Origin of the sequence: Nakamurella alba (assembly GCF_009707545.1) — a bacterium.
Taxonomy (GTDB): Bacteria; Actinomycetota; Actinomycetes; order Mycobacteriales; family Nakamurellaceae; genus Nakamurella; species Nakamurella alba.
Map to the genome: position 1 here is coordinate 1 of NZ_WLYK01000002.1, position 57,671 is coordinate 57,671.

49 protein-coding genes are annotated in these 57,671 nt (G+C 71.3%); 6 read left to right on the forward strand and 43 right to left on the reverse strand.

What is annotated here, in order from left to right:
* Positions 1 to 674: 674 nt before the first annotated feature.
* The 16 genes from tyrS to pheS form a co-directional block, all read right to left on the reverse strand.
* Positions 675 to 1,985: a tyrosine--tRNA ligase gene (gene tyrS, locus GIS00_RS08655; protein WP_322097730.1), complete on the reverse strand. Its 1,311-nt coding sequence runs from the start codon at positions 1,983 to 1,985 to the stop codon at positions 675 to 677.
* 5 nt (positions 1,986 to 1,990) lie between these two features.
* The gene (locus tag GIS00_RS08660; RefSeq protein ID WP_154768069.1) at positions 1,991 to 2,653 is read right to left on the reverse strand and encodes a DNA-3-methyladenine glycosylase; all 663 of its coding nucleotides are present in this window, start codon (positions 2,651 to 2,653) and stop codon (positions 1,991 to 1,993) included.
* A 1-nt stretch (position 2,654) separates the two neighbouring features.
* Entirely contained in the window at positions 2,655 to 4,097 is a 1,443-nt protein-coding gene (argH, locus tag GIS00_RS08665) for an argininosuccinate lyase (protein ID WP_154768070.1), read from the reverse strand.
* Between the two features lie 192 nt (positions 4,098 to 4,289).
* Positions 4,290 to 4,817: an arginine repressor gene (locus tag GIS00_RS08670; protein WP_154768071.1), complete on the reverse strand. Its 528-nt coding sequence runs from the start codon at positions 4,815 to 4,817 to the stop codon at positions 4,290 to 4,292.
* Between the two features lie 10 nt (positions 4,818 to 4,827).
* Positions 4,828 to 5,784, reverse strand: coding sequence for an ornithine carbamoyltransferase (gene argF, locus GIS00_RS08675; protein WP_154768072.1), 957 nt, complete (start codon positions 5,782 to 5,784; stop codon positions 4,828 to 4,830).
* Positions 5,781 to 7,013, reverse strand: a complete 1,233-nt coding sequence (locus tag GIS00_RS08680; RefSeq protein ID WP_322097731.1) for an acetylornithine transaminase — start codon at positions 7,011 to 7,013, stop codon at positions 5,781 to 5,783. The genes argF and GIS00_RS08680 overlap by 4 nt, the downstream gene beginning before the upstream one ends.
* Positions 7,010 to 8,008 carry an acetylglutamate kinase gene (gene argB / locus GIS00_RS08685; RefSeq protein ID WP_154768073.1) on the reverse strand — a complete coding sequence of 333 codons (999 nt, stop codon included), beginning with the start codon at positions 8,006 to 8,008 and terminating at the stop codon, positions 7,010 to 7,012. Before argB ends, GIS00_RS08680 begins: the two co-directional genes overlap by 4 nt.
* Entirely contained in the window at positions 8,005 to 9,177 is a 1,173-nt protein-coding gene (argJ, locus tag GIS00_RS08690; RefSeq protein ID WP_407666805.1) for a bifunctional glutamate N-acetyltransferase/amino-acid acetyltransferase ArgJ, read from the reverse strand. The genes argB and argJ overlap by 4 nt, the downstream gene beginning before the upstream one ends.
* Complete coding sequence (argC, locus tag GIS00_RS08695) at positions 9,174 to 10,211, reverse strand: N-acetyl-gamma-glutamyl-phosphate reductase (protein WP_154768074.1); 1,038 nt, start codon at positions 10,209 to 10,211, stop codon at positions 9,174 to 9,176. Before argC ends, argJ begins: the two co-directional genes overlap by 4 nt.
* 70 nt (positions 10,212 to 10,281) lie before the next feature.
* Positions 10,282 to 11,211 carry an ABC transporter permease gene (locus tag GIS00_RS08700; protein WP_154768075.1) on the reverse strand — a complete coding sequence of 310 codons (930 nt, stop codon included), beginning with the start codon at positions 11,209 to 11,211 and terminating at the stop codon, positions 10,282 to 10,284.
* On the reverse strand, positions 11,211 to 12,074 hold the full coding sequence (locus tag GIS00_RS08705; RefSeq protein ID WP_230313348.1) for an ABC transporter permease: 864 nt from the start codon (positions 12,072 to 12,074) through the stop codon (positions 11,211 to 11,213). The genes GIS00_RS08700 and GIS00_RS08705 overlap by 1 nt, the downstream gene beginning before the upstream one ends.
* Entirely contained in the window at positions 12,074 to 12,889 is an 816-nt protein-coding gene (locus GIS00_RS08710; RefSeq protein WP_154768076.1) for an ABC transporter ATP-binding protein, read from the reverse strand. Before GIS00_RS08710 ends, GIS00_RS08705 begins: the two co-directional genes overlap by 1 nt.
* 137 nt (positions 12,890 to 13,026) lie before the next feature.
* Positions 13,027 to 14,250 (reverse strand): ABC transporter substrate-binding protein, encoded by a 1,224-nt coding sequence (locus tag GIS00_RS08715; protein WP_322097733.1) that lies wholly within the window; start codon positions 14,248 to 14,250, stop codon positions 13,027 to 13,029.
* 455 nt (positions 14,251 to 14,705) lie between these two features.
* The gene (locus tag GIS00_RS08720; protein WP_154768077.1) at positions 14,706 to 15,296 is read right to left on the reverse strand and encodes a DUF5998 family protein; all 591 of its coding nucleotides are present in this window, start codon (positions 15,294 to 15,296) and stop codon (positions 14,706 to 14,708) included.
* Between the two features lie 114 nt (positions 15,297 to 15,410).
* Complete coding sequence (pheT, locus tag GIS00_RS08725; protein ID WP_322097734.1) at positions 15,411 to 17,921, reverse strand: phenylalanine--tRNA ligase subunit beta; 2,511 nt, start codon at positions 17,919 to 17,921, stop codon at positions 15,411 to 15,413.
* Between the two features lies 1 nt (position 17,922).
* Positions 17,923 to 19,065, reverse strand: a complete 1,143-nt coding sequence (gene pheS, locus GIS00_RS08730; RefSeq protein WP_154768078.1) for a phenylalanine--tRNA ligase subunit alpha — start codon at positions 19,063 to 19,065, stop codon at positions 17,923 to 17,925.
* Between the two features lie 470 nt (positions 19,066 to 19,535).
* On the opposite strand from pheS, the gene GIS00_RS27425 reads away from it, so the two are divergent.
* Positions 19,536 to 19,964, forward strand: coding sequence for a type II toxin-antitoxin system PemK/MazF family toxin (locus tag GIS00_RS27425; RefSeq protein ID WP_407666824.1), 429 nt, complete (start codon positions 19,536 to 19,538; stop codon positions 19,962 to 19,964).
* A 12-nt stretch (positions 19,965 to 19,976) separates the two neighbouring features.
* Here GIS00_RS27425 and GIS00_RS27430 read toward each other — a convergent pair whose 3' ends face one another.
* The 4 genes from GIS00_RS27430 to GIS00_RS08755 form a co-directional block, all read right to left on the reverse strand.
* Complete coding sequence (locus GIS00_RS27430) at positions 19,977 to 20,948, reverse strand: PDR/VanB family oxidoreductase (RefSeq protein ID WP_322097736.1); 972 nt, start codon at positions 20,946 to 20,948, stop codon at positions 19,977 to 19,979.
* Between the two features lie 124 nt (positions 20,949 to 21,072).
* The gene (locus GIS00_RS08745; RefSeq protein ID WP_154768080.1) at positions 21,073 to 21,966 is read right to left on the reverse strand and encodes an enoyl-CoA hydratase-related protein; all 894 of its coding nucleotides are present in this window, start codon (positions 21,964 to 21,966) and stop codon (positions 21,073 to 21,075) included.
* A 41-nt stretch (positions 21,967 to 22,007) separates the two neighbouring features.
* The gene (locus tag GIS00_RS08750; protein ID WP_322097737.1) at positions 22,008 to 22,469 is read right to left on the reverse strand and encodes a MaoC family dehydratase; all 462 of its coding nucleotides are present in this window, start codon (positions 22,467 to 22,469) and stop codon (positions 22,008 to 22,010) included.
* Positions 22,470 to 22,627: 158 nt separating this feature from the next.
* Positions 22,628 to 23,428 (reverse strand): class II aldolase/adducin family protein, encoded by an 801-nt coding sequence (locus GIS00_RS08755; protein WP_154768081.1) that lies wholly within the window; start codon positions 23,426 to 23,428, stop codon positions 22,628 to 22,630.
* 135 nt (positions 23,429 to 23,563) lie between these two features.
* Here GIS00_RS08755 and GIS00_RS08760 point away from each other — a divergent pair, with 135 nt between their 5' ends.
* Both GIS00_RS08760 and GIS00_RS08765 read left to right on the forward strand, forming a co-directional pair.
* Entirely contained in the window at positions 23,564 to 24,607 is a 1,044-nt protein-coding gene (locus tag GIS00_RS08760; RefSeq protein ID WP_196073190.1) for a TauD/TfdA family dioxygenase, read from the forward strand.
* A gap of 107 nt (positions 24,608 to 24,714) precedes the next feature.
* On the forward strand, positions 24,715 to 25,173 hold the full coding sequence (locus GIS00_RS08765; RefSeq protein WP_154768083.1) for a MaoC family dehydratase: 459 nt from the start codon (positions 24,715 to 24,717) through the stop codon (positions 25,171 to 25,173).
* Between the two features lie 11 nt (positions 25,174 to 25,184).
* On the opposite strand, the gene GIS00_RS08770 is transcribed toward GIS00_RS08765, so the two are convergent.
* The 18 genes from GIS00_RS08770 to GIS00_RS08855 all read right to left on the reverse strand — a co-directional run bounded on the left by GIS00_RS08770 (position 25,185) and on the right by GIS00_RS08855 (position 47,410).
* On the reverse strand, positions 25,185 to 26,159 hold the full coding sequence (locus tag GIS00_RS08770) for an SDR family NAD(P)-dependent oxidoreductase (RefSeq protein ID WP_154768084.1): 975 nt from the start codon (positions 26,157 to 26,159) through the stop codon (positions 25,185 to 25,187).
* 19 nt (positions 26,160 to 26,178) lie between these two features.
* Positions 26,179 to 27,063 carry an enoyl-CoA hydratase-related protein gene (locus GIS00_RS08775; RefSeq protein WP_154768085.1) on the reverse strand — a complete coding sequence of 295 codons (885 nt, stop codon included), beginning with the start codon at positions 27,061 to 27,063 and terminating at the stop codon, positions 26,179 to 26,181.
* Positions 27,064 to 27,091: 28 nt separating this feature from the next.
* On the reverse strand, positions 27,092 to 28,768 hold the full coding sequence (locus GIS00_RS08780) for a thiamine pyrophosphate-binding protein (protein ID WP_196073191.1): 1,677 nt from the start codon (positions 28,766 to 28,768) through the stop codon (positions 27,092 to 27,094).
* Positions 28,769 to 28,827: 59 nt separating this feature from the next.
* Entirely contained in the window at positions 28,828 to 30,798 is a 1,971-nt protein-coding gene (locus tag GIS00_RS08785) for a flavin-containing monooxygenase (RefSeq protein ID WP_322097738.1), read from the reverse strand.
* Positions 30,799 to 30,841: 43 nt separating this feature from the next.
* Entirely contained in the window at positions 30,842 to 31,993 is a 1,152-nt protein-coding gene (locus GIS00_RS08790) for an acetyl-CoA C-acyltransferase (protein WP_154768087.1), read from the reverse strand.
* A gap of 281 nt (positions 31,994 to 32,274) precedes the next feature.
* Positions 32,275 to 33,138, reverse strand: a complete 864-nt coding sequence (locus GIS00_RS08795) for an SDR family NAD(P)-dependent oxidoreductase (protein WP_154768088.1) — start codon at positions 33,136 to 33,138, stop codon at positions 32,275 to 32,277.
* Entirely contained in the window at positions 33,135 to 34,019 is an 885-nt protein-coding gene (locus GIS00_RS08800; protein ID WP_154768089.1) for an enoyl-CoA hydratase-related protein, read from the reverse strand. Before GIS00_RS08800 ends, GIS00_RS08795 begins: the two co-directional genes overlap by 4 nt.
* The gene (locus GIS00_RS08805) at positions 34,016 to 34,294 is read right to left on the reverse strand and encodes a hypothetical protein (protein ID WP_154768090.1); all 279 of its coding nucleotides are present in this window, start codon (positions 34,292 to 34,294) and stop codon (positions 34,016 to 34,018) included. Before GIS00_RS08805 ends, GIS00_RS08800 begins: the two co-directional genes overlap by 4 nt.
* Positions 34,291 to 35,241 carry a Rieske 2Fe-2S domain-containing protein gene (locus GIS00_RS08810; RefSeq protein ID WP_154768091.1) on the reverse strand — a complete coding sequence of 317 codons (951 nt, stop codon included), beginning with the start codon at positions 35,239 to 35,241 and terminating at the stop codon, positions 34,291 to 34,293. The genes GIS00_RS08805 and GIS00_RS08810 overlap by 4 nt, the downstream gene beginning before the upstream one ends.
* A 103-nt stretch (positions 35,242 to 35,344) precedes the next feature.
* Positions 35,345 to 36,340 (reverse strand): phosphotriesterase family protein, encoded by a 996-nt coding sequence (locus GIS00_RS08815; protein ID WP_154768092.1) that lies wholly within the window; start codon positions 36,338 to 36,340, stop codon positions 35,345 to 35,347.
* Entirely contained in the window at positions 36,330 to 37,178 is an 849-nt protein-coding gene (locus tag GIS00_RS08820) for an amidohydrolase family protein (protein ID WP_196073192.1), read from the reverse strand. The genes GIS00_RS08815 and GIS00_RS08820 overlap by 11 nt, the downstream gene beginning before the upstream one ends.
* On the reverse strand, positions 37,175 to 38,833 hold the full coding sequence (locus GIS00_RS08825; protein WP_154768093.1) for a class I adenylate-forming enzyme family protein: 1,659 nt from the start codon (positions 38,831 to 38,833) through the stop codon (positions 37,175 to 37,177). The genes GIS00_RS08820 and GIS00_RS08825 overlap by 4 nt, the downstream gene beginning before the upstream one ends.
* On the reverse strand, positions 38,830 to 39,588 hold the full coding sequence (locus GIS00_RS08830) for an ABC transporter ATP-binding protein (RefSeq protein WP_154768094.1): 759 nt from the start codon (positions 39,586 to 39,588) through the stop codon (positions 38,830 to 38,832). The genes GIS00_RS08825 and GIS00_RS08830 overlap by 4 nt, the downstream gene beginning before the upstream one ends.
* Positions 39,589 to 39,601: 13 nt before the next feature.
* Complete coding sequence (locus GIS00_RS08835; RefSeq protein WP_154768095.1) at positions 39,602 to 41,407, reverse strand: ATP-binding cassette domain-containing protein; 1,806 nt, start codon at positions 41,405 to 41,407, stop codon at positions 39,602 to 39,604.
* 16 nt (positions 41,408 to 41,423) lie between these two features.
* Complete coding sequence (locus GIS00_RS08840) at positions 41,424 to 42,317, reverse strand: branched-chain amino acid ABC transporter permease (RefSeq protein ID WP_196073193.1); 894 nt, start codon at positions 42,315 to 42,317, stop codon at positions 41,424 to 41,426.
* A gap of 52 nt (positions 42,318 to 42,369) precedes the next feature.
* Complete coding sequence (locus GIS00_RS08845; RefSeq protein WP_154768097.1) at positions 42,370 to 43,770, reverse strand: ABC transporter substrate-binding protein; 1,401 nt, start codon at positions 43,768 to 43,770, stop codon at positions 42,370 to 42,372.
* An 842-nt stretch (positions 43,771 to 44,612) separates the two neighbouring features.
* Positions 44,613 to 45,404, reverse strand: coding sequence for a FadR/GntR family transcriptional regulator (locus tag GIS00_RS08850; RefSeq protein ID WP_154768098.1), 792 nt, complete (start codon positions 45,402 to 45,404; stop codon positions 44,613 to 44,615).
* Between the two features lie 257 nt (positions 45,405 to 45,661).
* Entirely contained in the window at positions 45,662 to 47,410 is a 1,749-nt protein-coding gene (locus GIS00_RS08855) for a thiamine pyrophosphate-requiring protein (protein ID WP_322097739.1), read from the reverse strand.
* A gap of 421 nt (positions 47,411 to 47,831) precedes the next feature.
* Here GIS00_RS08855 and GIS00_RS08860 point away from each other — a divergent pair, with 421 nt between their 5' ends.
* On the forward strand, positions 47,832 to 48,626 hold the full coding sequence (locus tag GIS00_RS08860) for an SDR family NAD(P)-dependent oxidoreductase (protein ID WP_230313350.1): 795 nt from the start codon (positions 47,832 to 47,834) through the stop codon (positions 48,624 to 48,626).
* 111 nt (positions 48,627 to 48,737) lie between these two features.
* Here GIS00_RS08860 and GIS00_RS08865 read toward each other — a convergent pair whose 3' ends face one another.
* From GIS00_RS08865 to GIS00_RS08875, 3 genes are all read right to left on the reverse strand, one after another.
* The gene (locus GIS00_RS08865; protein WP_154768100.1) at positions 48,738 to 49,199 is read right to left on the reverse strand and encodes a VOC family protein; all 462 of its coding nucleotides are present in this window, start codon (positions 49,197 to 49,199) and stop codon (positions 48,738 to 48,740) included.
* A 231-nt stretch (positions 49,200 to 49,430) separates the two neighbouring features.
* Entirely contained in the window at positions 49,431 to 50,507 is a 1,077-nt protein-coding gene (locus GIS00_RS08870; protein WP_322097740.1) for an intradiol ring-cleavage dioxygenase, read from the reverse strand.
* A 481-nt stretch (positions 50,508 to 50,988) separates the two neighbouring features.
* A complete protein-coding gene (locus tag GIS00_RS08875) occupies positions 50,989 to 52,437 on the reverse strand; it encodes a cation:dicarboxylate symporter family transporter (RefSeq protein ID WP_154768102.1) in 1,449 nt (482 codons plus the stop codon).
* 160 nt (positions 52,438 to 52,597) lie between these two features.
* Here GIS00_RS08875 and GIS00_RS08880 point away from each other — a divergent pair, with 160 nt between their 5' ends.
* Together GIS00_RS08880 and GIS00_RS08885 are read left to right on the forward strand one after the other, a co-directional pair.
* Positions 52,598 to 54,238: a sensor histidine kinase gene (locus tag GIS00_RS08880; RefSeq protein WP_154768103.1), complete on the forward strand. Its 1,641-nt coding sequence runs from the start codon at positions 52,598 to 52,600 to the stop codon at positions 54,236 to 54,238.
* Positions 54,235 to 54,933 carry a response regulator gene (locus tag GIS00_RS08885; RefSeq protein ID WP_322097741.1) on the forward strand — a complete coding sequence of 233 codons (699 nt, stop codon included), beginning with the start codon at positions 54,235 to 54,237 and terminating at the stop codon, positions 54,931 to 54,933. Before GIS00_RS08880 ends, GIS00_RS08885 begins: the two co-directional genes overlap by 4 nt.
* A 169-nt stretch (positions 54,934 to 55,102) precedes the next feature.
* Here the strand turns inward: GIS00_RS08885 and GIS00_RS08890 are convergent, their stop codons facing one another.
* Entirely contained in the window at positions 55,103 to 55,522 is a 420-nt protein-coding gene (locus GIS00_RS08890) for an HIT family protein (protein WP_154768104.1), read from the reverse strand.
* 153 nt (positions 55,523 to 55,675) lie between these two features.
* Positions 55,676 to 57,241, reverse strand: a complete 1,566-nt coding sequence (locus GIS00_RS08895) for a TROVE domain-containing protein (protein ID WP_154768105.1) — start codon at positions 57,239 to 57,241, stop codon at positions 55,676 to 55,678.
* Between the last annotated feature and the right edge of the window lie 430 nt (positions 57,242 to 57,671).

A 57,671-nucleotide genomic window follows, 5' to 3' on the forward strand; every position in this document is an offset into this window, starting at 1 on the left:
CGCCAGCGTTCGTCCTGAGCCAGGATCAAACTCTCCATCGAATGTCATATAACCCCAGCCCACAAAGGGCCGCGATCAACAAAATGAAGAGCACACAACCCCGAAGGGCCATGCGATCACAGGCACAAACAAGCTGACTCGCTCGTAAATGTACCAAAGGAATCCACATACAGAACCAGACACAACGCCTGGCCTGACGAGGAAAAATAAATCAGTTTGGCACTGACTTTCGGTACGCTGTTGAGTTCTCAAAGAACGGACGCGCACCAATCACAGTCTCTCAACCGCTCTTGGGGCAACCCGATCAACGTTACCCGCGGAATCCCGACCCGTCAAACCGGCTCGTGACCCTCCCGCTCGCATCTCTGCGGGCGGCCTCGACCCGGTCCTTGCGGACCCGGTCAGTGGGAGTTGGCACTTCGGTCCGCCCACGCTCTCCGGCCTTCGGACTCTCGTCCCGGCCTCGCGTGTTTCGGTGCTCCGCGGTGCATGGATTAAGTTACGGGCGCGCTACCGGCGAGTCAAATTCCGAGGTCAGGACGGTGACCGTCGGACGTTCCCGCAGGTCGTCGCCTCGCTCCCGGACGGACGTCCGAGAAGCGACTTTCGGTGACCTGGACCACAGGCGGCCGGGGATCACGCCGGGCCCGGTCGGCCCCGTCGACGGCGACGGTTCAGCGCGGGACCCGGGCGCCGGCCACCGACCGGCGACCGCGCCGGACCACCAGGTAGCTCCCGTGCAGCAGGTCCCCGGCAGCCACCGAGTGCTCGGGATCGCCGATCCGCACGTTGTTCACGTACGCGCCGCCCTCGGCGACGGTCCGCCGGGCCTCGGAGTTCGACTTCGCCAGCCCGGTCCCGACGAGCAGCTCGACGATCGTCGGCGCGGTCGAGCCGATGTCGTGCAGACCGGTCTCGGTGAGCGCCGCCGCCAGCGTCGTTTCGTCCACCTCCGCCAGCTCGCCCCGCCCGAACAGCGCGCCGGCAGCGGCGATCGCCGCATCCGTCGCCGCCTGTCCGTGCACCAGGGCGGTCACCTCACCGGCCAGCGCACGCTGCGCCACCCTCGCGTGCGGACGCTCGGCCGTGGCCGCCGCGAGCTCGTCCAGCTCCTCGAGCGGGCGGAAGCTGAACACCCGCAGGTAGCCGTCCACGTCCCGGTCATCGGCGTTGAACCAGAACTGGTAGAAGGCGTATGGGCTGGTCAGCGCCCCGTCGAGCCACACCGTGCCGGACTCCGTCTTGCCGAACTTGGTGCCGTCGGCCTTGGTGATCAGCGGGGTGGCCAGGGCGTGCACCGAGGAGCCGGTCACCTTGCGGATCAGCTCGGTGCCGGAGGTCAGGTTGCCCCACTGGTCGCTGCCGCCGGTCTGCAGGCTGCAGCCGTAGCGGCGGTGCAGCTCGAGGTAGTCCATCCCCTGCAGGATCTGGTAGCTGAACTCGGTGAAGGACAGCCCGTCGTCGCTGCTCAACCGCGCGGCCACGGTCTCCTTCGCCAGCATCCGGCCCATCCGGAAGTGCTTGCCGACGTCACGCAGGAAATCGATGGCCGACAGCGGCGCCGTCCAGTCGAGGTTGTTTACGATCCGGGCGGCGTGCGACCCGCTGAAGTCCAGGTACTTCTCCACCTGCACCCGGATCCGGTCCACCCACTCCGCAACGGTGTCCGCGCTGTTCAGCACCCGCTCCCCGGACATCCGCGGGTCACCGATCAGCCCGGTGGCGCCGCCGACCAGGCCGAGCGGCAGGTGCCCGGCCTCCTGGATCCGCCGCATCGTGAGCAGCTGGACCAGGTTGCCGATGTGCAGGCTCGGCGCGGTCGGGTCGAACCCGGCGTAGAAGGTGATCGGATCGCCGGCCAGCGCCGTGGCCAGCGCGAACTCGTCGGTGGACTGGGCGACGAGGCGGCGGGCGCGCAGGTCGTCCAGCACGGAGGCGGGTGCGACAGGGGTGTCGGCCGTCGGGCCGGGGATCAGGTCGGACACGAGGGTCAGTCTCCCATCGACGAGCTGCCGGTTCGCCGCGGCCTGCGCACCGCGGCGCGGTACGCGCTCACCCCGGGCGCACCGGTGACCCAGAAGCGCCACGGCACCTGCGCCGCCACCGACACCCCGACCCGCGGCCCGGTCGAGAGCGCGTCATCGGCGACCCGGCGGCCGGCCCGCAGCTGCTCCTCGCCGGTCACCAGGTCGTGGCCGTTGGTCGCCGGTCCCCAACCGAGCACGGTGGCCAGGCCGGCCGGCCCACGGGCCAGGTCGGCGGTGCGCCGGACGCCAGGGCGGCGCAGCGCCGCCAGGTCGGACCCGGTCAGCACCTCTCCCCCGCGCAGCAGCACCGCGGAGGCCTCACCCACCGGGCCGGTGACGACGTTGGCGCACCAGTGCATCCCGTAGACGAAGTACAGGTACAGGTGACCGGCCGGCCCGAACATGACGGCGTTGCGCGCGGTGCTCCCGCGGAAGGCGTGCGATGCCGGGTCGTCGGCGCCGGCGTAGGCCTCCACCTCGGTGAGCCGCACCGCGACCGTGGTCGGTCCGCTCCCCGACACCACCACCCGTCCCAGCAGGTCGCGGGCGACGACCTCCGGTGGCCGGGCGAAGAAGGCCCTGGTCAGCCGGCGTCCGGATCCGGGTGGAAGTTCCGGACCGGTCATGTCAGCGGGCCGTCCGGCTCCGCACCCACTCGCGGTCCGTGGTGATCCGGGTCCGCAGCAGGTCGAGCTGCTCGGCGACCCGCACCGGCGCGGTACCGCCCACCCCGTCCCGGGCGGCGAGTGCGCCCTCGACGGTGAGCACCCGGCGCACCTCCGGGGTCAGCGCGGCGTCGATGCCGGCGAACTCCGCATCGGTGAGCTGGTCCAGGGTGCGGTCGGTGGACTCGGCCAGGGATACGCACTCCCCCGCCGCCTCGTGCGCCACCCGGAACGGAACCCCTTGCTGCACCAGCCATTCCGCGATGTCGGTGGCCAACGAGAAGCCGGCGGGCGCCATCTCGGCGAGCCTCGCCGTGTGGAAGGTCAGGGTCGCCGTCATCCCGGTCACGGCGGGCAGCAGCACCTCGAGCTGAGTGACCGAGTCGATCAGCGGCTCCTTGTCCTCCTGCAGGTCACGGTTGTAGGCCAGCGGGAGACCCTTGAGCGTCGCGAGCAGGCCGGCCAGGTTGCCGATCAGCCGGCCGGCCTTGCCGCGTGCCAGCTCGGCGATGTCCGGGTTCTTCTTCTGCGGCATGATCGACGACCCGGTGGAGAAGGAGTCGTGCAGCTTCACATACCCGAATTCGGCGGTGGAGAAGACGATGACCTCCTCGGCCCACCGCGACAGATCGACCGCGAGCATCGCCAGCACGAAGGCCAGTTCGGCGGCGAAATCCCGGGCCGAGGTGCCGTCGATCGAGTTGGCGGTCGGCCGGTCCAGCCCCAGGTCCTTCGCCACCGCCTCCGGATCGAGGTGCAGCGACGACCCCGCCAGCGCACCGGAGCCGTAGGGCGACACGGCCGCCCGCCGGTCCCAGTCCCGGATCCGGTCGACGTCGCGGACCAGCGCCTGCGCGTGCGCGGCGAGGTGGTGGGCCAGCAGCACCGGCTGGGCGTGCTGGAAATGGGTGCGCCCGGGCATCGCCGCGCCCGGGTGGGCATCGGCCTGGGCGAGCAGCGCGTCCTGCAGGTCGAGCACCTTGTCGGCGATCCGGGCGGCGCCGTCCCGCAGGTACAGCCGGTAGAGGGTGGCGACCTGGTCGTTCCGCGACCGTCCGGCGCGCAGCTTCCCGCCGAGCTCGGTCCCGGCCCGCTCCAGCAGGCCGCGCTCGAGCGCGGTGTGCACGTCCTCGTCACCGGGGACCGGGCCGAAGCTGCCGGCGGCGACATCGGCGAGCAGCCGGTCGAGCGCGTCGAGCATCCCGGTCAGCTCGTCGTCGGAGAGCAGGCCGGCCCGGTGCAGGACCCGGGCGTGGGCCTTCGAACCGGCGATGTCGTACGGCGCGAGCACCCAGTCGAACTGGGTGCTGCGGGACAGCTCGACCATCTCGGGGGCCGGTCCGCCGCTGAAGCGCCCGCCCCACAGGGCGAGCCCGGGGGCGGTTCCGGAGGCGGGATCGGTCATGAGGTGCGGTACTCCTTCCGGCCACCGGCGGCTGCCGGTGACCCCTGCGGTGGTGCTCTGCGGTCCGGTCCGGGTGGGTCTGCGCGGACGCCGTCGGTCCGGCGGTCATCCTGTCAGGGATCCCGCGCGGATCCGGACCGGGCCTTCGGGTGGGAACGATCGCCCCGGGTCGGCGGGCGGGAGCGGTCCGGGTCAGCCGGAGGTCGGCGACACCCCGCCGGCCAGCCGGGCACCGAGCTCGGCGCCGGACAGCCCGTCCCGGGCGACGACCAGGATGGTGTCGTCGCCGGCGATGGTGCCGACCACGTCGGCCAGCGCGGCACGGTCGATGGCCGACGCCAGGAACTGCGCCGCACCCGGCGGGGTGCGCAGCACCGCCAGGTTGCCCGAGGAGGCATGGGACAACAGCAGTTCGCCCAGCAGCCGGTCCAGCCGGGAGGTACCCCCGGCCATCGGCCGCGGCGCGCCGTCCTCCGGGATCACGTAGCGTCCCGGCCCGCCGTCCACCCCGCGCAGCTTGACCGCGCCGAGCTCCTCCAGGTCGCGGGACAGCGTCGCCTGGGTGACCGCCACACCGTTACCGGCCAGCAGTGCAAGCAGTTCCGGCTGCGAGTGCACCGACCCGGCCTGCACCAGCGACACGATCAGCCCGTGCCGGGCCGCCTTGGTCGCGGGCACGGCACGCGGGCCGTCCGCGGAGGTCGCCGGCGTCGCGGGCATCCGGGGCCGCTCAGCCGCCGGCCGGCACGTGCACCGGGTCCGAGTGCTCGACGAGGTAGACCAGCAGGGCCTTCTGGGCGTGCAGCCGGTTCTCGGCCTCGTCCCACACCGCCGACGCCGGCCCGTCGATCACCTCGTCGGTGATCTCCCAGCCGCGGTGCGCGGGCAGGCAGTGCAGCACGATCGCGCCGGAGTCGGCGTGCGCCAGCAGCCCGGCGTTGACCTGGTACGGCCGGAACGGCCCGACGCGGTCCAGTCCGTCGTTCTCCTGGCCCATCGAGGTCCAGGTGTCGGTGACCAGCACGTCGGCACCGCTGACCGCGGCGACCGGATCGGTGATCAGCTCGACCGAACCGCCGGTGAGCCCGGCGCGGGTCTTGGCGTCGAGCAGGATCTGCGGGTCCGGGACGAATCCCTCCGGGGACGAGACCCGCACGTGCAGACCGGCGTTCGCGCCGCCGAGCATCAGCGAGTGGGCCATGTTGTTGGCGCCGTCGCCCAGGTAGGTGAGGGTGACGCCGGCCAGCCGGCCGAGTCGCTCGCGGATGGTCTGCAGGTCGGCCAGCACCTGGCAGGGGTGGAACTCGTCGGTCAGCGCGTTGATCACCGGGACCGACGACGTGCTGGCCAGGGCGTCGATCCGCCGCTGCGCGAAGGTGCGGATCGCCACCGCGTCGACGTACCGGGACAGCACCCGGGAGGTGTCCTCGATGGTCTCCTCGCGGCCCAGCTGCGACGTGCGGCCGTCGACGATGATCGGCTGGCCGCCCAACTGCGAGATGCCGACCTCGAAGGACAGCCGGGTCCGCGTCGAGTTCTTCTCGAACAGCACCGCGACGCTCTTGCGCTCCAGCGGGCGGGCCGCGGTGCGGTTCCGCTTGTACAGGTCGGCGAGGTCGAGGACCTCGATCAGCTCGGCCGGCGACAGGTCGTCGTCGCGGAGGTAGTGCCTGATCGTGCCGGTCATGCGGAGTTCTCCTTGGTGGTCGACGCGGTGTCGAGAATCCCGGGCAGGGCGGTGACGAACGAGTCGGCCTGCTCGGTGGTGAGGATCAGCGGCGGGGCGAGCCGTAGGACGTCGGCGGCCGGGGCGTTGACCACGAAACCCGCGTCCCGGGCGGCGAGGGACGCCGCCGCGGACACCGGCTCGGTGAGCACCACGCCCAGCAGCAGGCCGGCGCCGCGGACGTGCGAGACCAGCGGATGGCCGAGGTCCTCGATGCCGTGCGCCAGGTGCTTGCCGAGGGCGTCGACGTGCTCCAGCAGGTGCTCGGACTCGATCGTGGACAGCACGGCCAGTGCCGCCGCCGCGCACACCGGGTTGCCGGCGAAGGTGGAACCGTGCTGCCCGGGCTCGAGAAGCTCTGCGGCACGGCCGATCCCGAGGACCGCTCCAATGGGCAGACCGCCGCCGAGCCCCTTCGCCATGGTGATCACGTCGGGCCGGATACCGGCCCGCTGGTGGGCGAACCAGGTACCGGTGCGGCCGATGCCGGTCTGCACCTCGTCCAGCACCAGCAGCGTCCCGGCGGCCTCGGTGATCTCCCGGGCGGCGGCCAGGTAACCGTCCGGGGCGGGCAGCACACCGGCCTCGCCGAGGATCGGCTCCAGGAACACCGCGGCGACGGTCTCGTCGACCGCGCTGCGCAGGGCCTCGACGTCCCCGTACGGGATGAACTCGACGCCGGCCGGCATCGGTTCGAACGGGGCCCGCTTGCCCGGCTGCCCGGTGAGCGCCAGCGCGCCCATGGTCCGGCCGTGGAAGGCCTGCTCGCAGGCGATGATCCGGGGACGTCCGGTGCGTCGGGCGATCTTGAAGGCGGCCTCGTTGGCCTCCGCGCCGGAGTTGCAGAAGAGCACCCGTCCGTCGGCGTCGGCGCCGGCGATGTGCCGGAGTTGCTCCGCCAACTCGATGACCGTCGGGTGGGTGAAGAAGTTCGAGACGTGGCCGAGGGTGGCGACCTGGGTGCTGACCGCCTCGACGATCGCCGGGTGGGCATGGCCCAGGGCGTTCACCGCGATGCCACCGAGCAGGTCCAGGTACTCCTTGCCGTCGGCGTCCACCACCACCGCGCCGGATCCGGAGACCAGCTCGATGTCCGGGGTACCGAAGTTGCGCATCAGCGCGGAGGACCAGCGGCGGACCGCGTCCTCGTTCGTGTGGGTGGGTCCGGGCGCTGTCGCCTGCGTGCTCACTGCTCCTCCTCCTGGTCTTGTGACGGGTCCTGGTGTGCGGTCACGGGTGGTGCGGGAACGGGTGTCGGGGTCGCTGCCAGGGTCGCTTCCAGGCTGGGCACGACCATGGTGCCGATGCCCTCGGTGGTGGCCAGCTCGAGCAGCACGGCGTGCGGCACCCGGCCGTCGATCACGTGCGCGCCGGAGATCCCGCCGCGCACCGCGCGCAGGCAGCCCTCCATCTTGGGCACCATGCCGGATTCCAGCCGGGGCAGCATCTCCTCGAGCGCGTCGACCGAGATCTTCGACAGCAGCGAGGACCGGTCCGGCCAGTCCGCGTAGAGGCCCTCGACGTCGGTGAGCATCACCAGCCGCCGGGCACCCAGCGCGATGGCCAGTGCGGCGGCGGCGGTGTCGGCATTGACGTTGTGCACCACGCCGTCCGCGTCGGGCGCGACGGTGGAGACCACCGGGATGCGGCCGGCGGCCAGCAGGTCGAGCACCGCAGCCGGGTTGACCTCGACGACGTCGCCGACCAGCCCGATGTCGGTGGGTACGCCGTCCACCTCGACGGTGCGGCGGGCGGCGGTGAACAGCCCGGCGTCCTCGCCGGACATGCCGACCGCGTACGGGCCGTGGGAGTTGATGAGCCCCACCAGCTCCCGGCCGACCTGACCGACCAGCACCATCCGGACGACGTCCATCGTCTCCGGGGTGGTGACGCGGAAACCGCCTTTGAACTCGCCCTGCATGCCGAGTCGCTGCAGCATGGCGGAGATCTGCGGCCCGCCGCCGTGCACGACCACCGGCCGCAGGCCGACGGTCCGCAGGAACACCATGTCCTCGGCGAAGGCGCGCTTCAGGTTCTCGTCGGTCATCGCGTTGCCGCCGTACTTGACGACGACCAGCGCGCCGGCGAACTGCTGCAACCAGGGCAGCGCGTCGGCCAGCACCTGCGCCCGGGCGGCGGCCGCACCCAGCTCCCGGACGTCCCGGGTGACGGTGCCGGCGCTCATGTCGAGTACGCCGAGTTCTCGTGCACGTAGGCGTGCGAGAGATCGTTGGTGTACACGGTGGCCGTCTCGGTGCCGGCGTGCAGGTCGATGGTCACCGACACCGCGCGACCGGACAGGTCCACCAGGCCGCGGTCCTCGCCGGTGGCGCCGCCACGGCAGATCCACACCCCGTTGATCGCCACGTCGATGGCGTCGGCGTCGAAGGCGGCGACGTCCTCCGGCACGGTGCCGACCGCGGCCAGGATCCGGCCCCAGTTCGGGTCCTGCCCGAAGAAGGCGGTCTTGACCAGGTTGTTCCGGGCGACCGACCGGCCGACGGCGACCGCCGCGTCCTCGGAACCGGCGTGCCGCACCTCGATCGCGATCTCCTTGGTCGCGCCCTCGGCGTCCGCCATCAGCTGCCGGGCGAGGTCCTGGCAGACCCGGGTGACGGCGGTGGTCAGCGCCGCGGACTCCGGCGTCACGGCGGAGGCACCGGAGGCCAGCAGCAGCACCGTGTCGTTGGTCGACATCGCACCGTCGGAGTCCAGCCGGTCGAACGAGACCCGGGTCGCCGCACGCAGTGCCGCGTCCAGGTCGGCCGGCTCGGCGACCGCGTCGGTGGTCAGCACGACCAGCATGGTGGCCAGGCCGGGGGCGAGCATGCCGGCACCCTTGGCCATGCCGCCGACGGTGAAGCCGCCGACCGAGACCTGCGCCGTCTTCGGCACCGAGTCGGTGGTCATGATCGCCACCGCGGCGTCCGCCCCGCCATCGGCACCGTCGGCGCCCAGGCCGGCTACGGCAGCGGTGACTCCCGGTAGCAGCAGTTGCATCGGCAGCCGCTCACCGATCAGTCCGGTCGAGGCCACCGCGACCCGTTGCGGGTCGATGTCCAGCGCCTCGGCGAGACGCTCTGCGGTGGCGACGGTGTCGGCGTAGCCGGCGGCGCCGGTGCAGGCATTGGCGCCGCCGGAGTTGAGCACCACCGCGGACAGCGCGCCGTCGGCGACGACCTCGCGGCACCAGCGCACCGGCGCGGCGAACACCCGGTTGGAGGTGAACACCCCGGCCGCCGCGGTCAGCGGGCCGTCGTTGACCACCAGTGCGAGATCCGGCTTGCCGGAGGCCTTCAGCCCGGCGGTGACCCCGGCCGCCCGGAACCCGAGCGGGGCCGTCACGCCGGTCACGGCGCGAGCCCGACGGTGCCGAGACCGGTGGTCTCCGGGAGCCCGAGCGCCAGGTTCAGGCACTGCACGGCCGCGCCCCCGGTGCCCTTGGTGAGGTTATCGACCGCGGAGACGACGATCAGCCGGCCGGCCGCCTCGTCCACCGCGACCTGCAGCAGCAACGTGTTGGCGCCCGCCACCGCGGCGGTCGACGGCCACCGCCCCTCGGCCAGCAGGTGCACGAAAGGCTCATCGCCGTAGGCCTTCTCGTAAGCAGCCCGGACCTGGGCGACGTCGACCCCGGGCCGCACCGGCGCGGAGACGGTGGCCAGGATGCCGCGCGACATCGGCGCCAGCATCGGGGTGAACGACACGGTCACCGGACCGCCCGCGGCGGCGCCGAGGTTCTGCTGCATCTCCGGGGTGTGCCGATGCAAGCCGCCGACGCCGTAGGGGCTCATCGAGCCCATCACCTCGGAACCGAGCAGGTGCGGCTTGAGCGACTTGCCGGCGCCGGACGTCCCGGACGCGGCGACGACCACCACCTCGGGATCGACCAGGCCGGCGGCCAACGCCGGCGCCATGGCCAGCGAGGCCGCGGTCGGGTAGCAGCCGGGCACGGCGATCCGCCGCGCTCCCCGCAACTGCTCCCGGGCACCGGGCAGCTCCGGCATCCCGTACGGCCACGATCCCGGGTGCTCCCCGCCGTAGAACCTCTCCCACGCCGCCGGGTCGGTCAGCCGGTGATCGGCACCGCAGTCGATGACCACCGTCTCCGCCGGGAGCTGCGCGGCCAGCGCGTGCGAGTGGCCGTGCGGCAGCGCGAGGAAGACGACGTCGTGCCCGGCGAGCACCTCGACGGTGGTGTCCTGCAGCACGCGGTCGGCCAGCGGCCACAGGTGCGGCTGATGGTCGGCCAGCGTGTCACCGACGCTGGAATGTGCCGTCAGGGCACCGATCTCGACGTGCGGGTGGCCGAGCAGCAGCCGGAGGATCTCTCCTCCGGCGTAGCCACTGGCACCGGCGACGGCGACGCGGAAGGTCTGCTCGCTCATGATGTGCACGACTATACGTCATGCCGCATGTTCATTCATCCACCCGGCCCGGCGGGGCGGCAGGCAGGGATCAGCCGGTCTTGCCGGCGTTCGGTCCCCACTTCGCCAGCACCGCGGTCTCCACGACGGACGCCACCAGATAGGCGACGATCGAGGCGATGACCGCGAGCGCCACGATGGTCCACACGCCGCCGTAGTTCGCCTTGCCCTTGTACTCGGAGATGATGCCGCCGAGGCCGGTGAAGCCGGACAGCCACTCGCCGAGCATGGCACCGACCACCGCACCGGGGACGGAGATACGGATCGAGGCGAACAGGTACGGCAGCGAGGTGGGCAGCCGGACCTTGGTCAGCGCCATCCACTTCGACCCGCCGTTGACCTTGATCAGGTCGAGCGAGGACGGGGACACCGAACGCAGGCCGAGCACCATGTTCACCAGCGCCGGGAAGAGCACGACGATGGCCGCGATGACGGCGATGCCGACGGTGCCCTTGCCGGTGATCAGCAGCAGCACCGGCGCGATGGCGACCAGCGGGACCGAGCGCAGCAGCATCGCGATCGGCATGAAGGCGAACTCGATCGGCTTGAGCAGGATGAAGGCGCAGGCGATGCCGATGGCGACCACCATGCCGACCACGAACCCGACCAGCGCGTGCCAGAGCGTGACGCCGAGCGCGCCGAAGGACGCGGCGCGGGCGTCGGCCGCGGTCAGTGAGGTGGGCCGGACGCCCTTCTCCGGGGTCGCCGAGAACAGGTAGCTCCAGACGTCACCGGGGGTCTTGCCGAAGGCCCGCGGCACGTCGAACAGCTGCAGCAGCACCGTCCACAGCACGCCGAGCACGATCAGCGAGAGCACCAGGATCATCAGTGCGCGCAGCACCTGGCGGCCGACCGCCTTGGCCGCGGTCCCGGCGGACACCCGGACGGTGACCGGCGCCGCGGCGGATCCGCCGGACCCGCCGGCCGGGGATACCGGGGTGGTGGGCGTGACCGTCGACATCAGGCACCTCCGGGGGCGGCCTGGCCCGAGGACCAGGGCGTGATGATCCTGCCGATCAGACCGATGACGAAATAGGCGATGCCGGCGATGGCGCCGGAGATCAGCGCCAGGTACCACAGCCGCGGAGCGTCGGCGTTGAACTGGGCGGCGGTCAGCGCCTTGCCCAGCGAGCTCTCCCCGCCCGACCCCAGGTACTCGGCGAGCACGGCGCCCAGGAAGGCGGCCGGGGCGGCGATCTTCAGCGCGTTGAGCAGGTTGGGCAGGGCGGCGATCAGCTGCACCTTGCGCAGCGCGGTGAACTTGCTGCCGCCGTAGGCGCGGATCACGTCGAGCGAGGTGCGCGGCGCCGCCCGCAGGCCGAGCAGCGCGCCGACCACGGTGGTGAAGAAGCAGCCGAGCGCGGCCAGGGCGACCGAGGCGGCGTCCGGGGCGTCCCGGCCGGCCACGATGATGATGATCGGGCCGATGGCGACGGTCGGCAGACAGTAGGTGACGATGGCGATCTGGTTGACCAGTTCCTCCAGCGGCGGGATCAGCATCACCACGGCCGCCAGCACGATCGCCAGCAGGTTGCCCCACAGGTAGCCGGTGCCGGCGGAGGCGATGGTGCCGCTGACGTTGTTCCAGGTGCTCTGCCAGACGGACCCGTCGAAGAACAGGGCGATGACCGACGGCGGGGTCGGGATCGCGTGGCTGTCCTGGAACAACACGAGCGAGGCGATCCACCAGATCGCCACGATGACCACCACCCCGGCGGTCGCCCCCATCCAGGCGGGCATCGCGTCGATCCGCTCGGACAGCCGTGGCGAGCTCGCCGGGGACGTGGGCGGCGGTGCCTCCTGGTCCGTGACCGCCGCGCTCATCAGTGGTCGTCCCCCGCGCCGTGCCCGAACAGGATCTCGGAGAGCCGGTCGGCGTAGGCGTGGAACTCGGGCGTGCGCATCATGTCCGGGTGCCGCGGGCGGGGCAGGTCGATGGTCACCGTCTCGACCACACGACCGGGGCGCGCACTCATCACGGCGACCACGTCGGACAGGAACACCGCCTCCGAGATGCCGTGGGTGACCATCAGTGTGGTGGCCGGCTTCTCGGTCCAGATGCGGAGCAGCTCGACGTTCAGCCGCTGGCGGGTCATGTCGTCGAGGGCACCGAACGGCTCGTCCAGCAGCATCACCGACGGCTTGACGACGAGGCAGCGGGCGATGGCCACCCGCTGTCGCATGCCGCCGGAGAGCTGTGCGGGCTTGGCGTTCTCGAAACCGGTGAGGCCGACCAGCTTGATCAGGTCCTCGACCAGGCCCGGCTCGGGCTTCAGGCCGGCGACCTCGAGCGGCAGCCGGATGTTCGCGGTGACCGACCGCCACGGCAGCAGGGCCGCGTCCTGGAAGGCGATGCCCAGCTCGTGCTGGCGCTGCATGTCCTGGGTCGACATGCCGTTGACCAGAGCCGTTCCGGCGGTGGGGGTCTCGAGACCGGCGAGGATGCGCAGGATGGTCGACTTGCCGCAGCCGGACGGGCCGAGCAGGGACAGGAACGACCCCTTCTCGGTGGTCAGGTCGGTGTTGTCCAGGGCCACCACGGTCTTCCGGCCGAGGGTGAACTTCTTGGTGAGTCCACGGATCTCGATGCCGGTGGCGAAACGGGAGCCGGTCTCGGTCGCGTCGGGGGCGGTGGTCATGGCACTCCAGTCGGGTCCAGATGGCGCGGTGTCCGGGTGGCGCGGTGTCCGGGTGATGCGGTGCTTCTGTTCTTCCGGTGGTACCGGGACGGACCGGGCGCTCCGGCGGTCTGCCGGGGCGCCCGGTCCCGGGCGGATCAGCCGACGATGAGGTCGGGGTACTCCGCGTAGACCTCTTCCAGCAGCGACAGGTCGAACAGCTGGTCGGTGGTGACGTCGGTGATGCCGACGGCCACCAGCGCCTCGCCGATCTGGCCCATCAGCGTGTCGCTGATGGTGAACAGACCATTGGTCTTCGTCTCGTCGCTGACCACCAGGGTGTTCTGCGCCTCGGCCTGCTCGGTCTGGCCGGGGATGTCCAGACCCAGGTCGGACCCGTAGGTCTCGACCGCCAGCTTCGCCGAACCGGCCGGGTCGGCGACCGCGTCGTTCCAGCCCTTGATCTCGGCCCAGAGGAACGCCTTCAGCATGTCGCGCTTGGAGGTGATCGTCTCCTCGGTGACGGTGAAGGTCTCCGCGGTCAGCGGCAGACCGTTGTCGGCGAAGGACAGGGTGACCGGGGTCTTGCCGTCGGCCTTGACGATGAACGGCTCGTTGGTCAGGTACGCCATGAAACCGTCGACCTCACCGGCGGTCAGCGGCGTGGGCTCGAAGCCCACGGCCACCTGCTCCAGCTCGGAGGCATCGATCCCGTTGGCGGACAGGAAGCCGGCGAAGATCGACTGGTTGGTACCGGTCTGGATGCCGATCTTCTTGCCCTTGAGGTCCTCGGGCGTGCGGATCGGCTTGCCCTCCTCCAGGGACAGGATGCAGAAGGGGTTCTTCTGGAAGGTGGAGCCGATGATCTTCAACGGGGCACCCTGCTCGCTGACCAGGCGCGCGGTGGCGTCCGGCGCGGACAGGCCGATGTCGACCGAGTTGGCGAACACCAGGGCGTCGGCCGAGTCGACCGGACCGGAGACCAGGTCGACCTTCTCGAAGCCGGCCTGGGTGTAGTAGCCCTTCGAGTCGGCGAAGAACTCACCCGCGAACTCGATGTTCTTGATCCAGGACAGCTGCAGGGCGATCGTGCCGTAGGTGCCCGGTGCGACGCTGGGGCCGGCCCCGCCGGTGGCCGAGCCGGTGGCGCTCGCGGTGCCCTCCGACGTCGCCGAGGACATCGAGGTCTCGGCCGAGGCCGAGGTGGAGGTCCCGGCCGAGGATCCGGCGGTGGTGGCGGCCGAACTGCTGGTGGTGGCCGGGGTCTCGTCGGACCCGCAGGCGGCGAGGACACCCGCCGCGGCGGAGAGTCCGGCCGCGCGCATGAAGTTGCGGCGGGTGAAGAGCTGCTGGAGGACGGCGCGCTGGTCTTGCTGGCTCACGGATGAACGCTCCAGGGTGTCGAGGGATCAGGCTGTGCTGTTGACGGCTGCTGCGACGCCGGCCCACCACGGCGGGTCGGGCGTCGGACGGTCGGCGCAGGTCTTCCCCCTCGCCGGCTCCCGCGTGCCGGCGCCGGCCCACGGGCCCGACAGGAGGGAGGAACCCACCCCGGCTGACCTGTGGGCAAGGTAGTGCGGCCGTTCCGGCGAGCCCGTGACGGTTGTGTGACAACCGGGTAAAGACGTTCCTGACCGGTTCCGGCCCGATTCCGACCAGGGGTTTCACCCGCCTACGTGGCCGAAGAATCGGACAGATCGACACGGATCGGTTATGGATCGGGCATCAGCGGCCCCGGATGGACCCTCCCCGCGGGCGGTGCGGACATCGACGAGCGGCGGGGCCGATCACGTCGTGATCGGTCGACCGGGACCGGTCGGTGGGACCGGCCGGTGGGTCAGACCCGGGCGTCCCGGCCGACGGTGGCGGCCGACAGGGCCTTGGCGAAGGTGATGGCGTCGGCCAGCGCGTCGTCGCCCTCGGCGTCGGCACTGATCCGCAGCGACAGGTCGTCGCCGGTGAGCGAACCGGTGTAGCCGTGGTCCGCCTCGCACTGCGGGTCCCCGCAGCCGGCCGGCTCCAGGTCGATGCGGTTCACCGCGCCCCAACCGATGGTCAGGGTGAGCTCACGCCCCAGCCGGCCGCGCTTGTACCGCTCGGGCTGCGGGACGACGTGGGTCACCATCACCGTCCGGATCACCGACAGCGCGACGGACTCACTGGTGGCGATGCCGTGGGCCTGCTCGCCGTGCTCCTCGTCGCCGCCGTGGTCGTCGGCGTGCACGAAGATCAGCCGGGTCGGCGTGAGGACCACGACCGACAGGTGCCGGCGGATGGTCTCCAGGTCGAACGTGGTCTCGCCGTGCACCAGGTAGGACTGCACCGGCTCGGCGGCCAGCGCCACGTCGAGCACGTCCAGGACGAAGCCCGGGTAGTACCCGGAACCCTCGATCCGCCGGATCAGTCCTTCGGGCAACGACGTCGACATGCTCCCATCGTGTCACCTCGGGCTCGCCCGTGCCGCATCCGCGTGCCGGGTGTGGACACGTCGGCAGCGGGCGCGGTCACCGGAACGCCGTCGGGCGCGGTGCCTTGTCGCGGCTCAGTCGCGCAGGGTGGCACCCGAGGCGGTGTGCGCCGCGGCCAGGGCGGCGTCCCGCACGCCGAGCGCCTCGGCGGCGGTCATCGTGCGGTCGGCGGCCCGCACCACCAGCGCGAACGCCAGCGACTTGGTGCCCGCGGCGACCCGCTCGCCGGTGTAGACGTCGAACAGCCGGACCGACTCCAGCAGCTCGCCGCCGCCCTGCACCAGCGCCTCGGCGACGGTGCCCGCGGGCACGGTGTCGTCGACCACCAGGGCCAGGTCGAGCAGCACCGGCGGGAACGGCGAGATGCGCGGTCCGACGGGCAGCGCGGCCGCCGGGATCGCATCCAGGTCCAGTTCCACCGCCACGGTGCGCGGCGGCAGGCCGAGCCGCTCGCAGACGGCCGGGTGCAGTTCACCGGCGAACCCGACGGTCACCGACCCGTCGCCGGCGATCCCGATCCGGGCGCAGCGGCCGGGGTGCCACGGCTGCTGCTCCCCCGCCGTCACGGTCACCGCGACGCCCGCGGTGCGGACCACCCGGCGGGCCAGCTCGACGGCGTCCGACCAGTCGGCGGTGCGGGCCGGACCCCACCAACCGGCGCGGTCGGCCGGTCCGGCGAGCACTACGGCCAGGTGCCGGGGCTGGGCCGGCAGCGCCGCTTCGAGCGCGTCCAGCTGGGCCTCGTCCGGCCGGCGGTCGACCGGGATCCGCGGCGGCGCCGGGCTGTCCGCGGCGGGCAGGAAGACCTGTCCGATCTCGAACACGGCGAGTTCGCGGCTGCTGCGGGAGATGTTGCGCACCACGGCATCCAGCAGCCCGGGCAGCAGCGTAGTGGTCAGCGACGGACGATCGGCGTCCAGCGGGTTGGACAGCACCGCGGTGCGCCGGCGGTCGTCGCCCGCATCCAGACCCAGCTGGTCCAGGTCCTTGGTGCCGATGAACGGGAAGCTGAGCACCTCGGTCAGCCCGGCGGAGGACAGGTCGGCGGCGATCGCCGCCACCCGGTCCTGCCGCGAGGTGCGGCCGGTGCCGGCCGGCGCCGTCGGCAGCACCCACGGGATGGTGTCGTAGCCCTCGAGCCGGGCGATCTCCTCGACCAGGTCGGCGGCGCGGGTGAGGTCGGGCCGCCAACTGGGCGGGCTCACCTGCAGGGCCGACTCCCCGCCGGTGACGGTCGCACCGATCTGCTCGAGCCGGTGGGTGATCACCTCCGGGGTGTAGGGGCGGCCGGCGAGCCGCTCCGGCTCGCCGAGCGGCAGGGTGATCGTCACCGGTGCCGGCCGGAGACCGACATCACTGCGGCCGAGCACGGCGCCGCCGCCGAACCGGACCAGCAGGGCCGCGGCGGCTTCCGCTGCGGCAGCGGCGATCTCGGGATCGACGACCCGCTCGAAGCGGCGGGAGGCCTCGCTCGGCAGACGGTGCCGGCGGGCGGTGCGGGTGATCACCTCGGGCGCCCACCAGGCGGCCTCGATCAGCACCTCGGTGGTGCCGGCGGAGATCTCGGTGGACTCGCCACCCATCACCCCGGCCAGCGAGATAGGGCCGGACTCGTCGGCGACCACCAGGTCGTCGACGACCAGGGTGCGCACCGCACCGTCCAGCGTGCGCAGCTGCTCGCCCGGCAGCGCCCGCCGCACCACGATGTCGCCGGACAGCTGCGCCAGGTCGAAGGCGTGCAGCGGCTGGCCGAACTCGAGCATCACGTAGTTGGTGACGTCGACGGCGAGCGAGATGGACCGGATCCCGGCGGCCAGCAGCCGGCGCCGCATCCAGAACGGTGACGGGGCTGCAGGGTCCACCCCGGACACCCGCACGGTGACGAAACGCGAGCAGCCGTGCGGATCCTCGATGTGCACGGGCCAGCCGCCGGCCTCGCGGTCCGGGACCGGATCGGCGGCCGGGTCGCGGAACGGCACGTCCATCGCGATGCCGAGTTCGCGGGCCAGACCGCGCATGGACAGCGCGTACCCGCGGTCGGGGGTGACGGCCAGCTCGACCACCGCGCCCTCGACCGGGTCGGCACCGATCAGCCGGCGCGGGTCCGAGCCGATCACCGCGGCGGGGTCGTCGGGATCGAGCACCATGATGCCCTCGTGGTCGTTGCCGACCCCGAGCTCGCGGACGGAGCAGATCATGCCGTCCGACAGGTGGTCGTAGGTGCGGCGGCTGGCGATGGCGAAATCGCCCGGCAGCACCGAGCCCGGCAGCGCCACCACGACGAGGTCGCCTTCGACGAAGTTGCGCGCGCCGCAGACGATCTCGCGGACGGCACCGCCCGGGCTGTCCGGTGCGCCGTTGCCCGGGCCCACCTCGACGGTGCAGAACCGGATCGGCTTCTTGAACCCGGTGAGCTCCTCGATGGTCAGCACCCGGCCCACCACCAGCGGACCGGTGGTCACCGGCGGGACGTGCACGTCCTCGGTCTCGAAGCCCACGGACAGCAGCGCGTCGGCGACCTGCTGGGCGTCGGTACCGGCCGGCACGTCCACGTACTCGGACAGCCATTCCACGGGGGCGCGCACGTCAGATCTCCGTCTTGCTGGTGTCGGTGGTGCTGTCGGTCATGGTGGTGCCGGCGGTGGTGGTGCCGGCCGGGGCGGCGGGCCGGGAGAAGGCGGCGGTGAACCGCACGTCACCCTCCACCAGGTCGCGCATGTCGGCGATGTCGTGGCGGAACTGGAGCGTGCGCTCGATGCCCATGCCGAAGGCGAACCCGGTGTAGACCTCCGGGTCGATCCCACCGGCGATCAGCACGTTGGGGTCGACCATCCCGCAGCCGCCCCACTCGACCCAGCCCGGACCGCCCTTGCGGCCCTCGAACCAGACGTCCATCTCGGCGCTCGGCTCGGTGAACGGGAAGAACGACGGGCGCAGCCGGGTGCGCGAGTTCGGGCCGAACACCGCCCGGGCGAAATGGTCCAGGGTGCCCTTCAGGTGGGCCATGGTCAGGCCCTTGTCGATGGCCAGGCCTTCCACCTGGTGGAACACCGGGGTGTGGGTGGCGTCCAGCTCGTCGGTGCGGTACACCCGGCCCGGGCAGATCACGTAGATCGGCGGCTCGCGGTGCAGCATGCTGCGCACCTGCACCGGGGAGGTGTGCGTGCGCAGCACCAGGCCGGACTCGGCACCGCCGTCGCGGCCGGCGACGTAGAAGGTGTCCTGCATGGCGCGGGCCGGGTGGTCCGGCGGGAAGTTCAGCGCGTCGAAGTTCAGCCACTCCGGCTCCAGCTCCGGGCCCTCGGCGATCTCCCAGCCCATGCCGAGGAAGATGTCGCCGATCTGCGTCATCATCGTCGAGATCGGGTGCCGGGCACCGGTCGGCCGGCGGTCGGCGGGCAGGGTCACGTCCACCCGTTCGGCCACCAGCACCTGGGCGTCCCGTTCCGCGACCAGCTCGGCCTCGCGCGTGCTGCACGCGGCGTTGATCCGGCCGCGGGCGCTGCCGACGACCTTGCCGGCCGCGGCCTTCTCCGCCTTGCCCAGCGCGCCGATGGCGCGGTTGGCCAGTGCGATGGGCGACTTGTCGGCGGCGTGCGCGAGGCGAGCGGCCTTGAGCTGGTCCAGGTCGGTGGCGGCGGCGAAGGCGGCCAGCGCGGCGGTGACGGCGGCGTCGACGGCCGCGGCGTCCGTGGGGTCGAGCGGCGCGAGGGGCAGTGCTGAGGACATGGGGACCTTCCGGGACCGTGCGGGACCTGACAACCTTAGTGGCCCGGTCCGGACGTCCTGGTGTCGATCCGCGTGCGATCCGCGTTCTGCCGCAGGTGACTGCGGTCAGCGACCTCCCCGAGCGCCCGGAACGGGCTCGGGAAATCGGCGGCTCGGCATCTGCACACCTCCATTCTGCCTGCTGCGGGTCCTGTCCACCAGCGACTTCCGCTGTCCGACGCCGTCTGCTCGCCCGATCCGTCTGGTTCTAGGGTGACCGGGTGGCCTTCTTCTCCGATCTGCTCAAGGCGGTCGCCCCCGTCATCAGCCGGCTGACCCGACCGCAGAAGGACGGCCGGCAGGATGCCCGGCCGGGCGCCGGACGGCCCGGATCAGGCACCGCCCGACCGCGCCGGTCCACCCAGCCCCCGTCGACCCAGCGCCCGTCCACCCAGCGCCCGTCCACCGCGCAACCGGCAGGGACCGGCGCACTGCCCTCGCCCGGCCACGGCGGGTCGGACGCCACGGTGGAGGTGGACCCGCACCGGATCGGCGCGGTGCGGATGAGCTACTCCCCCGCCACCGACGGCGCCCCGGACCCCGGCGAGATCGTCTGGACCTGGGTGCCCTACGAGGAGAACGACGGCCGCGGCAAGGACCGGCCGGTGCTGGTGGTCGCCGCCGAGACCTCGGGCACCGTCCTCGCCGTCCAGCTGACGAGCAAGAACCACGACGGGGACAGCGATTTCGTGCCGGTCGGAGCGGGCGCCTGGGACGGCGAGCACCGTCCCAGCTGGGTGGCCATCGACCGGGTGCTGCGGGTCCATCCCGCCGGCATGCGCCGCGAGGCCGCGGCGTTGCCGCGCGCCGCCTACGACCGGGTGGCCGGGGCGTTGCGGGAGCGGTACGGCTGGCGCTGATCGCGCACCGGCTCAGAGGTCGAGCACCAACCGGGGGCAGGCGGCCCGGGAGACACAGATGAACATGGTGTCGTTGGCCGCGCGCTCCTCGTCGGTGAGGATCGAGTCGCGGTGATCGACGATGCCGTCCAGCACCGGGGTCTCGCAGGTGCCGCAGGTGCCTTCCCGGCACGACGACAGATCGTGCAGGCCCGCCTCCTCGACCACCTCGAGGATGCTCCGGTCCGGCGGGACCGTCAGCACCCGGCCCGACTGCGTCAGCTCCACCTCGAACGAGCCGGACAGCACCGGCGCGCCCTGTTCCTTTGGGGCGAACCGTTCGACGTGCAAGGTGCCGGAAGGCCAAGCGGCACAGGCGGATTCCACGGCCTTGAGCAGCGGTTCCGGCCCGCAGCAGTACACCTTCGTACCCGGTCGCGGGTCGCCGAGGATCGCTGCCAGGTTCAGCAGCCCGACCTCGTCCTGCGGATGCAGGCTGACCTTGCGACCCTCGGGTGCGTCAAGTGCGGCCAGCTCCTCGGTGAAGGCCATCGAGTCCCGGGTGCGGCCGCCGTAGTGCAGGGACCAGTCTGCGCCGGCCGCGTCCGCGGCGCGGGCCATGGCCAGGATCGGGGTGATGCCGATCCCGCCGGCGATGAAGAGGTACCGGGGAGAGTCCTCCAGCCGGAAGTTGTTCCGCGGACCGCGCACATCGACGATGTCGCCCTCGCCGAGGTGGTCATGGACGTACGCCGAGCCACCGCGACCGACCGGCTCCCGCAGCACCCCGATCCGCCACACCCCACGATCGGACGGGTCGCCGCAGAGGGAGTACTGCCGGATCATGCCGTCCGGCAGGTTCAGGTCGATGTGCGCACCGGCCGACCACCAAGGCAGGTCGGCGCCGTCCGGATCGCGGAGCTCCAGCACCACCACACCGTCCGCGCCGGTACGCCGCGCGGCCACGGTCAGCCGCAGGTCCACCTCGTCATGCGTGGCGCGCACGTTGCTCCCGACTGTCGGGCCGCTCCGGGCGAGGTCGGTCGGCCTCACTGCCGGAGTGGCCAAAATGCTCGTATTCATGATCACAGATTGCACTGTACATGCGCCCCTTCCGCACACGCACCCGTCAGGGCGGCGGGTCGACGTCGGCGGGCGGCTGTGGCCAGCGCGGCACCCCGGCGACCCCGCCGGGGCCCAGCCGGGCGGCGAACCGGGGCGGGCGGCGTTCCAGGAACGACGCGACGCCCTCCTGCACGTCCGGTCCGGCGGCGAGCTCCCGCAGCGCCGCCGATTCCCACCGGTGCGAGTCCCACGGAGAGGCCGCGCCCAGCATCGACCACAGCAGCTGCCGGGCCGCACCCGAGGCGACACCCGAGGTGTTGACGGCGATGTCGGAGGCGATCCCGTAGGCGACCGGCAACACCTGGTCGGGAGGCACGATCCGGGAGAACAGCCCCCCGCGCAATGCCTCCGCCGCGTCGAAGATCCGCCCGGTGGCCACCCATTCCATGGCCTGGCCGATCCCGACGACGCGGGGCAGGAACCAGCCCGAGGCGGCCTCCGGCGCGATCCCCCGGCGGACGAAGGGGAATCCGTACTTCCCGTCGTCCGCGGCGATCCGGATGTCCATCGGCAGGGTCATCGTCAGGCCGACGCCGACCGCGGAACCGTTGAGCGCGGCGATGACCGGCTTGCGCATCGCGGCGATGGCCAGCGACACCGTCCCGCCGCCGTCCCGGCGGACGCCGCCGATGGTCCCCCGGGTGTCCCGGGCAGCAGCGTGGTCCGGTGGCCGGTCGAAGGTGCCCCCGGTCGGCCGGAGCTCGGCGCCGACGCAGAACGCGCCGCCGGCCCCGGTCACCACCACCACCCGCACCTCGTCGTCGGCATCCGCGGCGGTGAAGGCGGCCACCAGTTCGGCGGCCATCGTCGTGGTGAACGCGTTGCGCCGCTCCGGGCGGTCCAGGGTGATCGTCGCGATGCGATCGGCCACCTGGTAACGGATCTCGGTCGTCTCCATCGGATCTCCGCCGTCGTCCGGCGCCCGGCCGATCGCCGACCTCAGACGAATCGCCGGAAGACGATGGTGGCGACCAGCGCGGGCTTCTCGCTGCCCTCGACCTCCACGGTGACGACGAGGTCGGTCTGGATGCCGCCGCGCACCTCCGTCACCGCCTCCATCGTCGCGCCGGCCCGGACCCGGCTGCCCACGGGCACCGGCGCGGGGAAACGCATCCGCTCCGAGCCGTAGTTGACCCCCATCCGGAACCCGTCGATCCGCAGGATCTGCGGCAGCAGCTGCGGGATCAGCGACAGCGTCAGGTACCCGTGGGCGATCGGGCCGCCGTACGGGCTCTCCCGCTTCGCCCGCTCCACGTCGACGTGGATCCACTGGTGGTCGCCGGTGGCGTCCGCGAACCGGTCGACCTGGTCCTGGGTGATCTCCACCCACTCGCTGTATCCGAGGTGCCGGCCGACAAGACCACGCGCACCTTCCGGGCCCTCGACGATCGTCGGAACCACGTCTTCCACCTCCGGGGATGTCGACCGACGGCGGCCAGCCGTCGGTGTCGACGGCCACCACTGCGATGGCCGTCTCTGATGTCTGGATGGTCACCGACCGGCGGTCGGCCGGGCGCACCTGCGTCCGGCCGACAGCCGTTGTCGGGAGATGATTCTCGTCAAGCCTTCCGGGGCGGCAACGGCGGCAGGACCTGGAGCGCATGGGCGAACTGCAACTCACCCGCCGCCGGGTCCCCGACCTGACCGGCGGTGAGCCGGGCCATGTCGTCGTCGATGGCCCAGGCCTTGCCGGCGGCCTCGGCGAGCAGCTGGACCTGGCAGGCCTGCTCCATCGCGATCAGCCACCAGGCGGCCTCCTCGACGGACCGGCCGACGGTCAGCAGCCCGTGGTTGCGGAGGATCACCGCCTTGCCGCTCCCGAGCGCGGCCGCGATCCGGTCACCCTCCCCGAGATCAAGGACCACACCGGTGTAGTCGTCGTACAGACCGTGGCACTCGAAGAAGGCGCAGCTGTCCTGGCTGAGCGCCGTCAGCAGTCGCCGCTGCGTGGACCACGCCTCGCCGTAGGCCGAATGGCAGTGCGCGGCGGCGTGGACATCGGGGCGGGCGCGATGGATGCGCGAGTGGATCGCGAAGGCCGCCCGGTTGAGCGGGCCGGATCCTTCGACCACCTCGCCCTTCTCGTTGACCAGCAGCAGGTCCTCGGGAGTCATCAGCGCGAAGTTCTTCAACAGCGGATTGACCCAGAACATGGTCGGATCGCCCGGGTCCCGCACGGTGATGTGGCCGGCGGCCCCCTGGTTCATCCCGTGCATCGCGAGCAACCGGAGCGCATCGGCCAGGCTCTGCTTGCGGTAGGCGCGCTCCTCCTCGACGGAGGACCGTTGCGGTGGAAGCAGATCGGCGAATCCCGGCACGACCTCCCGGGTGCTCGTGGCCGGTTCCTCGGGAACTGACATCGGTACTCCCCTTCCGGGCCGGGGCCCTGTTTGACATCGTCGATGACATCTTCGAAGTTCCTGCCCAGGCTACTGACAAGTCTCGTTACTGTCACTACTCTTATCCCGAATACACCCACCAACGGAGGTGCACGTATGACCGGACCGACAGTCCTGCAAGCAGATCTGGGACCGGGGGTGACCACGCTGCTGCGACCCGGGGACGACGGACTCCCACTGTTCGTCCTGGCACAGGACGACGACCTGCGGTCGTCGGCCGTTGCCGCGCAGCAGTGGTTGCAGTCCCACCGGGCCACCCTCGACGAGCTCCTCGTCGAGCACGGCGCGCTGGTCTTCCGCGACTTCGCGATCGGCGACTCGAAGGACTTCCGGGCCTTCGTCGCGGACTACGGCTTCGCCGATCTGACCTACACGGCGGGGGCCTCCAAGCGCGCGGCGATCGACGCCGACGTCTACGAGGCGACCGCACTGCCACCGGATGTCATCATCCCGCTGCACCAGGAGATGGCCTACCTCTCCCGCTGGCCCGGCCGGCTCGCCTTCTTCAGCAACCTGCCCGCGGAGGAAGGCGGGGAGACCATCATCGGTGACATGCGGAAGATCTCCGCAGAGCTGCCGGCCGAGCTCGTGGAGGCGGTCCGCGAGCACGGCATCCTCTACCGGCGCAACTTCCGCGCACCCAGCGACTCCTGGGAGCACCACCCGACTCTCGACGCGATCCACAAGCCCTGGCCGGATGCCTTCGGTACGGACGACCCGGCGCACATCGAGCAGTTCTGCAAGGACATGAACCTCGCTCTGACGTGGGAGCCTGACGGCAGCCTGACCACCGAGTTCCTGGCGCCGGGCTTCATCGAGTACCCGACCCTGGACGCACCGCTCTGGTTCAACCAGCTGCATGCCCAGTCGATGACCCTGCGGACGTACGGCGCCACCAACCTCGCGCTCTTCTTCGAGTACTACCCGCGGGACCGGGTCCGGCCCTACGAGACGCTGCTGGGCAACCGCTCCCAGATCTCCGCGCGCCAGATCGACGCCATCTACGACGTCCTCGACCGGCACACCGTGGCCTTCCCCTGGCAGCGCGGCGATGTCATGGTGGTGGACAACATCATCACCATGCACGGCCGCAACCCGTTCCGCGGCAAGCGGGACACCCAGGTCGCCCTGCTCAACTGATCGCCCGACCGATCGACGCCCGCCACGCCGGCCGGCCGGTGGAGCCCTTGGGCCCCACCGACCGGCCGTCGGAGCCGTTGAGACGCCGAAGCACCTGGAGGATCCCGATGACCCTGGACATGGCACAGCTGCGCGCCGGCGTCGGCACGCTGGTCGGCACCAGCGGGTGGCGGACGATCTCGCAGGACCTGATCGACGCCTTCGCCGAGGTGAGCGGGGACCACAACTGGATCCACGTCGACCCGGTGCGGGCCGCCGCGGACGGGCCGTGCGACCGGCCGATCGCCCACGGCCTGCTGACCGTGACGCTGGTCCCCCGGTTCGTCGCCGAGGTGATCGATGTGACGGTGCTGACCCGGCGGTCGGTGAACTACGGCCTGGACCGGGTCCGGTTCATCACCCCGGTGCCGGCCGGGTCGCGGATCCGCGGCCATGTGACTGTCCAAGAACTGCAGGAGCTCTCGCCCGGCATGAGCTACCGGGTGACCTTTTCGGTCGTGGTCGAGCTCGAGGGCGCCGGGAAGCCGGCCTGTGTCGCGACCCTCATCTCGCAGCTGTCCAACTGACCCCGATCCCGTCAGGCCGGGTGGGACTCTCCTGCCACCGGTCCGAGGGCATCGGCCACGGACACCGCGGCCCCGGGCGTCAGCCGCCACACCGGTTCCTGCCGGGCCGGGAAGTTGTCGGCGATCAGATCGGCGTCCCACCGCTCACGGTCGATGACCACCGACTCCCCCGCGTGCCGCCACAGGGCCAGTCGACGACCGTTGAACCGGACGAACTGTCCGGTCAGCGCGCGTGCCCGGTCGCTGCACAGGTACACCACCGCCGGGGCGACCTCGTCCGGGGACCCGAACCCGAGGTCCCGCGGCTCCGGGGCGCGACGTCCCTCGGACCGTGCCCGTGCCTCGATGACCGCGATCCGGCCGGCGGTCATCCCTGTCGCCGCCGTGGGGCCGAAGGCGTTCACCCGGATCCCGTAGCGGGCGAGTTCCTCGTTCAGCGTGTACATCAGGGCGAACACGCCGCCCTTGGAGGCGACGTACGACGACTGGCCGTAGCTGCCGGTCAGCGCGGCCGCCGACGGGACCAGCAGCAGGTGACCGCCGCGGTCCACCATGGCGCGGGCGGCGTGGCGGCACACCGACCAGGTCCCGCGCAGGTTCACCGCGATGCTCTCGTCGAACTCCTCGACCGTGGCCTTCAGCAGCGTGCGGTCCCGGGCCACCGCGGCGTTGGTGATCGCGACGTCGATGCCGCCGAACTCGCCGACGCAGGCCGCGACGATCCGCTCGGCGACCGCGTCGTCGGCCACCGACCCCGTCACCGCCACGGCAGTGCCGCCGGCCGCACGGATCTCGGCGACGACGCCGTCGACGGCGACCTGGTCGGTGCCGTTCACCACCACCGCAGCACCCTCGGCCGCCAACGCCATGGCGAACGACCGGCCGAGGCCACGGGACGACCCGGAGATGGCGATCCGCTTGCCGGCGAGCCGCCGGCCGGCGACCCACCCGCCGGCCGGCGCACCGTCCGCCCCGCTGTCCGTCACCGGCGGCGGCCGACGGTACTCACCGGGATCCCGCGGCCCGCAACGACTGTGCGCGCTCCACCACGTCGGCGGTCAGCGCCGCGAACCGGGGCGCCCGGCGCTCCTTGAACGCGGCCACGCCCTCGGCGAGATCCGGCCTGCCGAAGGACTCCTTCATCATGCCGACGGCGCCGAGATAGCTGTCCTCGAGCGAGGAGTCGAGGTCCCCGTGGATCTGGCCCTTGATCAGGGCCATGGACGCCGGCGAGCAGTTCGCGGCGAGGTCGCGGGCGTACTCGACGGCGCGCGCCAGCACGTCCTCCTGCGGCCGGACCTCGTTCACCAGACCCATCGAGCGCGCCTCGTCACCCTTGAACCGGCGGCCGGAGAGCAGGACGTCCGTCGCCGCGGAGACCCCGACGATCCGCGGCAGGATCCACGACAACCCGAACTCGGCCACCAGGCCCAGCCGGGCGAAGGACGAGGTGATGGTGGCCTTCTCGGCACAGATGCGGATGTCGCAGGCCATGGCGACGGCCAGCCCGACACCGGCGCAGGCGCCGTTCATCGCCGCGACGAACGGCTTCGGGATCAGCAGCGGCCGGAGGTAGGACCCGACCAGGCTGGCGGCGTCCACCCTCGAACCCGCGCCGGCCCCCTCGCCGTCGGCGAGCCCCTGGACCGCTGTCAGGTCGGCGCCGGCGCAGAACGCCGATCCGGATCCGGTGACCACGACGGCCCGCACCGCGGTGTCGGCCTCCACCTCGGCCAGCACGTCGATGTAGCGCGCGCCCATGGCCGCGGTGACCGCGTTGCCCCGGGCCGGCCGGTTCAGGGTGATCACGGCGACGCCGTCGGTGACGTCCAGCAGGACGTCCGGCCCGGCGGGCGGGGACTCGGCCGGCGGTGACCCGGCAGTGCTCATGGTCGTTTCCTGACGTCGGTGACGGTGGTCATTCGGGGGTGCTCACGCGGGCATCGATGAGGGACGGGCCCGGCCGTTCGAGCGCGGCGCCGAGACTCTTGCGGAGCGCGTCGGCGGAGTCGACCACCTCGCCCTCGACACCGAAACCTGCCGCCAGCGCGACCATGTCGATCGCCGGCATGAGGTCGTACGGCAACGTCTCCTCCGCCGGAGCACCGTTCTGGTAGTACTGCATGTTCTTCTTCAGGATGTGGTAGCTGCCGTTGTTGCAGATCACGAAGACCACCGGCACGCCGTGCCGGGCCGCGGTCCACAGGCTCTGCACGGTGTACATCGAAGCCCCGTCGCCGACAACGGCCACCACCCGCCGGCCGCCGCTACCGAGGTGCGCGCCGATGGCGGTGGGCATCCCCTGGCCCAGACCGCCGCCCCGGGCCCGCAGGACGCTGCCGGGAATCGTCCGCGGCACCACCTGCTGCACGGTGCCGGTCATGCTCACCGACTCGTCGACCAGGATCACCTCCGGTGGCAGCACCTCCGCCAGCACCGAGGCCAGTTCCAGTGGTGTCATCCCTGCGCCCCGGGCGCCCCGGCCCTCCAGCGCGGCGACGAAGCGCTTGTCCCGTTCCTGCCGGGCGCTGACGACATCGGCGGTGCGCGCGGCCGCCGTCGTACCGAAGTCGGGGCCGGCGACCCGGTCGATCGCCGCGCCGATGAGCCGGAGCGTGCCGGGGATGTCCGCGCGGATCAGCCGGTCCGCCGGGCGGTTCTTCCCGAGTTCCCAGCCGTCCGGGTCGATCTGGACGAACTGCTGGTCGCTGCGGATCAGCGCGGCACCGCTGACGTTGATCAGCGGGAAGAAGCTCGCGCCGAGACCGACGAGGACGTCGAAGGGATCCAGGTCCCGGGTGATGCTCCGGTCGGACAGCATGTTGAGGCCGCCCTGGAACAGCGGGGTCGTCGACGGGACGGTGAGCTCCGAGCTGCTGACGTCGAAGATCGGCGCACCGATCTGCTCGGCCAGGGCGACGACGGCGTCCGCGGCCCCGGACCGGGCGACCCCGTCACCGCAGAGCAGCACCGGGCGCTGCGCCGTGAGCAGCCGCCAGGCCAGGTCCTCCACGACCTCGGCGGCGGGGACGGTCCGGACGTCGATCCGCGAGCTCGCGAAGAAGCCTGCCTCGTCGTCGATCTCGACGGTGTCGTCCAGGACGTTCTGCGGGACGGACAGCATCACCACACCTGTCGGCGCCTCGGCCGCGATCTTGAACGCCCGCCGGGTCAGGGTGGCCAGCTGGGCGACGTCGTCGACGCGCACGGCGCACTTCACGAACTCCTTCGCCATGCTCGCCGGCCGCCCGTACAGGATCGGCTCGAGCTCGCTCAGCGTGGTCGCGGGTTCCCCGCAGTAGACCACCATCGGTGCCCGGCCGACCTGTGCGGAGTACAACATGCCCAGCGCGTTCCCCACCCCGGCGGCGGCATGCAGTTGCAGGAACGCCGGGCGGCCCGCGGCCCGGGCGTACCCGTCGGCCGCGCCGGCGGCGATCGACTCCTGCAGACCCAGCACGTACGTCAGCTCCGGTGTCCGGGCGACCTCGCGGACGAAGGCCTGCTCCGTGGTGCCGGGGTTGCCGAAGACGTGCTCGACCCCCTCCGCCAGCAGTTGACGGACCAGCACCGTGGCTCCGGTCAGTGTTGTCACCGCTCGCTCCTTCCAGCTCTGTCCAGCCCGGTCCTGGTCGGTCGGGCGTCGTGGGTGCGTCAGCCGGCCGCCGGCCGGTTCGCGGGCGCACCCGCGGTGCTGCAGTCGAAGTCGGCGAGATCCGGGTGCCGGGTCATGTGCCAGTAGTCGACGACCCGCCACGGCGAGTTCGTCACCACCCGGCCGAAGGCGTTCTTGTAGTAGCTGGCCACCCGCGGATGGCTCCACAGCAGGCCGGCCGCCGCGACATCCACCTGCTCCGTGTAGGTCTCGTACCTCTCGGGCTTGCACTCGACGGCGGAGATGCCGTCCCGGAGCATCATCGACGCCATCGTGCCGATGTAGTGCCCCTGGCACTCGGCGATGTAGATGAAGCTGCCGCCGGGCGGGTTGGTGTTCGGCCCGTACATCAGGAACAGGTTGGGGAACCCGGGGACGGTCATCCCCAGGTACGCCCGGGGGTCGGTCCCGTTCCACACCTCGGACAGCACCGCGCCGCCCCGGCCGAGGACCCGGATCGGGTGCAGGTACCGGTCGGTCTCGAAACCCGTGGCGTAGACGACGACGTCGGCCGGATGGTGGTCACCGGTCGAGGTCACCACGCCGTCGGCGTCGAGCCCGGCGACCGACTCGGCGACCAGGGTGACGTTCGGCCGCAGCAGCGAGCGGTACCAACCGTTGTCGATCAGGATCCGCTTGGCGAACGGCGGGTACTCCGGGACGCTTTTCGCCAACAGGTCGGGCCGCCCGGCGAGTTGCTGCTCGATGTAACCGGTCATCATCTGCCGGGTGCGGTCGTTGACCTTGTTGGCCGCCGCCGGGGACCCCTGCCACTGCGGGTCCATCCTCAACGTCGCATGGATCTTGTCGTTCCACATCCAGACCAGCCGGAACCGGTACCAGACGTGGTAGAACGGCACCTGTTCCATCAGGCGGTGCACCTCGGCGTCGACGTCGTCGAAGTACTTCTCCATCGGGATGATCCACTGCGGCGTCCGCTGGAACACCGTCACCTCGGCCGTGCCGGTGCTGATCGCCGGCACGACCTGCATCGCGCTCGCGCCGCTGCCGATGACCGCGACCCGCTTGCCGGCCAGGTCCAGGCCCTCCGGCCACCGGGCGCTGTGGAAGGCAGGTCCGGTGAACTCCGCGGCACCCGGCAGCTGCGGCACCTTCGGCGGACTGAACAGCCCGGTGCTCGCGACGAGAATGGTTGCCTGGTACTGTGTTTCGGTACCGTCCACCGCCCGACCGGTCACCGTCCAGGTGTCGGAGGCCCCGTCGAACTCCGCCCCTACCACCTCCACCCCCAGCACCGTCCGGGACCGCAGACCGAGCCCCTCGGCGACCGAGGACATGTACTCGGCGACCTCGGGGCGACGGGCGAAGTAGCGGTTCCAGGAGCGTGGCGCGAAGGTGAACGAGTAGAGATAACTGGGGGTGTCGACGCCGCAACCCGGGTAGACGTTCTCGAACCAGGTGCCGCCGAAACCCGCGTTCTTGTCGAGGATGGTGAACGGGATGCCACGATCCAGGAACTCCTTGGCGGCGACGATCCCGGACACCCCGGCGCCGACGATGATCGCCGAAACGGTCCCCGGATCCCGCGGCCCGCTGGAGGTGCCGGCCGGTGCGGCGGCCTCGGCGTCGTCGGCCGGATCCTCGAAACCCATGACGACACGGCCCATCCGGGCGTACTCGACCGGTACGTCCTCGGCCACGCACACCTGCATCATGCGCTGCAGATGCTCCACATCCGGTGCCGGGACGGCCGCCGGCGCCCCCTGGTACCAGGCCGCCAGGGCCACCCCGGCGGCATCCCGGATCTCCTGCTGGACCGCAGGGTCCAGGCCACCGGTGTCGTGGTCGTCCTGCCCGCGGGTACGGGTCGGGCGGTACGGATCCTGCAGCCAGCGCTCGTCGCCGGTCAGCTGGTGCAACACCATCAGCAACGACGGGATGTTCGCAACGGCGAGCGCGCCGGACAGCGCCTCGGCAGTCGGGACATCCTGCGGTACAACGGTACTCACGCCTCACTCCGTTCGCCTGGACGAGCAGCATCGGCCACCGGACTCATGACACCCGCTCCAGCACGGTCGCGTTCGAGGTGCCGCCGCCCTCGCACATGGTCACCAGGCCGTACCGGCCACCGGTCCGCTCCAGTTCGTGGACCACCGAGGTCAACAACCGCGCGCCGGTCGCACCCAGCGGGTGGCCGAGCGAGATCGCCCCGCCGTTGACGTTCGTGCGCTCCGCGGGCGCCTTGGTCTCCTGCGCCCAGGCCAGCACCACCGAGGCGAACGCCTCGTTGCACTCGAACAGGTCGATGTCGGCCATCGAGAGACCCGCCCGTTCCAGCACTTTCGGTGTCGAGGTGATCGGCCCGGTCAGGATCAGCTCCGGGTCGGAGCCGACGACCGCCGAGGCGACGATGCGGGCGCGCGGCACCAGGCCGTACTTCTCGACGGCGTCCTGCGACGCCAGCAGGAGCGCACTCGCCGCGTCGCTGACCTGGCTGGACAGGGCCGCGGTGATCAGCCCGCCGTCCAGGAGCGGCGGCATGGCCGCCATCTTCTCCGACGAGGTGTCGCGGCGCGGGCCCTCGTCCCGGGTGACACCGGCCACCGGGACGATCTCGCGGTCGAAGTACCCGGCGTCGATCGCGTGCACCGCACGCCGGTGCGACTCGACGGCGAACGCCTCCATCTCCTCCCGGGTCACGTCCCAGCGCCGCGCGATCTCGTCGGCGGCGACGAACTGGGACGGTTCGGCGTCGCCGTGGTGGGCGATCCATCCCGCCCCGCCGTACGCGACCCCGGCCCCGTGCTCGGTCCCCCACCGGGCAGCACTACCGATGGGCACGATGCTCATCGACTCGACGCCGCCGGCGATCACGATGTCCTGCTGGCCCGCCCGGATCGCGTTGGCGGCGAAGTCGACCGCCTGCTGGCCGGAGCCGCAACGACGGTCGACGACCACGCCCGGCACGTGCACCGGCAGGCCCGCCGACAGCCAGGCCACCCGCGCGACGTTGCTCGCCTGGGCACCGACCTGGGTGACGCAGCCGAAGATCACGTCCTCGACCAGGTCCGCGTCCACCCCCGAACGGTCGACCAACTCGGACAGCACCGCGGCCCCGAGGTCGGTCGGATGCACCTCGGCCAGACCGCCGCGGCGGCGCCCGATCGGCGTCCGGACCGCATCCACGACGAAGACGTCACGCATGTTCCTGCACCACCCTGTGTCAGTTGCTCGATGTGTCAGTTGCTCGATGTGCCAGTTGCTCGATGTGCCGGTAGCTCGATGTGTCGGCCCTGGGGGTCGGTCGACCCCCGGGGCGAGTGCCGTCGCACCGCTGTAGTGCGCTCCGCGTCGTGGCAGTACGGCACGGCCCGGCACCCGTGCCCGCCCGAACGGAGCGGGCACGGTGGTCCGGTCGGCCGGGTCCGGGCGGCCGGGCGTGGTCACCGCAGTGTGGTCACCGCAGTGCGGTCACCGCAGTGCGGCTACCGGACGCGGTTGGCCCAGGCCTCGGCGCCCGGGACGGAATCGGTGAAGTCCAGCAGGGTTTCGAGGCTGGACTCGAACTCCTCCGGAGTGGGCTTGCGGCCGAAGCTCACCGGTTTCGACTGGAACAGCTGGACCGCGGCGTACTCGTCGCCACGGACGTGCAGGATCGCGCTGCTGAGCCGGCACTCCTGCGAGGCGAGGTAGACCACCGCGGGCGACACGTAGCCCGGATCCAGTGCCTCCCGCATCTGCGGTGTCATCAAGGCCTCGGTCATCGCCGTGGTGGCGACCGGCGAGATCGCGTTGACCCGGATGTCGTTCTTGGCGCCCTCGATCGACAGTGTGTTCATCAGGCCGAGCAGCGCCGTCTTGGCGGCGCTGTAGTTCGCCTGCCCGAAGCTGCCGTACAGCCCGGACGCCGAGGTCGTCACCACGACCCGGCCGTAGCCCTGGGCCCGCAGCCCGCTCCAGGCCGCCCGGATCACCTGGTAGGTGCCGCCGAGGTGGACGCTCAGCACCGCATCCCACTGGTCCTGCGTCATCTTGACGAACGACGTGTCGCGGACGATACCGGCGTTGCAGATGAGGATGTCGAGCCGGCCGAACTCCGCGATCGCCGCGGCCACCAGGGCCGCCGCCCCGTCCGCCGTGCTGATGTCGGACCGGTCGGAGATCGCCCGACCGCCGGCCCAGCGGATCTCGTCGACGACCGCCTCGGCCGTGCTGGCACCGTCCTCGGTCCGGCCGACGTCGTTGACGACCACCGCAGCGCCCCGCCCGGCGAGGGCGAGGGCGTGGGCCCGTCCGAGTCCCTGTCCGGCGCCGGTCACCAGCGCCACCCGATCCGTCAGGTCGATCATGTTTCCTCCGTCGTCGCGGCCGTGCTGCGGCGGAACGCCTCCCAGGCGGTGGACTGCGCCACGCCGACGCCGCCGAAGGGGTCGTCGCGCTTGCGCAGCGCCGCCCGGATCCCGTCCTGCTTGGCCGTTTCCGCGAACGCGGCACGTCCGCGCTGCTTGTGCTGGATGAGATCGTTGGACTTCCCGATGCCGATCATCGTGGTGAGCCCCTGCAGATCCGCCAGCTGGTTCATCGCGAGCTTCTGCAGCGCGATGGTCTCCGTGTCGAGGCTGGACAACCGGCGCGCCATCCACTCGACGTACTCCTCGAGTTGGTCGGCGGGCCGGGAGGCGTTGATCATGCCCATCTCCGCGGCCTCCCGCCCGGTGATGTTGTCGCCGCACATCACGAGTTCCTTGGTCCGCCGGATGTTGATCGTCAACGGCCAGAGGCCGATGTCCGGCACCAGCCCCATCGACCGCGCCTCCGGCTGGCCGATCACCGCGTCGTCGGTGGCGTAGACCAGGTCGCAGCACATCGCGAACTGCAGGCCGCCGCCGATGCAGAATCCCTGGATCTGGGCGATGGTCGCCTTCGGCGAGCGCCAGAGCCGCAGGGTGCCGTCGCTCACCCGGTCCATGTCGAGCAGGTCCTCGGAGAAGCCGCGCTCGACCCGGTTGTCGCTGCCGGGCTGCAGTTCCCAGCCGGCGCAGAACCCGCGGCCGGCGCCCTTGACGATGATGACCCGGATGTCGTCGTCCGCCTCCAGCTCGTCCAGCGCGCGGAGGTAGGCGGTGAACATCGCCGGGGTGAAGGTGTTCAGCCGGTCCGGCCGGTTGAAGACGATACGCCCGATACGGTCGTCCTTCTCGACCAGCAGCACCTGTTCGGGTTCGTTCATGCGAAGTCACCGCCCTCCGGCGCGCCGGTGGACTCCTCGACCGCGCCGGTGTCCAGTGGCACGTAGGCGGCCAGCGCGTCGACGACGATCTGCGGCAGGTTGGTTCCGGCGGCGGCCAGCCGCTCGTCGAGCAGCTGCCGTTCGTCGCCGGACAGGGCGAATTCGATGAACAGGTGGGTCCAGACCCGCCGCTCGCCGCCCCGCGCCGCGACGGACTGGGGCGCCGGCTCGTGGAACCCGTTGTCGGTCGCGAGATCCCCGCCGGCGGCGCTCATGCGTCCGCCTTGGCGTAGAACTGGGACGCCCACCGGCGCAGGTCGGCGACCGCACCCTCGCCGCGGGCGAGCTTCGGGCTCTCCCGGTAGATCTTGTGCTCCCAGACGGGGATGTCCTGCTCGATCTGGAAGTGGTAGTCCTTCATGAACGACTTCGACGCGTTCGACGGCTCGTCGGTGCCGGGCTTGCGCGGCACGATGAAGGTGTAGCGGAAGTCGACGAGTCCGTCCTCGATCGGCGTCTGCGTGGCGATGGCGCACGTCGGGATCAGGCCGACCGGCCGGTTGAAGTTGACACCCAGCCCCCACACCTCGTTCTCGATGTACCCGTCGACCAGACCGCGGGGGGTGCCGAAGGTGATCGCGGCGGTGGCGCGCAGCATCGGGCCGTCCTCGACGACCTCCAGGGCACCAAAGCCCTTGACCCCGTGGATGTAGCGGAAGTGCGCCATGTCCACGACGTTCTCGATGATCTCCTGCACGTGGGTGCGGATCGTGTAGGACTGCCCGGGGATCGGCGGCAGGTAGGCCTCGTCGTCGAGCTCCTTCAGCCGGGGGACCTGCCAGGTCGGCTGCTCGTCCTCGTGACCGAGCCAGACCATGACGGTACCGTTGCTCTCGTCGACCGGCCAGGCACGGAGCTGCGCGCGCCGGTTGAACGTGTCGCGGTACGGGATGTCGACGTTGCGGCCGTCCCGGTCGAACCGCCAGTGGTGGAACGGGCAGACGATGTCGTCACCGCGGACCATGCCGCCGTAGCCGATGTTCGCACCGAGGTGCGGGCAGTGCGCGTCCATCACCCGCACCTCGCCGCTCTCCCCCCGGTAGGCGACCAGCTCCTGGCCGAACCGACGGAGCGGCACGACCTGACCCACCGGGATCTCCGCGGAATGCGCGACCACGTACCAGCCCTGCGGGTACGGCGGCATCGGGAAGCGATCGGACATGTGCCCTCCTCCTCGAGGTGCGAGCGGCGCGCCCAGCGGGCCACCTACTCTGCTTACCATTATACTGTTCACCGGGCAATGCGTTCCGGACGTCGACCTGGTCTCATTCCGCACCTGTGGGGGTGAAGAGCCGGCGCGGGTTGTCGGTGAGGATCCGGTCGACGACGTCGCCACCGACCCCGAACTGCGCCAGCGTGGACCGGAAGCCGTCGAGCACCTCCGTGTAGGCGGGCGCGGCGCCGTCGACGAGCGAGTTGTCCTCGCCCACGTAGGACACCGCCGAGTCCATCGACAGGCAGATCCGGCTCTCGAACCCCTCACGCACCATGGCGGCCACCAGGCCCGCCCGGAAGCTGTCCGGCAGGAAGACGTCCCGCCCAACCCGGTCGAGACCGACGTAGGCGCCCAGGCGCAGGATCCGGAGGAACGTCGCGATCGGAGTCCGCCGGTGGTCCAGGTGCCCGACCACGACGCGGCCCGGATCGACCCCGGCCCGCAGCAGCACCTCGAGCTGCTCCACCCCGGACGAGCCGGACGTGTGGGTCACGATCGGCACGCCGGTGGCGAGCTGCGCGCCGGCTGCGGCGGTCAGGATCTTCTCCTCGACCGGGACGATCCCACCGGGCGAGGTCGCCACCTTCAGCACTCCGGCCCGGATCCCGGTGTGCCCGATGCCGTCGGTGATCTCGCCGGCGAAATGGTCCCGGAGCTGCTCGGTCGCCATGTGCCGGAAGTACCCGGGCACGCCGTGCGAGGCGGTGTAGAGCCCGGTGGCACAGACGATCTGGACCCCGGCGGCCTCCGCCACCCGGCGCAGCAGCAGCGGTCGGCGGTACATCTCGATGGGCGTGGCGTCCACCATCGTCCGCAGCCCCAGCGCGGCCGCCCGGCGGAGCTGGTCCACCGCACGGGCACAGGTGTCGGCCTCGTCGACCGCACGGCGCGCGTCCAGGTGCACGCCGTCCATCCCGAAGAAGACGTGCTCGTGCACCAGGGTCGTGCCGAGCTCGGTGACCGGTACCGTCCCGGTCACCGTGTTGACCACGGCAGAGGTCGGGACCGGTGCCGTGGACTGCCTCTCGGCCGGTTCAGCCGACATCGGCCGGTACCGCGGGCTCGTAGGAGCCCAGCCGCAGCAGGGTACGGATGTTGCCGCCCAGCACCTTCGTCAGGGTGTCGGTGTCCAGCCCGAGGTTGAGCAGTTCGTACAGCGGGAACGGCAGCGCGAACATCCGTGGCGCGGAGTAGAAGTCCGACCCGAAGACGAGTCGCTCCGGTCCGACGGCGTCGATGAACCGGTCGAGCCCGTGCGCCACGGAGATGCACACACCGGTGTCGAAGGTGATGTTGGGGCAGCGGCGCGCCAGCTCCGGCATCTGACCCGCCTGCGGCCCGGACGAGAAGCCGTCCAGCGCAACGATGTCCAGCTCCGGGAACTTGTCGGCCAGCACCTGCAGTCGCCACGGCTCCTCCAGGAAGGACTCGGCGAGGATGTGCACGAAGGCCGGCACCCGGTGCTCCTGCAGCCGCGCGAACAGCGGTTCCATCCGCGGGTCGTTGATCACCGTGCCCTGGAAGTGGTGATGCCAGGTGAAGCCGCGGACGTCGAGTTCGGTGACTGCGCGGTCGATCTCGGTGAGCGCGGCGTCGACGTCCAGCGGGTCGACGGTGCCCAGAGCGGCGAGGAAGCGGTCCGGGGCGAGATCACGGTAGGCGGCCGCCTGGTCGTTCAGCCGGGGCGCGGTGGTGCTGTGCACGCCGACCGACGAGGGCGAGATGATCGCCCCGGCGATGCCGTGCGCATCGAGGTAGGCGATACGGGCGTCGACCGGGTCCGCCGCCCGGGTGCCGGTGTTGCGAGCACCGACCAGACCCTCGATCTCGGCCACGTGGTGATGGACGTCGATGACCTCGCAGGGCGCCTCGGTGGTGATCACGAGGACACCCCGGTCCGCGCCGCGAGCTCCAGGGCGCGCACGGCGAGCACCTTCTTGTCCACCTTGGTCAGTGACATCGGCCAGTCCCCCGGCTCCACCCACCACACGTGCCTGGGCACCTTGTAGGAGGCCATCGCCGTCCGGCAGGCGGCGAGCAGCTCCGACTCGGTCAGCTCGGTGTCCGGGTACTTCTCGACGAACGCCACCGGGACCTCGTCCAGCTTCGCGTCCGGCAGGCCCACCACCGCGGCCTGACGAGTGCCCGGGACCGTCAGCAGCATCGCCTCGATCTCGGCGGGTGCCAGATTGATCCCGCCCACCTTCAGCAGCTCCTTGCGCCGCCCGGTCCAGGCGAAGGTGCCGGTGGCGTGGTGCACACCCATGTCGCCGGTGTGGAACCAGCCGTCGGCGTCGATCGCGGCGGCCGTGGCCTCGGGGTTCCGGAAGTACCCCAGGAACAGGCAGCTGCCGCGGACCACGATCTCGCCCTCGACGTCGTCGGGCAGCGTCGTACCGGTGACCGGATCCACCACCGCGACCTCGATCCCGTCGAACGGCCGCCCGGAGGTCCCGATCCGACTCTCGTTGTCCCCCGACAGGTCCGGGCAGGAGATGAAGGCGTTGAGCTCCGTCGATCCGTAGCCGGAGAGGATGGCGGCGTTCGGGAACAGCCGCTCGCCCTGGTCGAAGGCCGCGCGGGTGCCGACCACGGCCACCTGGCGGACGTGCCCGAAGTCGATGTCGGACCCCGCGACGGCGTCCTCCAGGCCCTGCAGCACGGCCGGGAACTGCGGCCAGAGGGTCACGCAGCGCTCGCGCTCGACGAGCCGCGCGGCCGTCGGACCGTCGAACCAGCGGGAGGTGACGAAGGTGAGGCCGGACCCGAGAGCGCCGAGCATGAAGACGAGTGCGGCGGTGTGGCACAGCGGTGTGGGGATCCAGACCCGGTCACCGGGCTCGTGGTGCAGGCCCTGCTGCCAGCGGGCCAGCGCGGTACCGCCGATGGCCCGGCCCGAGTGCATGACGGCCTTCGGTCGGGACTCGGTGCCGGAGGTGAAGACCATCACCGCGATGTCGTCCGGCGACACCGCGGCGGCCCGGACGGCGACCTCGTCGGGCACACCCGGGGCGACGTCCGCACGCAGATCGGCCATCAGCGGGTGTCCGGCCGATCCGACCCGGTCCAACCAGACGATGTCCCGCGGCGCGCCCGCATCGCCCGCCCCGAACGCCTCGCCCACCAGCCGCGCGGCGTCGTCGTCGTGCCGCCACCCGCCGCCGGCCACCAGCAGGACGCGCATCCCGGTCAGTTCCGCCGCGTACCGCAGCTCGTCGGCAGACATCCGGTTGCTCAGCGGCACCGCGACCGCTCCGGCCAGTGCGATGCCGAACAGGGCCTCGACGAACTCGACGGTGTTGGCGCTGAGCAGGCCGACCCGATCACCCGCCCGCACGTCGAGACCGACCAGCGCACCGGTGATCCCGACGGCCGCCGCGGACAGCTCGGCGTAGCTGCGGCGGTCGTCGTCGACGACGACCGCCTCGGTGTCCGCCCGGCCGGTGCGACCGGCCGCCAGCAGGCCGGCGAGCGTCCCGGGCCGGGCGCCGCCCCAGATCTCGTCGTGGCCGGCGATCCCGGAGAGCGTCGTGCTCATTGCTGTCCACCCCGTCCTTCGTCGGTGAGGAACGCCGGCGGCCCGGCGGCCGTGACCTCCTCGGCGAGCAGGTCCGGGCCCGGCAGGCCCGCACCCAGGGGTCGGGACTCCGCGACCCGACCGGTCTCGATCACGTAGTACCGGGAGGCGAAACCCTCGACCCAGCGCATGTCCTGCTCGGCCAGCAGCACGGCCACGCCGGTGCGGCAGAGCTTCTGGATCGCCTGGAACACCGCCTCGGTCATCGACGGGGCCAGGCCGGCCGAGGGTTCGTCGAGCAGCAGGACGTCGGGACGGGAGACCAGTGCCTGGGACAGGCAGAGCATCTGCCGCTGGCCGCCGCTGAGCACCCCGGCCATGGCGTGCCGGCGCTCGCCGAGCATCGGGAACCACTCGAAGGCGTCCTCGATCGCCGCGGCATCCCGGCCACGGCGGCGCCCGAGCCGGGCGCCGAGCTTGAGGTTCTCCTCGACGGTCAGGTGGGTGAAGACCGGTGCGCCCTCGCGGACCAGCGACACCCCCATCGCGGCAACGGCGTTCGGCCGCAGTTCGACGACCGACCGGCCGCCGATCTCGATGGTGCCCCGCGCCTCGCGGTGCACCCGCGCGATGGACTTCAGCAGGGTCGACTTGCCGGCTCCGTTGTGCCCGAGGATGGCCACGATCTCCTCCTTGTGGACGTCGACCTCGACGTCCACCAGGGCACGGGCCTGCCCGTACCTGGCGCTGAGCCCGGACACCCGGATGCTGCTCACGTCGTACCTTCCTTCAGGCCATGTGCGTGCGGAGGGAATCCGGCAACCGGTCCAGCTGTGCCACGTCGGGCACCCAGGTCTGCACCCGTCCACGGTCGAGAATGAGGATGTCGTCGCAGACCTCGACCACGAAGCGCATGTGGTGCTCGATCAGCACCACCGTCCGGCCGGCCCGCGCGACGTTGCGCAGCGCTCGGCCGAGGCGCTCGATCTCGGCCTCGTCCAGGCCGGCCGCGGGTTCGTCCAGGCAGAAGACGGTCGCCCCGGTGGCCAGTGCCCGGCCGATCTCGATGACCCGCTTCATACCGAGGGACAGTGCACCGGCGGGTTTGTCGAGCAGCGAGGGGGCCAGCCGCAGGATGTCGACCACCGGCTGCAGTTCCGCGTCCCGCCGGCGTTGCAGGGCGGCGTTGCGGCCCACCAGCAGGGCGGCGGCGGAGTCGCTCGATCGGCGCAGCAGCCCGATCTCCAGGTTCCGGCGCACGGTCAGGTCGTCGACCAGCTGCGGGATCTGGAAGGTGCGGGTCAGTCCCTGCCGGGCGATCGCCGCCGGCGCCATGCCGAGCAACGCCACCTCCCCCAGCCTGACCGTGCCGCTGTCGGCGGGCAGGAACCCGGTCATCACGTTGACCAGCGTCGTCTTGCCGGATCCGTTGGCGCCCACCAGGCCGACGATGCGACCGGGCCGGAACTCGCAGGACACGTCGTCGAGGGCGAGGTTGCCGCCGAACGACTTCGAGACGTGCTCGACCACCAGTCCGGCGGTCCGGCCGGCCGGTCCGCCGAGTTCGCCGGCGGCCGACTCCTCGCCGGGCACTTCGTCGGCGTCGTCGAGGAAGCCGTCGGCCGCGTCGTCCGGGTCGGCCGGACCCGTCCGGCGGAACCGCCTGCGCCCCACCAACGCGCTCAGCCCGGACGGCGCGATGATGATCACCAGCAGCAGCACGATGCCGAGCCCGAGCCGGCTCCACTCGCTGAACGGGCCGACGAACTGGCCGTACCCGGCGAAGATCGCGGTGCCGACGAGGACCGCCCCGGCCATGTTGCGACCGGCGGCCACCACGGCGCCGAGCAGCACGATCACCAGGCTCAGCGAGAACAGACCCGGGAAGACGACGCCGTTGACGAAGACGATCAGCCAGCCGGCCACCGAGGCCGGCAACGACGACAGCAGGTACCCGATCGCTTTCGTCGAGGTGAGCGGGACACCGGCGGCCTGCAGCGCCTGCGGGGAGTCGCGCAGCGCCATCAGCCGGGTGCCCCAGGTGGTCCGCAGGATGTTGCGGGTGTACAGGTAGGCCCCGACCACCACCACCAGGCAGAGGAAGTAGGTGCCGATCGTGCCCAGATCGGTCCCGAACAGCGACAGCTTCCCGACGCCGCTGAGCCCGAACTCGCCGCCGGTGACGCCGCGGGACAGCCGGGTGATGTCCGGGATGATCAGCACCGCGAAGAACGAGAACAGCGCGAGATAGAAGCCGGAGAGCCGGATCCCGGGCAGTCCGAGGATCAGCACAGCGACTGCGCCGGCGACGATCGCGAGCGGCAGGGTCCACCACGGCGGGACCCCGCCCTTCACGTTGAACCACGCGGTGATGTACGCCGCGACGGCCACCACGACCACGTGGCCCACCATGAACTCGCCGGCGATCTCCATGCAGATGAACATCGCCAGCGCGGCCGTCGCGTAGAGCATGATCAGCTGGATCTGGAACGCCACGTTCGACGCCACCAGGAACGGCGCGGCGATGCCGGCGAGCACCGCAAGGGTCCTCACGTACGGCCCGGCCGCCGCCAGGTGCAGGTTCTTCACGACCACGACATCCCGTCCTCGGTCAGATCTTCCGGACCTCGGCGAGGCCGAGGATCCCGGTGGGCCTGATCATCAGCACGACGACCACGAGCAGCAGCACCAGCGGGTTGATGGCCGCCGGAGTGACGAACAGCGGGGTCATCGCGACGACGATGCCGATCGCGGACGCGCCGATGATGGCCCCCTTGAAACTTCCGAATCCGCCGATCGCCATGGCGGCGAACCCGTAGAGCAACAGGTCGAACCCGACGAAGGCCGACGAGAAGGTCACCGGGCTCATCAGCAGGCCGGCCAGCACGCCGAACGCCCCGGCGAGGGCGAACGAGATGAGGATCGTCCGCTGGAAGTTGACGCCCATCAGCTCGATCCCCTGCGGGTCGTCGTGGGCGGCCCGCAGGATGCGGCCCATGGACGTCCGGCGCAGCACGATGTCGAGCGCGACCGCCACCACGACGATCACCACGATCATCACCGCGAAGACCCTCCGCACCGGGACGCTGCCCAGCTGGAACGGTTCACCGTCCCAGTACGAAGGGACCCGCAGCTTCTCCGAGCCGAACCACAATGCCGCGATGCTGTCGACCGCGATGAGAAAGCCCATCGTCGTCAACATGACGGCGGTCCGGTCGTTCTTGGTGCGGTTGCGGACCGGCCGGACGGTGATGAGCTCGGTGAGCGCACCGCCGACCGCACCGACCACGAGGACGAGAAGAATGGTCAGCCCCCAGCCCATGCCGAGCCCGACCACACCCACGTAGGCACCGACCGATCCCAGGGTGACGAATGCCGCCACACCGAGATGGAAATAGCCGGTGGCCGAGAAGACGAGGGTGAAGCCGAGCGCGACAAGGGCGTAGGCGCTTCCCATCCCGAGCCCGGAGACAAGGGCCGTGAGCAGGGACTGCAAGCTGGGCATCGATGCCTCCGAACAGTGGTGACCTCTGCGTGCGGAACTGCCGTGCTGTCGATCAGGAGGTGCTGAGAGGTTCTCCGGGGAATGCGCCGCTCTGCGGATCGCCGACGTGGCAGACCCAGGTGAGTGCAGCGGTGTCGACATTCTCCGTGGTGTGGAACTCGCCGGAGAACTTGGGTCCCTGACCGCCGAAGAACAGCCACGGCAGATCGGTCGCGGCCGGGTCGTCGTTCATGCCCTCCATGGCGGTGATGGCGGCGGCCGAATCCATCGAGCCGGCCTTCTCGAAGGCGTAGTCGATACCGGTGAGCATGTCCGATCCCACCGCGGAACCGAGCATCGCCTTCAGCTCGCCGCCGGTGGCCTTCACCGCCGCGACGAAAGCCTGCTGGGTCGAGCTCAGACCCTCGGGGCCGAAGCAACCGGCCGGCGGGCTGGCCCAGAAGACCTGCCCCCAGGCCTCCTTCGGCACCAGCTGGTCCACCGGGCTGGACCCGAACCCGGGCGTGCCCATGATCTTCGCGTCCGACCATCCCAGGTCGACGAGACCCTGCGACAGCACGCCGATCGGCGCACCGAACAGGTTGCCGACGATGACCTCGACGCCGGCGTCCCGCAGCACCTGCAGCTGCGCCGTGTAGTCGGTCGCCGCGCCGTCCAGGAACTGCGGCTCGCCGGCCACCTCGAGACCGAACTCGGCGGCGGAGGACTGGATGAGATCCGCGTAGCCACGCCCGGTGTCGTCGTCCAGACCGACGATGCCGATCTTCGTCGCACCGGTGCCGGCTGCGGCCGCCAGCATCATCTTCGTCTGCTGGGCGGGCAGCAGCGCGAACTGGAAGTTGGTCGGGAAGTCTGCCTTGTCGCCGACGCCGCTGGATCCCGCGGCGGTCGCCCCGAGCAGGCCCGCCTCGGTCACCTGCGGCAGCACTGCGGCGGTGATCGGGCCGATGGTGTCGGGGATCACCGCGTCAACGGTGCCGCCCGCCAACAGGTCTCGCATCGCGGTGACCGCCTGCTGCCCGTCCCCGGCGGAGTCCCGGGTCTCGATGACCACCTTCTGGCCGAGGATGCCGCCGTCCTGGTTGAGCAGGCAGGCCTCGGCCTGCATGCCGAGCAGGATGTTCGACCCGACGGCGCCGAGCGGCCCGGACAGCGGCAGCACGGCGCCGATCACGAACTCGCCGTCGAGCGGCGACGCCGGCTCGCAGGTGATCTCGGCGGGCGTGGTGGCGCTGCTCGTCGCCTCGCTCGAGGTGGCACCACCGGTCGAGGTGGCCTCGCTGCTGGAGGTCGGTCCGCTGGTGGCCCCACCCGATGATGCGGCGGAGGCCGTCGTCGGGGTCGCGGCCGCGGACGACGATGACGTCCCCGCCTCCGACCCTGACGAACAGCCGGCCAGGACCACGGCCGTGAGGGCCAGTCCCGCCAGTTGATGGGTGCGACGAAGTCTCATGCTGGTCTCCCTTGGAACGCAGGGTGCCGAGCACCCTGCTTGTCGTCGTTGACTTCGCTGCTCGGCAGATGCAGCGTCCAGAGCTTCACAGTCCGATCACTTTCAGGATATCCATGCCTATGGTTGTCCCGCTCGGTGAACGTTTCGGAGTCTATGCGGACGGCGAACCGCAGGGCAAGTAGGAGATTCGGGCTGGTCGAACCCAGTTCCGTGCGGGACAAGCACTTTTCACCCGTGGCCTACCCTGAAGATCGTTATACTGAATCGGTGATTCATTCCTGACCTGGCCGGACGTGGCAGGCACACCGTCCGCGGCCGCACCGGGGTCCCGGGCCACCCGGCGGACACCGCCCGGCGTTGTCCCGGCGCGCCCCGGAGGGTGACGACCCGGCCGACGGCACGATCGCGGCCGCTGGTGACTCCCGACCGGCAGTGCGTCCCGCCGGATCGAGCACTGCTTGATCGAGCACTGCTTGATCGAGCACTGCCGGATCGAGCACTGCCGGATCGAGCACTGCCGGATCGAGCACTGCCGGATCGCGCTCCGCCGGATGGGATCCGCCGGCTGGGTATCAGCGCCCGGTGGACCCGCCCACCTGGCCGGGATCGCCGATTCGCCGGATCGGGCCGGCGGTGGCTTGCGCAGCCGGAGGACCGCGTGTGGCCACCCCGACATCCCGATGGCACAGGGGTGCTCGGACGGCAGCGACGCCGGAGGCACCCCTTGAACCAGTCCGGAGGAACCGTCCACGCATCCGGACGGACACCCGGCGCCGGTGGTATGTCGTCCGACCCATGGTGCGGCGCCGCCGGACCTGACCGACCAGGTCAGGACTCTCTGATCAGTCGGAGGCCCGCCACTCGATCGTGTCGTTGAGGAGCCGGTGGGTGCCGCGGGCGAAGAAGCGCTCGCTGTCCCGGAGGTGCTGCCACATGGCCGCCCGGGCCTCCTGCGGATCTCCGTCGCGCAGTTTGGCCAGGATCTCGGCGTGCGACTGGTGGATCGCGCGCCGCACCCGGGGCGAGTACGTGATCGCCAGCTTCCGGTCGAGGATGTGGTCCAGGGACTCGACGATGCTGGCCAGCAGCACGTTCCCGGAGGCCTCGGCGACCAGCTGGTGGAACCGCATGTTGGCGCTGACGAAGGCGCGGTCGTCGTCCAGGCTGTCCTGCATGGTCGACAGGTTCTCGTCGAGGCGGGCCAGCTGGTCGGCGGTGATCCGGTCGGCGGCCAGCGCCGAGAGCAGCGGCTCGGTCAGCGTTCTCAGCTCCAGGACGGCACTGACCGGGACCTTCTTGACCTGCATGAGCAGTGCCAGCGTGGAGGCCAGGTGCCCGGCGCCGGGGTTCTGCACCATCGGGCCGCCGCCGGGGCCGGAGCGGACCCGGATCACACCGTGGTGCTCGAGGATGCGCAGCGCTTCCCGGAGGGTGCCGCGGGCGACGCCGTACTCCTTCATCATCTGCAGCTCGGAGGCCAGCCGGTGCCCGGGGGCGTAGCCGTACTCGGAGATCTCGTTGACGATGCTCTGCGCGACCAGGGTCGCCGCCTTCGGCACCGTCTGCACCAGCTTCCGCGACGGCCGCTCGTCGGTGGAGGTACCGCCGTTCACGGCATCGTTGTTCTCGTTCACGAGCACTCCCTTCGATGCCTCGGCCGGAGCCCCTCGATGCCGACTGTGCTAATCAGTGTACTGGACCCGGGGGCAGCCCCGGCCTCCGCGCAGCGACGGTGCCACCGGGTGGGCGACGTCGGATCGCAGTCGTCCATCCCGGTTCCTCCGTTCCTGTCCGGACGACGGCAGGGTACTCAGGATCGACCGGCGTGTCCCGAAGGCGACCGGTATGTCGGCCGATGCTTCGCGACCGCTCCCCCGGCCTGCGGGGCTCGTCATTCGAAGAGGGCGCGGTGCGAGAAGGGCGGGTCCTCCGGTGAGGTGATCACCTCGAGCAGCACCGCCCGGCCGTCCAGGGTGGCCGTATGTGCCTCTTGCAACGCGCCGCGGATGTCGGACGGCCGGTCGACCCGGATCCCCACACCACCCATCGCCCGGGCCATGTCCGCGTAGTCCCCGCCGGTCGTCCGGGCACCGTACCGCTTGTGCGAGACCCGCATGACCTCCTCCTCCCCCGCCATGATGAAGTTGTTGAGAACGACGGTGATGATGGGGATCTCGTTGCGGACTGCGGTCTCGAAGTCCAGTCCCACCATGCCGAAGGCGGCGTCCCCCATCACGTTGACGCAGACCGCGTCGGGACGGGCGAGTTTGGCCCCCATGATGAGCCCGAGACCGGAGCCGAGGGCATGCGACTTGCCCCAGCCGAGGTACCCGCCCGGCTCCCTGGTGTGCACGAACGGCACCATCATGTCCCGGGTGCTCCCGGAGTCGTGGGTGAGGACCGACCGGGGCACACCGGCACAGAAGTCGTCCACCTCCCGGATGAACCGATAGGGGCTGATCGGGGTGGAATCCGAGGTGAGGACCGGCTCCCATTCCCGCATCCAGGCGCTCCGCACCTCGGCGATCCCGCTCGTCACCGCGTCGGTCCGGGCCTCGGAAGCGCTGTCGCCGTCCAGCGCCTGCTGCAGCGCGACGATCGCCTGCCGGACGTCTCCCAAGACCGGGCAGGCGATCTCGTAGTCGGCGTACAGGTCGCCGGGGTTCACCGTCACCTGGATCAGGGTCGGACTCCCGGACAGCGTCCGGGTCATCAGGTGTTTCTTCAGGCTGGTACCGAGCGCCAGCACGACGTCCGCGTGGTCCAGGAAGTGCACGGCCGTGGCCGTGGACGACGAGGCGGCCGTACCCAGCGCCAGTGGGTGGCGTTCCGGGAACGAGCTCTTGCCGGCCAGGGTGGTGACCACGGGGATCGCGAGATGCTCGGCCAGCGAGAGCAGTTCGGCGGACGCCTGCCCGTACAGCACGCCCTGGCCGGCCAGGATCACCGGTCGCTCGGCGGCGCGGAGCAGCCGGGCGGCCTCCTCGATCGCCGCCGGGTCAGGGCCGGGCACAGTACGCCGGACGGACTGCGGCGCGGCCTCCGCCTCGGGCACCGTGACGAGCGGCAGGTCGTGCGGCACCTCGAGCATCACCGGGCCCGGCTGGCCGTTCCGCAGACGGCCGAGCACCCGGCGCATCGTGTCCCGCAGCAGGTCTGCCGACTGCAGCCGGTAGAAGGCCTTCGTCACGTGTTCGAATGTCTCGGCCGACCGGAAGTACGGTGTCACACCGGAACGGTCGGCCGGATACCCCAGGGGCAGCAACAGGATCGGCACGCTGTCCGCGTAGGCCGACGAGATGCCCGAGAACGCGTTCTCCGCTCCCGGGCCGTACTGCATGGCGAACACCCCCGGCGGGTTCCCGAGCGTCAGCCGCGAGTAACCGTCGGCGATACCGACGCCCACCCGCTCCTGCCGGCAGACGATCGGCCGGATGCCGATCCGGGCCGCGGTGTCGATGAAGGGTGTCGTGGGGTAGCAGCTGAGGATCTCGACCCCCTCGGCCTTGAGCTGCTCCATCAGCGCAGTCGCCAGTCGCATGGTCGGGTCCTCGCGTCGGTCGGAGCCTGTCGGCACTGCCAGGCAGTTCATGCTTATCATTGTCATGGCTGTGGAACAACAGTCGGGTTCCGGTGACATCCGGCCGACGCCACGCCGCCGCCGGACGGACCGCGGTGCAGATACTCCGGGCAGCCGACACGGAGCCGTTGTCGGGCGGTATCATCTCTGCTGCAGTATTTCTCGTGGTTGGACTCCGGCCGGGACCTCGGTCCGTCATCCGACCCGGACGGGTTCCCGGGGCGGACCCGCGGGCCGGGAACCTCGTCCTAACCCTTGTCCGGTCGGCGGGTATGCAGTACAACTCGTATCAGCATTGTGCTGGATCAGCACTGTGTTGTGTCAGCACTGTGTTGGATCGGCACTGTGTTGTGTCAGCACTGTGTTGGATCGGCACTGTGTTGTGTCAGCACTGTGTTGGATCGGCACTGTGTTGTATCGGCACTGTGTTGTATCGGCATCGTGCGGCGGACAACGACTCGAGGACGGTGTGGTCTCCGGGATGAACCTGACGGACATGACGGGCAAGGCCGGCCTGGTCACCGGGGCCGGCTACGGCATCGGACGGGGGTCGGCGCGCCATCTGGCATCGCTCGGGGCGCAGGTGGCGGTGATCGACCGCGATGTGGAACGCGGCCACGAGACCGTCGACATGATCGCGGCCGACGGCGGTCCGGAGGCGTTGTTCCTCGAAGCCGACGTCTCCGACGAGGAACAGGTCGCCCACGCCGTCGCCGCGACGGTGGCGGCGTTCGGCAGGCTGGACTTCGCCCACAACAACGCGGCCATCTCACCGGTCACCGGGAACACCGTCGAATGCAGCCTGGAGCACTGGGACGCGATCCTGTCGGTGAACCTGACCGGCTTGTGGCTGTGCATGAAACACGAGATCCCGCAGATGGTATCGAGTGGCGGAGGGGCGATCGTCAACACGTCCTCCGGTGTCGGCCTGCTCGGGATGTCCCACCAACCCGCCTATGTCGCGAGCAAGCACGGCATCATCGGCGTCACCAAGGCGGCCGCGCTCGAGTTCGCCGCCGCCGGCGTGCGGGTCAATGCGATCTGCCCGGGACCGGTGCTCACCGGTCTGACCGAACAGGGTCTGCTCGACGGCAAGTACACCCTGGACACGCTGGCGTCGCTGAACCCGATGAAGAAGGTCGCCTACCCCGACGACATCTCCGGCGCCGTGGCCTGGCTCTGCAGCGATGCCTCCGCCTTCGTCACCGGCGTCGCGCTCCCGGTGGACGGCGGCACCGTGGCCGGCCTCCCGTCCTTCCGTCCTCCGGCCGCCTGATCTGCGGTTCGATCGGACGGAACCCGTCGGTACCGGCCGATCGGAACGAGACGCGCCACGGATCCGGGTCGTCCCGGTGCATGCCCGGGAGAGGTCGCAGGCGGTGGGAACTCAGGCCGGCGTCGCGACGAACTCGAGCAGGTTGCCGTCCGGGTCCTCCACCAGACACATCACCACCGACGCGGTACCGCCGATCAGCACCGGCTGCGGCGGCCCGTAGCTGCGGCCGCCCAGGGCGACGAGTCGCTCCCGGAGCTCGTCGATCTCGTCGGCGGGCACCGCGAAGGACAGCATGTAGAAGCCGGGAGCGCCCGGGCCGGAAGTCTCCGTACGCGGACGCGCGAACGGTGCCTCCCACTCGAGAAGTTCGATCATCGCCTGGCGGGACGGCCCGCGGAGGAAGACGGACCGACCGGTGGTGCCGGCCGGCAGCCGCAGCGCGTCGCGCAGGTCGTCGCCGTCCAGGGTCAGCCCGGCGCCCTGTCGGTACCCCAGGCCGTCCCGGTAGAAGGTCACCGACCGCTCGAGGTCTGCGACAACTACGGCGACGTGGTGGATCTCGCTGACGGGCACGGCTCTCCTCGTGGCATGGCGTCGTCGTGGCGGAGCTCCGACGACTCCCGTGGCGTCCGGATCGACGGTGCAGGTCCCGGCGGCTGTTCGATGCCGACGCTAGCCACGTTTCGACCCTCACCCTCGGCCCTGTCGCAGTCGGATTGTCGGACTCCACAAGGCACACGGTCGTTCGCCGACGAGCCGGGATCCGGCAGGCCCGGCCGGTCGGGGCGGACCGTCCGGCGCCGATCAGCCGCCGGTGGGCGGGGTGCCACCGCCGCCGGGGCCGCCACCCATGCCGCCCCCGCCGCCGCCGGACGGGGCGCTGCCGGCGCTCGGCGTGGTGGTGGTGTCCACCGGTGCGGTCAGCGAGGCCGTGTAGCCGGAGGTGACATCGCCGCTGACGGTGCCGATCTGATGGATGCCGGCGTCGTCACCGAACACGTTGTCGGACTGCAGGGTGATCTGCGACAGGTTGGTCACCGATTGCTCGTACCCCGTGGTGGCGTACACGGTCTCGCACACGTTCTGCGGCAGCGCCATCTGCGAGGTGGCGATCGCGTTGGCCGAATCGGAGATCGACGCCTCGTCCGGGTAGACCTCGAAGTGGATGTGCGGCCAGCGGCCGGAGTAGCACGCCGGGAAGATGCTGGTGAAGCTGACCTTGCCGTTAGCGTCGGCGATCTGCACACCGCGGAGGTAGTTCTCGTCCTCGATGCCGCTGGAGTACATCGAGTAGTTGCCGTCCCGGTCGCAGTGCCAGGCGTACACCGCCACGCCGGCGAACGGTGATCCGCCGCTGGCCATGTCGAGCACGGTGAATTCGAAGGTCAGCGGCACGCCCTCGGCGGTGGTGGTGGAGGTGCCGAAGCTGGAGCGGATGTCCTGCCGGACGATCCCGCTCTCCTCGAGCACGTCGGGCCCGTTCGACCCGTCGCCCGGGTAGGGGCCGGCCGTCTCGTCCGGGATCTCGGTCAGGTCGCCCGAGGTGCTCGAGGCGGCCGAGCTGGTGCTCGAGTCCGCAGCACTGGTGGCATCCGAGCTGGTGGATCCGGAGGAGGTGGTGAAGCCGGCGGCGGTGCTCGAGCCGGTCGTGGTCGCCGCGGCGGCGGTGCTCGACGTCCCGGTCACGGTGTCGGTGCTGCAGGCGGCCAGCGCAAAGGCGCCGGCGCCGAGCCCGACGACCCGGAACATGCGGCGGCGGGTCAGCAGGGTGCGGACGTCGAAGGACAGGCCCTGGTCGACGACCTCGTCGTCCGGGCGGGGCAGCAGTCGGCCCTGGTAGGCAGGGCCCTGCGGCGTCTGGTCGGGCGTGGGCTGGGACACGATGATCTCCTCGTTCGGCGGCGTGAGGACATCCTCTGAGGGTTCCCTGTGGGCGTCCGGATCGCACGCTGTGCCGAACCTGTGAGAGTCGCGGGCCGGGATGGTGCGTCGAACGCACTGCTCCTCCGGCCCGAGATCTGCTGTGCAGCAGGCACTGTGGGGTCGCGAGGCCGGCCGGGCGGGTGCGCGTACGAAACTGGCGACTCCTGCACCACCCGTCCCAACGGCGGCATCTTCACACGCGCAAGCGATGTTGATCATCGCGCCTCGGGGCGGGGCGGTGGCGGTGGAAGGCGCGCGTACGAAATTGGCGACCCCTGCACCACCCGTCCCAACGGCGGCATCTTCACACGCGCAAGCGATGTTGATCATCGCGCCTCGGGCGGGTCGGGACGGGGGGAAGGCAACCGGCCCGACACCCGGGGTGGGCGTCGGGCCGGCTGCGGCTCGCTGGTGGGTGCGGTCACCCCGGATCAAGGCGTCAGCGCGCGGCGCCGGCCTTCTCCAGCACGGCCGGCCGCTGCTGCGGCAGCGACTCGACCGGGGCTGCGGACGGCGCCGTCCCGTCCACCACGGGAGCGGGATCACCGTGGTCGTCGAGCATGTCGCTCTCGTCGAAGGGCAGCCCGCCGTCGAGCACCTGGTCCAGCCGACCGCGGTCGACCTCCTTGGTCCAGGTCCCGACGAGCACCGTGGCGACGGCGTTGCCGGCGAAGTTGGTCAGCGCCCGGGCCTCGGACATGAAGCGGTCGATGCCGACGATCAGGCCGACGCCGTCGACCAGGTCGGGCCGATGCGCCTGCAGCCCGCCGGCCAGGGTGGCCAGCCCGGCGCCGGTGACCCCGGCCGCCCCCTTCGACGCGATGATCATGAAGACCAGCAGGCCGATCTGCTCGCCGATCGACATCGGCGTGCCGACCGCCTCGGCCACGAACAGCGAGGCCATGGTCAGGTAGATCGCCGTGCCGTCCAGGTTGAAGGAGTAGCCGGTCGGCACCACGACGCCGACCACCGGCTTCGACACGCCCAGGTGCTCCATCTTGGCGATCAACCGCGGCAGCGCGGTTTCGGACGAGGAGGTGGACAGGATCAGCAGGAACTCCCGGCCCAGGTACCGGAAGAGCCGGAAGATGTTGACCCGGGCGACCACCCGGAGCAGCGTGCCCAGCACGCCGAAGACGAACAGCACGCAGGTCAGGTAGAAGGCGAGCATCAGCATCGCGAGGTTGCCGAGCGCGGACAGGCCGGTCGCACCGACCACCGCGGCGATGGCGCCGAAGGCACCGACCGGGGCCGCCCACATCAGCATCGCCAGCACCTTGAACACCAGCCGCTGGACGTGCCCGATGCCGCGCAGCACCGGCTCGCCGCGGCTGCCCAGCGACTGCAGGGCGAACCCGACAAGCAGCGCCACGAACAGCGTCTGCAGCACCTTGCCCTCGGTGAGCGCCGACAGCAGCGACGTCGGCACCAGGTCGCCGACGAACTCCCAGGTACTGGTCGCCGACCCGGTCTCGGCGGCCTTCTCCCCCGCCGCCGCCATCGCGTCGGTCAGCTGCAGCCCGGTGCCCGGCTGCACGATGTTGCCGACCACCAGGCCGATACCCAGCGCCAGCGTCGACATCGAGACGAAGTACAGCAGCGCGAGACCGCCGACCCGGCCGACCTTCGCCGCCTGCCGCACCGAACCGATGCCCAGCACGATGGTGCAGAAGATGATCGGGCTGATCATCATCTTCACCAGGGACACGAACAGCTCGCCCAGCGGCTTGAGCGAGACGCCGAACGCCGGCGCGATGACGCCGACCAGGATGCCGGCGCCGACGGCGACGATCACGGCGATGTAGAGCCAGTGACTGCGGTCGCGGCGACGGGCCGGGCCTTGATCGGAGCCGCCTGATCCCTGGCGCCGCAGGTGCGGGATTGTCATGCGAACCTCCACATCGATGTGGCGCGGACCACTCCGCCGCCGGATGTCGAGGACTCTGTCCCGGGGATCATGGCCCTGTCGTGGTTCTGCTCACAGAGTTCACGGCCCCGCGCGCTCCTCCCCGGTGACGCCGGTCATGTGATGGGTGACACTGACCGGTATGAGGCGCTGGAGCCTGGCCCGCCAACTGTTCGTCGTGCAGACGGTGCTGTTGACCGTCGTGGTGCTGGCGGTCGGTGCGATCGCGTTCGCCCTGGAGCGGTCCCGGGACCGCAGCCACGCCGAGGCGCAGGTGCTGCGCGCCGCGCAGTCGATCGCCGCCGACCCGGTCGTGATGGCCGGGGTGGCCGGTTCGGACCCCACCGCCGCCCTGCAGCCGTACGCGCTGTGGACCATGGCCACGGTCGGCGCCGACTTCATCGTGATCATGACCCCGGACGGGATCCGCTGGACGCACGCCAACCCCGACGTGATCGGCGGCCGCTACCTCGGCACCATCGAGCCCGCCGTGGCGGGCGGGACGGTCGTCGAGCAGTACACCGGCACACTCGGGCCGTCGGTCCGCGCCGTCGCCCCGGTGATCGTCGACGGGCAGGTCGTCGCGCTGGTCTCGGTCGGTATCACCCTGGAACGGCTGTGGACCCAACTGGTCCGGACTCTGCCGACGCTGGCGCTGCTGCTCGCCGGTGTGCTGGCGATCGCGGCGACCGGTGCGTGGTGGGTGGCCCGACAGGTCCGCCGGCGCACCCGGGACGCCGCGATCGGTGAGATCGAGAACGCCCTCGCCGCACAGGAAGCCGTTCTGCAGTCGCTGAAGGAAGGCCTGGTCGCGCTGGACGACCACGGCCGGATCCGCTGGGTCAACCCGGCCGCCCGCACCTTGCTCGGGCTGCACGGCGAGGACATCGGCCGGCCCGTCGCCGGGACGGCGCTGCAGGGCACACTGGCGGCGCTGCTGGTCTCCGGACGTGCGGCGGTCGACGAACCACACCTGGTCGGCGACACCGTGCTGATCGTGAACCAGCGGTCCGTGCGGTGGGGCGGCCGGTCCTTCGGAACGGTGGCCACCCTGCGGGACCACACCGAACTGCGGTCCGCCACCGACGAACTCGCCTCCACCAAGGCCTTCGCCGACTCGCTTGCCGCGCAGTCGCACGAGACCGCGAACCGGCTGCACACCATGGTCATGCTGATCGAGACCGGCCGGCCGGAGGAGGCGCTGCGCTACGCCACCGAGCAGATCGAGCTCTCCCAGCGGGTCACCGACGAGGTGACCGGGCAGGTCGACCACCCGGTGCTGGCTGCATTGCTGATCGGCAAGGCCGCACAGGCCGAGGAACGCGGCGCCGCGCTGGATCTGCGGGTCGAGGTCGAGCTGGCCGGGATCACCGGCTGGCTCCCGGATTCCGACATCGTCACCGTGGTCGGCAATCTCCTGGACAACGCGATCGAGGCGAGCACCGCCGGGGTCACCGACCAGGACGTGGCGCGGGTCCGGCTGACGCTGACCGGCGGGCCGGGGGAACTCGGGATCGTCGTGGAGGACAACGGTCCCGGCATCCCGGACGAGGACCTGGAGCATGTCCGGGAACGCGGCTGGTCGACCAAGGGGCCGCGGCACGGGTCCGGGCGGGGCATCGGGCTCGCCCTCGTCGACCGGGCCACCCGGCGGTACCACGGCACCCTGCAGATCGATCGCGGCGAGTGGGGCGGGGCCCGGTTCACCGTGCACCTGCCGGCACCGGCCGTCGCACCGGCCCGGGTGACGGGGCCGGCGCAGGTGTCGGTGACGCGCACGTGAGCGGGACCGCTCCGGACACCGGCCTGCGGGTGCTGGTGGTCGAAGACGACCGGCTGGTCGCGCAGGCGCACGCCGACCTGGTGGCCAGGATCGCCGGATTCCGCCCGGAGGCGGTGGTGCACTCCGCCCGGGACGCCCGGCGGCGGCTGGCCGCCGCCGCCGACATCGACCTGGTGCTGCTGGATCTCAACCTGCCCGACGAGCACGGGCTGGACCTGTGCCGGTCACTGCGCACCGCCGGTGTCGAGGTGGACGTGATCGCGGTGACCTCGCAGCGGGACGTGCACGCGGTGCGCACCGCGGTCAGCCTGGGCATCGTGCAGTACGTGCTCAAACCGTTCACCTTCCGGATGCTGGCCGACAAACTGGGCCAGTACAGGCGTTTCCGCGACCGGCTGGACCCCGGCGGCGCCGATCTGGAGGCGCAGAGCGAGGTGGACCGGGCGCTGGCCGCGCTGCGGCCGGAGACCACCGGCACGCTGCCGACCGGACTGACCGAGTCCACGCTCGCCACCATCGCGCAGACCCTGCGGCGGCACCCGCGGTCGTCGGCCGCCGAGGTGGCCGGGCACACCGGGACCTCCCGGGCCACCGCCCGGCGCTACCTCGAGCACCTGGTCGCGGTCGGCCGGGCGGAGCGGGAGCAGCGGCACGTCGGGTCGGGTCGGCCGGAGATCGAGTACCTGCCGGCCTGACCCGGACAGCCGACGGCGCGGCATGCGAACCGCAACCGGACCGGACCCGACCGACGGTCAGCGGGTTCCGGCCGCCGGAGGACGGCCGTCCGGACCGGACGACCGTCGATCGGACCGGACCCCGCCGACGGTGAGCCGGTTTGGCCGCCGGCCGCCCCGGCGGACCTGGTCAGCCGGCGACCTCGGAACGGCCGGCGGCGCGCAGTGCCTCGCGGATCTTCTCCGCGGGTGCGAGCAGCTCGGACGGGTCCACGGGCTGCGCCCTGGAGAAGTCGAAGACGCCGAGTTCGGACGCCGGGAAGACGTGCACATGGGTGTGCGGCACCTCGAACCCGGCGATGATGACGCCGGAGCGGGGCGCGTCGAAAGCGGTGGTGACGGCCCGGCCGATGTGCGCCGACACGTCGGTCACCTTGGCGAGGAGATCGGCGGGCAGGTCGGTCCAGATGTCGATCTCCTGGCGCGGCACCACCAGCGTGTGCCCGGGGATGATCGGCGCGATGGACAGGAACGCGACGACGTCGTCGTCCTGCCAGACGAAGGTGCCGGGCAGCTCCCCGGCGATGATGCGGCTGAAGATCGACGGCATGTGCCCCAGTCTGGCGGACCTCCGCCGGGCACCGACCGGAGGGTCCGGTTCGGGAGCTCCACCGCCCACCACAGGTGCCACTGGCCGACCAGGAGGACCGGACCCGTGGATCCGGTCCTCCTGGCCGTGACGGCCATCAGTCGGCTGCCCGCCTCAGGCGGCGAACGGCCAGCGCCCCTGCTCGCCCGCCTCCAGCAGCGGGATCATGTCGAACCCGGCGTCGGTCAGGCCGCCGAAGGTGTGCCGGTTGCCGACCGACGACGGCGAGTGGCCGAACCGGTAGCCGAGGAGATTCCAGGTGTAGATCGGGATCTCCGCCGGTACCGCCCGGTCCGGGCGGGCGCCCGCCCCGCGCATCGCCTGCTCGTCGGTGACGATCACCACCCGGTCGTGACCGGCCCAGTGCCGCCGCAGCGCCTCCGCGGTGTTGGTGCCGCCGAGGTTGCCGAACCGGCCGACGACCCGGAGCACCGACTCGCCCCTGCGGAACCGCACCCGCTCGGAGTCGGTGCCGAAGGCGACCAGATCGGCCGACTCCGCCCGCACCGCCAGGGCGGACCCGAACAGCGCGGCCGCGTCCGCCCAGGTCATCCGCGACCGCTCCGCCAGCTGCCCGAACATCGAGCCGGACCGGTCGACCAGCACCAGGGTCCGGCCCGGCAGGGCCGGCACCCGGGTCAGCGAGCACTGCAGCGCCTTCTCCAGGGCCGGCGCCCACCGCAGCTCCAAGGCCGACAGGTAGGCGGCCAGGTAGCGCAGCGGCAGCAGCGTCGACCGGCTCACCTCGTCCGGATCGGCCAGCCGCGCCGCGACCTTCGCCGCGACGTCGTCCGGCACCCCGGCGACATCGAAGTTCCGCAGGTTCCGGAGCAGCGCGAGGTACCCCATGGACGGGATGACCGCCTGCCAGGCGGCCGCGTCCAGCGGACCCTGCAGCCAGCCGGCCAGCGCCTCCCAGCTGACGCCGGCCGCGGCCAGCCGGTCGGGGTCGGCCAGCACCGCCCGCCGGTCGGCGACCGGGACCCGGCCGAGCTCGGCCCGGCGCGCCAGCATCGGCAGCCGGTCGTCGACCGGATTGCCGCGGTCGTGCCGCACCTCGATCGCGCGCCGGAACAGCGCACCCTGCGCCGCCGACGACGGACGCGGGTGCACCAGCTCGATGACGTCGCCGAACCGGATCGCCCGCTCCGCCGAGTCCCACTTCAGCAGCGACCGCTCGGTGTACAGCCGGACCACCGCGTCGGCCACGCCCCGCTTGACCGGCTGCGGCAGCGCACGGCCGAACGTGCCGGTCCAGTAGCCGAGGAACTCGCCCGGCTCGTCCGCCCGCCGCAGCACGGAGGCCACGAGATCCCGGTTGCCACCGGTGATCCCGGCGGCGAGTCGGGCGTGCACGAACTCGGCGGCGCCGACCAGCGACGCGGTCCGCAGACCGGCGCCGGTGCGCACCCACCGCAGGAAGCCGGTGGTCCACTCCGGATCCTCGACGGCCGAGGCCCGGACCAGGGTGACGAACCGGTCGTCACGATCGGCGGCACGCTCGTAGAACGAGTCCTGGCCGACCATGCCGGCGACCGCGACCAGGAACAGCTCGCCACGACGGTCGCGGGCGAAACCCGGCGCACCCTCGTGGGTCACACCGCTCGGAGTGCGCTCGGCGGTGATCGGCGAGCCGGGTACGGGCCGCTGCGCGGCGGCCCTGCGGTTGAAGATCGACATCAGCGGTCCTCCTTCTGTGGGGGTTCGTGCGGGGTTCGTTGCGGGGTGGCATCTGATGGTGGCAGGTCGGACAACACCTGCGGTGCAGGCAGTTCCACGGGGGTCGGCGCTGGTGCGCCGGCCACCGTGGGACTGCAAGGTCGGGGGCGCCCGGGAACGGGTCGGCGACGGTCGCGCCGGTCCGGACCAGCCGGTGCCGACGCCCGCGGAATCGAACCACGGTTGCGCCAGAAGTAACCGTCACCTGCGCATCGGGCGTCCGTGCCGTCACCGAGTTCGAGTCGGTGCCGGGAACCCGCGCACGCGGCGCGGCCCGCGACCGGTCACCACCACCGCCCGGCGAACCGGAGGGGCGTGGTGCCGGACCGACGGTCGAGAAGTAACCGGCACCTGCGCACCGGTGACAACAGCGGACTGACCCCCGTTGCCC

Excerpts from the sequence above, each read along its gene's own strand:
- GIS00_RS08790 (WP_154768087.1), bottom strand. The coding sequence starts at position 31,993 with ATGCGTGACGTCTTCGTCGTGGATGCGGTCCGGACGCCGATCGGGCGC.
- GIS00_RS08805 (WP_154768090.1), bottom strand. The coding sequence starts at position 34,294 with ATGAGCGCCGCCGGCGGGGATCTCGCGACCGACAACGGGTTCCACGAG.
- GIS00_RS08810 (WP_154768091.1), bottom strand. The coding sequence starts at position 35,241 with ATGTCCGATCGCTTCCCGATGCCGCCGTACCCGCAGGGCTGGTACGTG.
- GIS00_RS08755 (WP_154768081.1), bottom strand. The coding sequence starts at position 23,428 with ATGTCAGTTCCCGAGGAACCGGCCACGAGCACCCGGGAGGTCGTGCCG.
- pheS (WP_154768078.1), bottom strand. The coding sequence starts at position 19,065 with ATGTCCTCAGCACTGCCCCTCGCGCCGCTCGACCCCACGGACGCCGCG.
- GIS00_RS08705 (WP_230313348.1), bottom strand. The coding sequence starts at position 12,074 with ATGAGCGCGGCGGTCACGGACCAGGAGGCACCGCCGCCCACGTCCCCG.
- GIS00_RS08855 (WP_322097739.1), bottom strand. The coding sequence starts at position 47,410 with ATGTCACCGGAACCCGACTGTTGTTCCACAGCCATGACAATGATAAGC.
- GIS00_RS08825 (WP_154768093.1), bottom strand. The coding sequence starts at position 38,833 with ATGAGCACGACGCTCTCCGGGATCGCCGGCCACGACGAGATCTGGGGC.
- GIS00_RS08660 (WP_154768069.1), bottom strand. The coding sequence starts at position 2,653 with ATGACCGGTCCGGAACTTCCACCCGGATCCGGACGCCGGCTGACCAGG.
- GIS00_RS08815 (WP_154768092.1), bottom strand. The coding sequence starts at position 36,340 with ATGTCGGCTGAACCGGCCGAGAGGCAGTCCACGGCACCGGTCCCGACC.
- GIS00_RS08875 (WP_154768102.1), bottom strand. The coding sequence starts at position 52,437 with ATGACAATCCCGCACCTGCGGCGCCAGGGATCAGGCGGCTCCGATCAA.
- argC (WP_154768074.1), bottom strand. The coding sequence starts at position 10,211 with ATGAGCGAGCAGACCTTCCGCGTCGCCGTCGCCGGTGCCAGTGGCTAC.
- GIS00_RS08670 (WP_154768071.1), bottom strand. The coding sequence starts at position 4,817 with ATGCCCGCGACGCCGGCGACCTCCGCGGACGGCCCGCGTGCCGTGCCC.
- GIS00_RS08720 (WP_154768077.1), bottom strand. The coding sequence starts at position 15,296 with ATGTCGACGTCGTTGCCCGAAGGACTGATCCGGCGGATCGAGGGTTCC.
- argB (WP_154768073.1), bottom strand. The coding sequence starts at position 8,008 with ATGAGCGCCGGCACCGTCACCCGGGACGTCCGGGAGCTGGGTGCGGCC.
- GIS00_RS08760 (WP_196073190.1), top strand. The coding sequence starts at position 23,564 with ATGACCGGACCGACAGTCCTGCAAGCAGATCTGGGACCGGGGGTGACC.
- GIS00_RS08700 (WP_154768075.1), bottom strand. The coding sequence starts at position 11,211 with ATGTCGACGGTCACGCCCACCACCCCGGTATCCCCGGCCGGCGGGTCC.
- GIS00_RS08895 (WP_154768105.1), bottom strand. The coding sequence starts at position 57,241 with ATGTCGATCTTCAACCGCAGGGCCGCCGCGCAGCGGCCCGTACCCGGC.
- argH (WP_154768070.1), bottom strand. The coding sequence starts at position 4,097 with ATGACCGATCCCGCCTCCGGAACCGCCCCCGGGCTCGCCCTGTGGGGC.
- GIS00_RS08745 (WP_154768080.1), bottom strand. The coding sequence starts at position 21,966 with ATGGAGACGACCGAGATCCGTTACCAGGTGGCCGATCGCATCGCGACG.
- GIS00_RS08800 (WP_154768089.1), bottom strand. The coding sequence starts at position 34,019 with ATGAACGAACCCGAACAGGTGCTGCTGGTCGAGAAGGACGACCGTATC.
- GIS00_RS08860 (WP_230313350.1), top strand. The coding sequence starts at position 47,832 with ATGAACCTGACGGACATGACGGGCAAGGCCGGCCTGGTCACCGGGGCC.
- GIS00_RS08765 (WP_154768083.1), top strand. The coding sequence starts at position 24,715 with ATGACCCTGGACATGGCACAGCTGCGCGCCGGCGTCGGCACGCTGGTC.
- GIS00_RS08795 (WP_154768088.1), bottom strand. The coding sequence starts at position 33,138 with ATGATCGACCTGACGGATCGGGTGGCGCTGGTGACCGGCGCCGGACAG.
- GIS00_RS08890 (WP_154768104.1), bottom strand. The coding sequence starts at position 55,522 with ATGCCGTCGATCTTCAGCCGCATCATCGCCGGGGAGCTGCCCGGCACC.
- GIS00_RS08880 (WP_154768103.1), top strand. The coding sequence starts at position 52,598 with ATGAGGCGCTGGAGCCTGGCCCGCCAACTGTTCGTCGTGCAGACGGTG.
- GIS00_RS08845 (WP_154768097.1), bottom strand. The coding sequence starts at position 43,770 with ATGAGACTTCGTCGCACCCATCAACTGGCGGGACTGGCCCTCACGGCC.
- GIS00_RS08775 (WP_154768085.1), bottom strand. The coding sequence starts at position 27,063 with ATGAGCACTGCCGGGTCACCGCCGGCCGAGTCCCCGCCCGCCGGGCCG.
- argF (WP_154768072.1), bottom strand. The coding sequence starts at position 5,784 with ATGACCGGCACGATCAGGCACTACCTCCGCGACGACGACCTGTCGCCG.
- GIS00_RS08710 (WP_154768076.1), bottom strand. The coding sequence starts at position 12,889 with ATGACCACCGCCCCCGACGCGACCGAGACCGGCTCCCGTTTCGCCACC.
- GIS00_RS08840 (WP_196073193.1), bottom strand. The coding sequence starts at position 42,317 with ATGCCCAGCTTGCAGTCCCTGCTCACGGCCCTTGTCTCCGGGCTCGGG.